49 protein-coding genes and 1 tRNA gene (2 of these 50 only partly in view) are annotated in these 56,731 nt (G+C 73.1%); 29 read left to right on the forward strand and 21 right to left on the reverse strand.

Annotated features, from left to right (window positions below; translation table 11 throughout):
- The 16 genes from AB0M03_RS11815 to AB0M03_RS11890 all read left to right on the forward strand — a co-directional run.
- Positions 1-479, forward strand: partial view of a TIGR02234 family membrane protein gene (locus AB0M03_RS11815; protein WP_363491114.1) — the 3' portion only. Its footprint begins 118 nt before the window's first position; only the last 479 of its 597 coding nucleotides appear in the window; its start codon lies beyond the left edge, outside the window; its stop codon occupies positions 477-479.
- Between the two features lie 111 nt (positions 480-590).
- Positions 591-848: an HGxxPAAW family protein gene (locus tag AB0M03_RS11820; protein ID WP_363491116.1), complete on the forward strand. Its 258-nt coding sequence runs from the start codon at positions 591-593 to the stop codon at positions 846-848.
- A 122-nt stretch (positions 849-970) separates the two neighbouring features.
- Complete coding sequence (locus AB0M03_RS11825; RefSeq protein ID WP_363491118.1) at positions 971-1,402, forward strand: DUF2752 domain-containing protein; 432 nt, start codon at positions 971-973, stop codon at positions 1,400-1,402.
- A 234-nt stretch (positions 1,403-1,636) separates the two neighbouring features.
- Entirely contained in the window at positions 1,637-2,443 is an 807-nt protein-coding gene (gene trpC, locus AB0M03_RS11830; protein WP_363491120.1) for an indole-3-glycerol phosphate synthase TrpC, read from the forward strand.
- 208 nt (positions 2,444-2,651) lie between these two features.
- Positions 2,652-3,899, forward strand: a complete 1,248-nt coding sequence (gene trpB, locus AB0M03_RS11835; protein WP_363491122.1) for a tryptophan synthase subunit beta — start codon at positions 2,652-2,654, stop codon at positions 3,897-3,899.
- Positions 3,900-3,901: 2 nt separating this feature from the next.
- Complete coding sequence (gene trpA / locus AB0M03_RS11840) at positions 3,902-4,711, forward strand: tryptophan synthase subunit alpha (protein WP_363491124.1); 810 nt, start codon at positions 3,902-3,904, stop codon at positions 4,709-4,711.
- 217 nt (positions 4,712-4,928) lie between these two features.
- Positions 4,929-5,195 carry a hypothetical protein gene (locus AB0M03_RS11845; protein ID WP_363491126.1) on the forward strand — a complete coding sequence of 89 codons (267 nt, stop codon included), beginning with the start codon at positions 4,929-4,931 and terminating at the stop codon, positions 5,193-5,195.
- Between the two features lie 170 nt (positions 5,196-5,365).
- On the forward strand, positions 5,366-5,881 hold the full coding sequence (locus AB0M03_RS11850; protein WP_363491128.1) for a MauE/DoxX family redox-associated membrane protein: 516 nt from the start codon (positions 5,366-5,368) through the stop codon (positions 5,879-5,881).
- Positions 5,882-5,972: 91 nt separating this feature from the next.
- Complete coding sequence (locus AB0M03_RS11855; RefSeq protein WP_363491130.1) at positions 5,973-6,797, forward strand: thioredoxin domain-containing protein; 825 nt, start codon at positions 5,973-5,975, stop codon at positions 6,795-6,797.
- 127 nt (positions 6,798-6,924) lie between these two features.
- Positions 6,925-7,857, forward strand: a complete 933-nt coding sequence (lgt, locus tag AB0M03_RS11860) for a prolipoprotein diacylglyceryl transferase (RefSeq protein WP_363491132.1) — start codon at positions 6,925-6,927, stop codon at positions 7,855-7,857.
- 204 nt (positions 7,858-8,061) lie between these two features.
- Positions 8,062-8,802 carry a VIT1/CCC1 transporter family protein gene (locus AB0M03_RS11865; protein WP_363491134.1) on the forward strand — a complete coding sequence of 247 codons (741 nt, stop codon included), beginning with the start codon at positions 8,062-8,064 and terminating at the stop codon, positions 8,800-8,802.
- Between the two features lie 477 nt (positions 8,803-9,279).
- Positions 9,280-13,860, forward strand: coding sequence for a glutamate synthase large subunit (gene gltB, locus AB0M03_RS11870; protein ID WP_363491245.1), 4,581 nt, complete (start codon positions 9,280-9,282; stop codon positions 13,858-13,860).
- Entirely contained in the window at positions 13,853-15,313 is a 1,461-nt protein-coding gene (locus tag AB0M03_RS11875; RefSeq protein ID WP_363491136.1) for a glutamate synthase subunit beta, read from the forward strand. The genes gltB and AB0M03_RS11875 overlap by 8 nt, the downstream gene beginning before the upstream one ends.
- Before the next feature lie 274 nt (positions 15,314-15,587).
- Positions 15,588-16,454 carry a helix-turn-helix transcriptional regulator gene (locus AB0M03_RS11880; protein WP_363491138.1) on the forward strand — a complete coding sequence of 289 codons (867 nt, stop codon included), beginning with the start codon at positions 15,588-15,590 and terminating at the stop codon, positions 16,452-16,454.
- A gap of 68 nt (positions 16,455-16,522) precedes the next feature.
- Complete coding sequence (locus AB0M03_RS11885; protein WP_363491140.1) at positions 16,523-17,980, forward strand: aldehyde dehydrogenase family protein; 1,458 nt, start codon at positions 16,523-16,525, stop codon at positions 17,978-17,980.
- 67 nt (positions 17,981-18,047) lie between these two features.
- Entirely contained in the window at positions 18,048-18,890 is an 843-nt protein-coding gene (locus AB0M03_RS11890; protein WP_363491142.1) for an alpha/beta hydrolase, read from the forward strand.
- A gap of 53 nt (positions 18,891-18,943) precedes the next feature.
- Here the strand turns inward: AB0M03_RS11890 and AB0M03_RS11895 are convergent, their stop codons facing one another.
- Entirely contained in the window at positions 18,944-19,915 is a 972-nt protein-coding gene (locus tag AB0M03_RS11895; RefSeq protein WP_363491144.1) for an ArsR family transcriptional regulator, read from the reverse strand.
- Between the two features lie 73 nt (positions 19,916-19,988).
- On the opposite strand from AB0M03_RS11895, the gene AB0M03_RS11900 reads away from it, so the two are divergent.
- The gene (locus AB0M03_RS11900; protein WP_363491146.1) at positions 19,989-21,266 is read left to right on the forward strand and encodes an MFS transporter; all 1,278 of its coding nucleotides are present in this window, start codon (positions 19,989-19,991) and stop codon (positions 21,264-21,266) included.
- Positions 21,267-21,290: 24 nt separating this feature from the next.
- Here the strand turns inward: AB0M03_RS11900 and AB0M03_RS11905 are convergent, their stop codons facing one another.
- On the reverse strand, positions 21,291-21,800 hold the full coding sequence (locus AB0M03_RS11905) for a GNAT family N-acetyltransferase (RefSeq protein WP_363491148.1): 510 nt from the start codon (positions 21,798-21,800) through the stop codon (positions 21,291-21,293).
- A gap of 42 nt (positions 21,801-21,842) precedes the next feature.
- Positions 21,843-22,763 (reverse strand): hypothetical protein, encoded by a 921-nt coding sequence (locus AB0M03_RS11910; protein ID WP_363491150.1) that lies wholly within the window; start codon positions 22,761-22,763, stop codon positions 21,843-21,845.
- A 156-nt stretch (positions 22,764-22,919) separates the two neighbouring features.
- Between AB0M03_RS11910 and AB0M03_RS11915 the strand changes: the two genes are divergently transcribed.
- Positions 22,920-23,141, forward strand: a complete 222-nt coding sequence (locus AB0M03_RS11915; RefSeq protein ID WP_363491152.1) for a DUF6296 family protein — start codon at positions 22,920-22,922, stop codon at positions 23,139-23,141.
- A gap of 101 nt (positions 23,142-23,242) precedes the next feature.
- On the opposite strand, the gene AB0M03_RS11920 is transcribed toward AB0M03_RS11915, so the two are convergent.
- Positions 23,243-25,063 carry a 5'-nucleotidase C-terminal domain-containing protein gene (locus AB0M03_RS11920; RefSeq protein ID WP_363491154.1) on the reverse strand — a complete coding sequence of 607 codons (1,821 nt, stop codon included), beginning with the start codon at positions 25,061-25,063 and terminating at the stop codon, positions 23,243-23,245.
- A gap of 437 nt (positions 25,064-25,500) precedes the next feature.
- Here AB0M03_RS11920 and pyk point away from each other — a divergent pair, with 437 nt between their 5' ends.
- Complete coding sequence (gene pyk / locus AB0M03_RS11925; RefSeq protein WP_363491156.1) at positions 25,501-26,928, forward strand: pyruvate kinase; 1,428 nt, start codon at positions 25,501-25,503, stop codon at positions 26,926-26,928.
- 197 nt (positions 26,929-27,125) lie between these two features.
- Here pyk and AB0M03_RS11930 read toward each other — a convergent pair whose 3' ends face one another.
- Complete coding sequence (locus AB0M03_RS11930; protein ID WP_363491247.1) at positions 27,126-27,890, reverse strand: helix-turn-helix domain-containing protein; 765 nt, start codon at positions 27,888-27,890, stop codon at positions 27,126-27,128.
- A gap of 119 nt (positions 27,891-28,009) precedes the next feature.
- A tRNA-Leu gene (locus tag AB0M03_RS11935) sits at positions 28,010-28,084 on the reverse strand.
- A gap of 96 nt (positions 28,085-28,180) precedes the next feature.
- On the opposite strand from AB0M03_RS11935, the gene AB0M03_RS11940 reads away from it, so the two are divergent.
- Positions 28,181-28,840 carry a response regulator gene (locus tag AB0M03_RS11940; RefSeq protein WP_363491158.1) on the forward strand — a complete coding sequence of 220 codons (660 nt, stop codon included), beginning with the start codon at positions 28,181-28,183 and terminating at the stop codon, positions 28,838-28,840.
- A gap of 113 nt (positions 28,841-28,953) precedes the next feature.
- On the opposite strand, the gene AB0M03_RS11945 is transcribed toward AB0M03_RS11940, so the two are convergent.
- From AB0M03_RS11945 to AB0M03_RS11975, 7 genes are all read right to left on the reverse strand, one after another.
- The gene (locus tag AB0M03_RS11945) at positions 28,954-29,670 is read right to left on the reverse strand and encodes an ABC transporter ATP-binding protein (RefSeq protein WP_363491160.1); all 717 of its coding nucleotides are present in this window, start codon (positions 29,668-29,670) and stop codon (positions 28,954-28,956) included.
- Positions 29,667-30,518 carry an ABC transporter ATP-binding protein gene (locus AB0M03_RS11950; protein WP_363491162.1) on the reverse strand — a complete coding sequence of 284 codons (852 nt, stop codon included), beginning with the start codon at positions 30,516-30,518 and terminating at the stop codon, positions 29,667-29,669. Before AB0M03_RS11950 ends, AB0M03_RS11945 begins: the two co-directional genes overlap by 4 nt.
- Positions 30,519-30,526: 8 nt before the next feature.
- Positions 30,527-32,350, reverse strand: coding sequence for a branched-chain amino acid ABC transporter permease (locus tag AB0M03_RS11955; protein WP_363491164.1), 1,824 nt, complete (start codon positions 32,348-32,350; stop codon positions 30,527-30,529).
- A gap of 17 nt (positions 32,351-32,367) precedes the next feature.
- Positions 32,368-33,297, reverse strand: a complete 930-nt coding sequence (locus tag AB0M03_RS11960; RefSeq protein ID WP_263105903.1) for a branched-chain amino acid ABC transporter permease — start codon at positions 33,295-33,297, stop codon at positions 32,368-32,370.
- A gap of 168 nt (positions 33,298-33,465) precedes the next feature.
- Positions 33,466-34,692 carry a branched-chain amino acid ABC transporter substrate-binding protein gene (locus AB0M03_RS11965; RefSeq protein ID WP_363491166.1) on the reverse strand — a complete coding sequence of 409 codons (1,227 nt, stop codon included), beginning with the start codon at positions 34,690-34,692 and terminating at the stop codon, positions 33,466-33,468.
- Positions 34,693-34,981: 289 nt separating this feature from the next.
- Positions 34,982-35,644: a Tat pathway signal sequence domain protein gene (locus tag AB0M03_RS11970; RefSeq protein ID WP_363491168.1), complete on the reverse strand. Its 663-nt coding sequence runs from the start codon at positions 35,642-35,644 to the stop codon at positions 34,982-34,984.
- Positions 35,645-35,778: 134 nt separating this feature from the next.
- Positions 35,779-36,234 carry a hotdog fold thioesterase gene (locus tag AB0M03_RS11975; protein ID WP_363491170.1) on the reverse strand — a complete coding sequence of 152 codons (456 nt, stop codon included), beginning with the start codon at positions 36,232-36,234 and terminating at the stop codon, positions 35,779-35,781.
- Positions 36,235-36,464: 230 nt separating this feature from the next.
- Between AB0M03_RS11975 and polA the strand changes: the two genes are divergently transcribed.
- From polA to AB0M03_RS11990, 3 genes are all read left to right on the forward strand, one after another.
- Complete coding sequence (polA, locus tag AB0M03_RS11980; RefSeq protein WP_363491249.1) at positions 36,465-39,143, forward strand: DNA polymerase I; 2,679 nt, start codon at positions 36,465-36,467, stop codon at positions 39,141-39,143.
- A 227-nt stretch (positions 39,144-39,370) separates the two neighbouring features.
- On the forward strand, positions 39,371-39,964 hold the full coding sequence (locus tag AB0M03_RS11985; RefSeq protein WP_363491172.1) for a DinB family protein: 594 nt from the start codon (positions 39,371-39,373) through the stop codon (positions 39,962-39,964).
- A gap of 59 nt (positions 39,965-40,023) precedes the next feature.
- Positions 40,024-40,473 (forward strand): hypothetical protein, encoded by a 450-nt coding sequence (locus AB0M03_RS11990; RefSeq protein ID WP_363491174.1) that lies wholly within the window; start codon positions 40,024-40,026, stop codon positions 40,471-40,473.
- A gap of 37 nt (positions 40,474-40,510) precedes the next feature.
- Here the strand turns inward: AB0M03_RS11990 and hrpB are convergent, their stop codons facing one another.
- Both hrpB and AB0M03_RS12000 read right to left on the reverse strand, forming a co-directional pair.
- Positions 40,511-43,009, reverse strand: coding sequence for an ATP-dependent helicase HrpB (gene hrpB / locus AB0M03_RS11995; RefSeq protein ID WP_363491176.1), 2,499 nt, complete (start codon positions 43,007-43,009; stop codon positions 40,511-40,513).
- A gap of 6 nt (positions 43,010-43,015) precedes the next feature.
- Positions 43,016-43,861, reverse strand: a complete 846-nt coding sequence (locus tag AB0M03_RS12000) for a class I SAM-dependent methyltransferase (protein WP_363491178.1) — start codon at positions 43,859-43,861, stop codon at positions 43,016-43,018.
- Between the two features lie 444 nt (positions 43,862-44,305).
- Here AB0M03_RS12000 and rpsA point away from each other — a divergent pair, with 444 nt between their 5' ends.
- Together rpsA and AB0M03_RS12010 are read left to right on the forward strand one after the other, a co-directional pair.
- Positions 44,306-45,796 (forward strand): 30S ribosomal protein S1, encoded by a 1,491-nt coding sequence (rpsA, locus tag AB0M03_RS12005; RefSeq protein WP_095876832.1) that lies wholly within the window; start codon positions 44,306-44,308, stop codon positions 45,794-45,796.
- Between the two features lie 192 nt (positions 45,797-45,988).
- Positions 45,989-48,196 (forward strand): MMPL family transporter, encoded by a 2,208-nt coding sequence (locus tag AB0M03_RS12010; RefSeq protein WP_363491181.1) that lies wholly within the window; start codon positions 45,989-45,991, stop codon positions 48,194-48,196.
- A 96-nt stretch (positions 48,197-48,292) separates the two neighbouring features.
- Here AB0M03_RS12010 and AB0M03_RS12015 read toward each other — a convergent pair whose 3' ends face one another.
- Together AB0M03_RS12015 and AB0M03_RS12020 are read right to left on the reverse strand one after the other, a co-directional pair.
- Entirely contained in the window at positions 48,293-48,427 is a 135-nt protein-coding gene (locus AB0M03_RS12015; RefSeq protein ID WP_363491183.1) for a hypothetical protein, read from the reverse strand.
- 250 nt (positions 48,428-48,677) lie between these two features.
- A complete protein-coding gene (locus tag AB0M03_RS12020) occupies positions 48,678-49,094 on the reverse strand; it encodes a MarR family transcriptional regulator (protein ID WP_363491185.1) in 417 nt (138 codons plus the stop codon).
- A 63-nt stretch (positions 49,095-49,157) separates the two neighbouring features.
- Between AB0M03_RS12020 and AB0M03_RS12025 the strand changes: the two genes are divergently transcribed.
- From AB0M03_RS12025 to AB0M03_RS12035, 3 genes are all read left to right on the forward strand, one after another.
- On the forward strand, positions 49,158-49,799 hold the full coding sequence (locus AB0M03_RS12025) for an MBL fold metallo-hydrolase (RefSeq protein WP_363491187.1): 642 nt from the start codon (positions 49,158-49,160) through the stop codon (positions 49,797-49,799).
- 170 nt (positions 49,800-49,969) lie between these two features.
- The gene (locus tag AB0M03_RS12030) at positions 49,970-50,482 is read left to right on the forward strand and encodes a hypothetical protein (RefSeq protein WP_363491189.1); all 513 of its coding nucleotides are present in this window, start codon (positions 49,970-49,972) and stop codon (positions 50,480-50,482) included.
- A gap of 40 nt (positions 50,483-50,522) precedes the next feature.
- Positions 50,523-51,176, forward strand: a complete 654-nt coding sequence (locus AB0M03_RS12035; protein WP_363491191.1) for a class F sortase — start codon at positions 50,523-50,525, stop codon at positions 51,174-51,176.
- A 12-nt stretch (positions 51,177-51,188) separates the two neighbouring features.
- Here the strand turns inward: AB0M03_RS12035 and AB0M03_RS12040 are convergent, their stop codons facing one another.
- The gene (locus AB0M03_RS12040) at positions 51,189-52,076 is read right to left on the reverse strand and encodes an alkaline phosphatase family protein (RefSeq protein ID WP_363491193.1); all 888 of its coding nucleotides are present in this window, start codon (positions 52,074-52,076) and stop codon (positions 51,189-51,191) included.
- Between the two features lie 189 nt (positions 52,077-52,265).
- On the opposite strand from AB0M03_RS12040, the gene coaE reads away from it, so the two are divergent.
- Positions 52,266-52,856, forward strand: coding sequence for a dephospho-CoA kinase (coaE, locus tag AB0M03_RS12045; protein ID WP_363491195.1), 591 nt, complete (start codon positions 52,266-52,268; stop codon positions 52,854-52,856).
- 111 nt (positions 52,857-52,967) lie between these two features.
- On the opposite strand, the gene AB0M03_RS12050 is transcribed toward coaE, so the two are convergent.
- The 3 genes from AB0M03_RS12050 to AB0M03_RS12060 all read right to left on the reverse strand — a co-directional run.
- A complete protein-coding gene (locus AB0M03_RS12050; protein WP_363491251.1) occupies positions 52,968-54,218 on the reverse strand; it encodes a DUF6596 domain-containing protein in 1,251 nt (416 codons plus the stop codon).
- Positions 54,218-54,580, reverse strand: coding sequence for a YciI family protein (locus tag AB0M03_RS12055; protein WP_363491197.1), 363 nt, complete (start codon positions 54,578-54,580; stop codon positions 54,218-54,220). The genes AB0M03_RS12050 and AB0M03_RS12055 overlap by 1 nt, the downstream gene beginning before the upstream one ends.
- Positions 54,581-54,711: 131 nt before the next feature.
- Positions 54,712-56,731, reverse strand: partial view of an FtsX-like permease family protein gene (locus tag AB0M03_RS12060; protein ID WP_363491199.1) — the 3' portion only. The gene runs 317 nt beyond the window's last position; only the last 2,020 of its 2,337 coding nucleotides appear in the window; its start codon lies beyond the right edge, outside the window; the stop codon is at positions 54,712-54,714.

Here is a 56,731-nt window from a genome sequence, read left to right on the forward strand (position 1 = left end):
TCTCCGGCACCGCCGGGGGCCGTCTGGAGGTCAGCGCCACCGGCTCCCGGCTGACCGGGCTGCCCACCGGGCTCGCACTGGCGGCGCTGGCCGCCGCGGTGGCCGTCTTCGCCGTCCGCGGCGCCGCCCGCACCGCCGTCGGCGTGCTCACCGCCCTGGCCGGCCTCGGCGTGGTCGCGGGCGCGGTGATCGGCGCCACCGACACCGCGGGACTCAACGCCGAGGCCGCCGGACGGCTGGCGCTGGCCGGCGCCCGCGCCGAGGAGATCAGCCGGACGGGCTGGCCCTGGGTGGCCGCTGCCGGCGGCGTGCTGCTGGCGGCGGCAGGCCTGCTGACCGTCCTGGCCGGGCGGGCCTGGCCCGCGATGGGCGCCCGCTACGAGGCGCCGACCCGCAAGGCCGCCGCCCGACCGCGGCCCACCGACAGCGCGGCCGAGCTGTGGAAGGCCCTCGACCGTGGCGAAGATCCCACCGGCTGACCCGGGGCCCGCCTTGGGGACGGGCGTGAGGGCCCGGCACAATGGAGGGGTCAACCCGTCGAGCGCCTCGTACCGCCCGGCCGGGAATCGGAGAACAAGGAGCACCAACAGATGTCGGCAGCAGCGCACGGCCACACTCCCGCCGCCTGGACCGGCGTGACCATCGCTTTCATCGGTTTCTCGGTCAGCGGCGTCGCCATGATCATCCCGAACGTGCTGCTCGTCGTCGCGGGCCTGGTGCTCGTGGTGGTGGCCGGCGTGGTCGGCAAGGCGATGTCGATGGCGGGCATGGGCAAGCAGCCGAGCCCGCACTTCGCCCCGGCCGCCGCCCCGGCCGTCGAGGAGCGCGCTTCCGTCAGCGCCGCCTGACCGCACGTCCGCCGACGCCCCCGATCACCGACGGTGACCGGGGGCGCGTGCGTTCCGCCCCGCGCCGCGCCTTCCGCGGGGCCTTCCGCGCAGGGCGGCGCCGGGGGAGGAGAATCGGCGCCGTGAGCGCTCCCGACCTCCCCGTCCCGCTCGGCCGCCGGCTGGCCCGCCCGCTGGCGGCCCTGGTGGCCGTCGCGCTGCCGACGGCCTACGTCGCCGCGGTCGACCCCAACGCGCCCGGCCACTACCCGACCTGCCCGGTGCTGCAGGCCACCGGCTGGTGGTGCCCCGGCTGCGGCGGTCTGCGCTGCGTCCACGCGCTGACCCACGGCGACCTGAACGCCGCGGGCCACGACAACCTGCTCGTCATGGTGCTGGCGGTGGCCGCCGCCGTGTTCTGGCTGCGCTGGCTGTGGGCCGCGCTCACCGGCGGCACCCCGCCGCGGTTCGCCGTCACCCTGCCGCAGACCGTCGTGCTGGCCGTGCTGCTGGTGGTCTTCACCGTGCTGCGCAACCTGTCGGCCGGGGCCGGGCTGGCACCGCCCCTGGTGTGAGCACGGGAGGCACCCGCCGCGACCCGCCCCCACCCGGTCCGCTCCGCGAGACGCACGCCGGGCGGATGCGCCCCGCGCCCACTGCTCCCGATACCATCGAAGAGCCAACGGGGGCGCGTACGCACGGGATCCTCACCGATCCGCGTGAAACGTCCCCGGCGGTTTGACCGCACAGCCAGGCCGGTGGGCACCGTTCCCCCCGGCACCTAGCCAGCAAATGATGGGGGCGCTCGCGTGAGTGTGCTCGACGAGATCATCGACGGGGTCCGTGAGGACCTCGCCGAGCGACAGGCCAGGGTGTCCCTCGACGAGCTCAAGGAGCTCGCCGCCAAGGCACCGGTGGCCAAGGACGGCGTGGCCGCGCTGCGCGGCGACGGCGTCCGGGTGATCTGCGAGGTCAAGCGCTCCAGCCCCTCCAAGGGCGCGCTGGCGGCGATCGCCGACCCGGCCGCCCTGGCGCTGGACTACGCGGCCGGCGGAGCCGCCGCGATCAGCGTGCTGACCGAGCAGCGCCGCTTCGGCGGCTCGCTCGCCGACCTCGACGCCGTCCGCGCCGCGGTCGACACCCCGGTCCTGCGCAAGGACTTCATCGTCACCGCGTACCAGCTGTGGGAGGCCCGCGCGCACGGCGCCGACCTCGCCCTGCTGATCGTCGCCGCCCTGGACCAGCCGGCCCTGGTCTCGCTCGTCGAGCGGGCCGAGTCGATCGGGCTGACCCCGCTGGTCGAGGTGCACGACGAGGAGGAGATCGCCCGCGCGGTGGACGCCGGCGCGAAGATCATCGGCGTCAACGCCCGCAACCTCAAGACCCTCGAGGTGGACCGCAACACCTTCGGCAACGTGGTCGACGCGATCCCGGCCGGGATCGTCAAGGTCGCCGAGTCCGGTGTCCGCGGCCCGCTCGACGTCATCCAGTACGCCAACCTCGGCGCCGACGCGGTGCTGGTCGGCGAGTCCCTGGTGACCGGCAGGGACCCGAAGGCCGCGGTGGCCGACCTGGTCGCCGCCGGCGCCCACCCGGCCCTCCGCCACAAGGGCTGACCGCTGCCGTGAAACTCGCCTCCCGCCTCGCCCCCGGCTGCCGCCCGCGCGGCTGCCGCGCGCCCGCGCGCCGGGTGCTGGGGCGGCGGGTGCGCTACGTGATCGGCTGCGAGCCCGGCCAGGTGCCGGGCCGTCGATGGCGCAGGACGCACGGCCGCTGACCGGCCGTCCCTCCTGCCATCCCATCGACCCAGAAGGACGCTTCACCATGTCCGAGAAGGACTACCTGCCGGGCGCCCACGTCCCGGACGCACGCGGCTACTTCGGCGCGTACGGCGGCCGCTTCATCCCGGAGGCGCTGGTCGCCGCCGTCGAGCAGGTCGCCGAGGAGTACGAGAAGGCCAAGACCGACCCGGCCTTCGCCGCCGAACTCGACGGCCTGCTGAAGGACTACACCGGCCGGCCGAGCCCGCTGACCGACGTGCGGCGGTTCTCCGCCGAGGCCGGCGGCGCGCGCATCCTGCTCAAGCGCGAGGACCTCAACCACACCGGCTCGCACAAGATCAACAACGTGCTGGGCCAGGCCCTGCTCACCAGGCGGATGGGCAAGACCCGGATCATCGCCGAGACCGGCGCCGGCCAGCACGGCGTGGCCACCGCCACCGCCTGCGCGCTGTTCGGCTTCGACTGCACCATCTACATGGGCGAGGTCGACACGCAGCGCCAGGCGCTGAACGTCGCCCGGATGCGCATGCTCGGCGCCGAGGTCGTCGCCGTGAAGTCCGGCAGCCGCACCCTCAAGGACGCCATCAACGAGGCGTTCCGCGACTGGGTCGCCAACGTCGACTCCACCCACTACCTCTTCGGCACCGTCGCCGGCCCGCACCCCTTCCCGATGATGGTCCGCGACTTCCACCGGGTCATCGGCGTGGAGGCCCGCGAGCAGGTCCTGGAGCGCACCGGCCGGCTGCCCGACGCGGTCGTCGCCTGCGTCGGCGGCGGCTCCAACGCCATGGGCATCTTCCACGAGTTCATCCCGGACGCCGGCGTCCGCCTGATCGGCTGCGAGGCCGCCGGCGAGGGCGCCGACACCCCGCGCCACGCCGCCACCCTCACCAAGGGCGACCCCGGCGTGCTGCACGGCTCGCGCACCTACGTCCTGCAGGACGAGGACGGCCAGACCATCGAGTCGCACTCCATCTCGGCCGGCCTGGACTACCCCGGCGTCGGCCCCGAGCACGCCTGGCTCAAGGACACCGGACGCGCCGAGTACCGCCCCGTCACCGACGACGCCGCCATGCAGGCGCTGCGCCTGCTGTCCCGCACCGAGGGCATCATCCCGGCCATCGAGAGCGCCCACGCGCTGGCCGGCGCCCTGGAGCTCGGCCGCGAGCTCGGCCCGGAGGCGACCGTCCTGGTCAGCCTCTCCGGCCGCGGCGACAAGGACATGCACACCGCAGCCGAGTACTTCGGCCTCTACGACCAGGCGAACACCGAGAGCGGCGAGGGCAAGTGACCATGGCATCCAAGCTCACCACCGTCCTGGCCGCGGCCAAGGCGGAGAACCGCGCCGCACTGATCGGCTACCTCCCGGCCGGCTTCCCGACCGTCGAGGGCGGCATCGCCGCCGTCAACGCCCTGGTCGAGGGCGGCTGCGACGTCGTCGAGATCGGCCTGCCGCACTCCGACCCGGTGCTGGACGGCCCGACCATCCAGACCGCCGACGACATCGCGCTGCGCGGCGGCGTCCGGATCAAGGACGTGCTGCACACCGTCGCCGAGGTCGCCGCCGCGCACCCCGGGGCCGCGGTGCTGGTCATGACCTACTGGAACCCGGTCGACCGGTACGGCGTCGCCCGGTTCGCCGCCGACCTGGCGGCCGCCGGGGGAGCGGGCTGCATCCTGCCCGACCTCCCGGTGGAGGAGTCCGAGGAGTGGCGCAAGGCGGCGGGCGAGCACGGTCTGGACACCGTGTTCGTGGTCGCCCCCAGCAGCAAGGACGCCCGCCTCGCCGAGGTCACCGCGGCCGGCTCCGGCTTCGTCTACGCGGCCGCGGTGATGGGCGTCACCGGCACCCGGGCCCAGGTCGGCGACCTCGCCGAGGACCTGGTCGCCCGCACCCGGGCCACCACCGACCTGCCGGTCTGCGTCGGCCTCGGCGTCTCCACCGCCGCCCAGGCCGCCGAGGTGGCGGGCTTCGCCGACGGCGTGATCGTCGGCTCCGCCTTCGTCCGGCGCATCCTGGACGCGGACGGCGACACCGAGGCGGCCCTCGGCGCCGTCCGCGCCCTCGCCGCCGACCTCGCGGAGGGCGTCCGCCGCCGGTAACCCGGCCCGCTCCGACCGACGGCCCGCCGCCTCGCACGAGGCGGCGGGCCGTCGTGGTTCCTCCGGCCCCGGAAATTCACCCGCACGAGTGGAGAGTGGAGGGCCGGCGCATCGGGTGCGGTTGACCCGCGTTGAGCGGAGGGACGGGTTGACGGTGCCGTCCGCACTCCGTGGTTCGTGCACCGCTCAACCGCCCCGACCGTCGAGAGGTCCGCCCGTGCCGTCCCTGCACCGTGCCGTCCTGATCCGTGCGGCGGCCGCCGCCCTCGCCCTCGGCACGGCCCTCGGGATGCAGACCGCCGCCGGCCAGGCGCTGGCCAGACGGGGTGCCGAACAGGCAGCCCGGGACGCCCGCGCCTGCGTCGGCCCGGCCGCCGCCCTCGCGGCGTTCGGCGAGCGGTCCCCGGGCCCGCACGGCCGCGAGCCCTCCGCCGCCGACGCGCCGGTCGGCCGCTGCGGCCGGACGGATCGTCAGGACCGTTAGAACAAGCCGGACATCACCCCCGAAAATCTCACCCTTTCGGCTTAATTCGCGAAAGCGGAGGAACTGCACTTCCTCCTCTACGGTTCATCCGTCAGGGGCCGCCGCCGCGGCGCCGCGCGCCGCAGCACACGGGCCGCACCGATGCCGTACCACGCCCAGGGGGAGACCGCATGGTCAGTCAGCAGACGATCCGGCCGCAGAGCGCCGGGGGGCTGCGCCGCGTCCTGGCCGGCCCGGCCTCCGAGTGGATCGGCCTGGCCGCCCGCCTCGGCCTGGCGGTGGTCTGGGGCTGGGCCGGGCTCGCCAAGATCTCCGACCCGGCCGAGGCGGCCCAGGCCGTCCGGGCCTACGAGATCCTGCCCGAGTCCCTGGTCAAGCCGGTCGGGTACGGCCTGCCGTTCCTGGAGCTCGCCCTGGCACTGCTGCTGCTGATCGGGCTGGGCACCCGGCTGGTCGCCGCGGTCTCGGCGCTGCTGCTGCTGGCCTTCATCGCCGGCATCGCCTCGGCCTGGGCCCGCGGCATCTCCATCGACTGCGGCTGCTTCGGCGGCGGCGGCACGGTCGACGCCTCCAAGACCGAGTACCTCCAGGAGATCCTCCGCGACACCGGCTTCCTGCTGCTCGCCCTCTGGCTGGTCCTCCGGCCCAGGACGAAGTTCTCGGCCGACGCCTGGCTCGCCGCCTGACCGCCCGCCCACCGCACTCCGCGCCCCACCCCTCCCCGCGGACACCCCGCATCCCTCCGACGACCCGGACACGGCCTTGGACACAGCACCCATGAGCGAGAAGAACCGAGAAGGCAAGCGCACCGCCCGCGAGCGGTTGCAACAGCAGCGGGCCGCCGACGAGGCCCGCGGCCGGCGCAAGAAGCAGCTCGTCGTCGGCGGCGTGGTGATCGGCGTGATCGCCGCCGCGGCGGTCACCGGCGTCGTGGTGCAGGACCAGCGCTCCAAGCCGGAGACCCCGACCGCCGCCCCGGCCGGCACCACCGGCGAGAAGAACCTCGTCATCCCCAGCGGCGCGGCCGACGCCCCCTCCGTCCTCACCGTCTACGAGGACCCGCGCTGCCCCGCCTGCGGCAGCTTCGAGCAGGCCTTCGCACAGACCGTCAACGAGCTGGAGGACGCGGGCAAGATCACCGCGAACTACCACATCGTCTCGTTCATCGACCGCTCGCTCGACGGCAAGGGCTCCAAGTACGGTGCCAACGCCCTGGCCTGCGCGCAGGACGCGGGCAAGTTCCGCGCCTACCACGACGTGCTCTACAAGAACCAGCCCGCCGAGACCAGCGACACCTTCGGCGACAAGGAGGCCCTGCTCGACCTCGCCAAGCAGGTCCCGGGCCTCGACACCCCCGCCTTCCGGGCCTGCGTCAACGACAACGAGTTCGGTGGCTGGGTCTCCGCCGTCCAGCAGGACTTCGACAAGTCCGGCTTCAAGTCCACGCCGACGGTGCTGCTCAACGGCACCCCGGTCTACCCGAAGAAGGGGGAGGAGCAGATCTCCCCGGAGAACCTCGTGAAGTGGGTCGACGAGGCCAACCAGGGCAAGAAGCCCGGCACCACCGGCTCGCAGGTGCCGAGCACCGCGCCGTCCCCCTGACGCACCCGGCCGCACCCCGCGGCCGCCGGCCGGGCACCCGCCGGCCGGCCGCCCCGCGACCGTTCGGAAGCTGTGACCCGCGCCGGTGCCCGCACCGCGCGCGCGACAGGGTAGCGTCGACCCTGCCATGGATCTCGCATACATCCCGAGCCCGTCGCGGGGCGTCCTCTACCTCGGACCGGTCCCGCTGCGCGCCTACGCGTTCTGCATCATCATCGGCGTCGTCGTCGCGGTCTGGCTCGGCAGCAGGCGCTGGGTCGCCCGGGGCGGTGCCAAGCACACGGTCGGCGACATCGCCGTCTGGGCCGTGCCCTTCGGCCTGATCGGCGGCCGGCTCTACCACGTGATCACCGACCATCAGCTGTACTTCGGTGACGGCCGGAACCCGTGGAACGCCTTCAAGATCTGGGAGGGCGGCCTCGGCATCTGGGGTGCGATCGCCCTCGGCGCGGTCGGCGCCTGGATCGGCTGCCGCCGCCGCGGCGTCCCGCTCCCCGCCTACGCCGACGCCATCGCGCCGGGCATCGCGCTCGCCCAGGCCTTCGGCCGCTGGGGCAACTGGTTCAACCAGGAGCTGTACGGCAAGCCGACCACGCTCCCCTGGGGCCTGGAGATCCACAAGGTGGAGGCCGACGGCACGGTCGTCGACGGCGTCTTCCACCCGACCTTCCTCTACGAGTCGCTCTGGTGCGTCGGCGTCGCCCTGCTGGTGATCTGGGCCGACCGCCGCTTCACCCTCGGCCACGGCCGGGCCTTCGCCCTGTACGTCGCCGCCTACACGGTGGGCCGGTTCTGGACCGAGTGGCTGCGGATCGACGAGGCGCACCACATCCTGGGCCTGCGCCTCAACGACTGGACCGCGATCGTGCTCTTCGTGGCGGCGGTCGTCTACCTGGTGGTGTCCTCCCGGCTGCGCCCCGGCCGGGAGGCGCCGGATTCGATCGACCCGGCCGCCCGCACCGCGGACGAGAAGGACGCCGCGTCCCAGCCCTCGGACAGCTCCCCGGGCGCCCAGCGCACCGCCGCCCCGGCCGACGCCGCCCCGGAGCAGCCCGCCTGACCTGCCCGAACGCCTGCCCGACGGCCGCCCGCCACCCCGTGTGGAGGGCGGCCGCCGGCATGTTCGGACAGCCTTACTTTGCTGGAAAGTCGCAGGTCAACGGGCTACGTTCGAACTCGTAGAGCCTGCGGGCAGCCCAGCTCCACGGCAGAGCCGCCGTGCCCGGCTGCGCAGGGGGGACGTCCGACAGGAGACCTGACAGCCATGAGCACCGCCATAGACCGGCCCGCCACCGGGGAGCCCAAGCCGCGCATCCCGGAGGACGGGCACCACCGTGACGTGAACGGCGGCTGGCTGCGGCCCGCCGTGTTCGGCGCGATGGACGGCCTGGTGTCCAACCTGGCGCTGGTGAGCGGTGTGGTCGGCGGCGACGTCGGCCGCAGCACGGTGATCCTCACCGGCCTGGCCGGCCTGGCCGCCGGCGCCTTCTCGATGGCGGCCGGGGAGTACACCTCGGTCGCCTCGCAGCGCGAGCTGGTCGAGGCCGAGATCGAGGCCGAGCGCCTGGAACTGAGCCGCAACCCGCACGGCGAGCTGGCCGAGCTCGCCCAGCTGTACGTGGCCAAGGGCGTCGAGCCGGAGCTGGCCCACGAGGTGGCCCGGCAGCTGTCCAGCGACCCGGAGCGGACGTTGGCCGTGCACGCCCGCGAGGAGCTGGGCGTGGACCCGGACGACCTGCCGTCGCCGGTCGTCGCCGCGGCCTCCTCCTTCGCCTGCTTCGCGCTGGGCGCGCTGCTGCCGCTGCTGCCGTACCTGCTGGGTGCGGCCTCGCTGTGGCCGGCCCTGGTGGTGGCGGCCGGCGGCCTGTTCCTGTGCGGGGCCGTGGTGGCCCGGGTGACCGCCCGCAGCTGGTGGTTCAGCGGCCTGCGCCAGCTGGCCCTGGGCGGCGCCGCCGCCGGCCTGACCTTCCTGCTGGGCCACCTCATCGGCGGCGCGGTCGGCTGACCTCGTGCGATGCCACAGGGCATCGCATGGGTATGCCGGGGCGTGCGTGACGTTCCACACATGGGCCGGTGGTCCATGCCTGTTCTACGCTCTCCCCGGCAGCTTCCGGCCCTCGATTCCATTCCGGTGCTCGTCCGTACGGGATGGAATCGCAGGCGCCGCCACCGCGGCCGTGTGGACGGGGCGTTTCGCCGCTGTTTCACCCGCGCGGCCGTTGGGCACACTGGTGGAAACACGCGCACCGTTGCGCGTTCTGCCGGGCCGGACCTACCAGCCGGTAACCGCCGCTGACCTGCAGGTTATGTCCGCCATGTGGACGCCCCGTTCCACTTCGCGGGATGTCCGGCATCATGTAACTTGCACGAAATCGCAGAGGGCCAACGTCGTCCCTTAATGCACCAAGCCCCTCCGGCTCCCGGCCGGGAGGTGCTCCCAAGCCAAAAGACGACGACGGGAGAGCCGATGCTGTCTGCATCCATGCACTCCGCCAACGAGCCCGTGCAGGCCAGCCGCCCGTACGCGCTCGTTCCGGATGCGCGACCTGCTGCTCAGGGCCTGTACGACCCGCGAAACGAGCACGACGCCTGCGGCGTCGGCTTCGTCGCCACGCTGACCGGCATCGCCGACCACACCGTTGTCGACCAGGCGCTCACCGTCCTGCGCAACCTGGAGCACCGCGGCGCCACCGGCGCCGAGCCGGACTCCGGTGACGGTGCGGGCATCCTGACCCAGGTCCCGGACGCCTTCCTGCGCTCCAAGGTCTCCTTCGAGCTGCCGGCCGCCGGCTCCTACGCCGTCGGCATCGCCTTCCTCCCCGACGAGGACGCCGCCGACGCCGCCGCGGTCGCCGCCATCGAGGCCGTCGCCGCCGAGGAGGGCCTGACCGTCCTCGGCTGGCGCGACGTCCCGGTCACCCCGGACCTGCTCGGCGCCACCGCCCGCTCGGTCATGCCGCGCTTCCGTCAGATCTTCGTCTCGCACGCCGAGAAGACCGGCATCGAGCTCGACCGGGTCGCCTTCGTCGTCCGCAAGCGCGCCGAGCGCGAGGCCGGCGTCTACTTCCCGTCGCTGTCCGCCCGCACCATCGTCTACAAGGGCATGCTGACCACCGGCCAGCTGGAGCCCTTCTTCCCCGACCTGTCGGACCGGCTCTACGCCTCCGCCGTCGGCCTGGTGCACTCGCGGTTCTCGACCAACACCTTCCCGAGCTGGCCGCTCGCCCACCCGTACCGCTTCGTCGCGCACAACGGCGAGATCAACACGGTCAAGGGCAACCGGAACTGGATGACCGCCCGCGAGTCCCAGCTCGCCACCGACCTCATCCCCGGCGACCTCGACCGGATCTTCCCGATCTGCACCCCGGACCACTCCGACTCCGCGTCCTTCGACGAGGTCCTGGAGCTGCTCCACCTCGGCGGCCGCTCGCTGCCGCACGCGGTGCTGATGATGATCCCGGAGGCGTGGGAGAACCACGCCACCATGGACCCGGCCCGCCGCGCGTTCTACCAGTACCACTCCAACCTGATGGAGCCCTGGGACGGCCCGGCCTGCGTCACCTTCACCGACGGCACCCAGATCGGCGCCGTCCTCGACCGCAACGGCCTGCGCCCCGCCCGCTACTGGATCACCGAGGACGGCCTGGTCGTCCTCTCCTCCGAGGTCGGCGTGCTCGACATCGACCAGGAGCGGGTCGCCAAGAAGGGCCGTCTGCAGCCCGGCAAGATGTTCCTGGTCGACACGGCCGAGGGCCGCATCGTCGAGGACGAGGAGATCAAGTCCGCCCTCGCCGCCGAGCACCCGTACGAGGAGTGGATCGCCGCCGGGCAGATCCAGCTCGCCAAGCTCCCCGAGCGCGAGCACATCGCCCACACCCACGCCTCGGTGACCCGCCGTCAGCAGACCTTCGGCTACACCGAGGAGGAGCTGCGCGTCATCCTGGCGCCGATGGCCAAGACCGGCGCCGAGGCGCTCGGCTCGATGGGCACCGACTCGCCGATCGCCGCGCTCTCCGAGAAGCCGCGCCTGCTGTTCGACTACTTCGTGCAGCTCTTCGCGCAGGTCACCAACCCGCCGCTGGACGCCATCCGCGAGGAGCTCGTCACCTCGCTGCTGAGCAACCTCGGCCCCGAGGGCAACCTGCTCGACGCGCAGCCCTCGCACTGCCGCTCCGTCGGCATCACCTTCCCGGTGATCGACAACGACGAGCTGGCCAAGCTCATCCACATCAACGCCGACGGCGACCAGCCCGGCCTGAAGGCCGTCACGCTGTCCGGCCTGTACAAGGTCTCCACCGGCGGGGCCGGCCTGGCCGCCCGCCTGGCCGAGATCGCCGCCGAGGCCGACGCCGCGATCGCCGACGGCGCCCGCATCGTCGTCCTCTCCGACCGCCACTCGGACGCCGAGCACGCGCCGATCCCGTCGCTGCTGCTCACCTCCGCGATCCACCACCACCTGATCCGCACCAAGCAGCGCACCCAGGTGTCCCTGATCGTCGAGGCCGGCGACGTCCGCGAGGTGCACCACGTCGCGCTGCTGGTCGGCTACGGCGCCGGCGCGGTCAACCCGTACCTGGCGATGGAGTCCGTCGAGGACCTGGTCGCCCAGGGCGTCTTCATCCAGGGCGTCGAGCCCGAGAAGGCGATCAAGAACCTGATCAAGGCGCTCGGCAAGGGCGTGCTCAAGGTCATGTCGAAGATGGGCATCTCCACCGTGGCCTCGTACCGCGGCGCCCAGGTCTTCGAGGCGATCGGCCTCTCCCAGGAGCTGGTCGACAACTACTTCGCCGGCACCACCACCAAGCTCGGCGGCATCGGCCTGGACGAGATCGCCAAGGAGACCGCCGCCCGCCACGCCAAGGCCTACCCGGCCTCCGGCATCCCGGCCGCGCACCGCGCGCTGGAGATCGGCGGCGAGTACCAGTGGCGCCGCGAGGGCGAGCCGCACCTGTTCGACCCGGACACGGTCTTCCGCCTGCAGCACTCCACCCGCAACAAGCGGTACGACATCTTCAAGCAGTACACCTCCCGGGTGAACGAGCAGTCCGAGCGCCTGATGACGCTGCGCGGCCTGTTCAAGCTGGACGCCAAGGACCGCACCCCGATCTCGATCGACGAGGTCGAGCCGGTCTCCGAGATCGTCAAGCGCTTCTCCACCGGCGCCATGTCGTACGGCTCCATCTCGCGCGAGGCGCACGAGACCCTCGCCATCGCGATGAACCGCCTCGGCGGCAAGTCCAACACCGGTGAGGGCGGCGAGGACCCGGACCGCCTGTACGACCCGGAGCGCCGCTCCGCGATCAAGCAGGTCGCCTCCGGCCGCTTCGGCGTCACCAGCGAGTACCTGGTCAACGCGGACGACATCCAGATCAAGATGGCCCAGGGCGCCAAGCCCGGCGAGGGCGGCCAGCTGCCCGGCCACAAGGTGTACCCGTGGGTCGCCAAGACCCGGCACTCCACCCCGGGTGTCGGCCTGATCTCCCCGCCGCCGCACCACGACATCTACTCCATCGAGGACCTGGCTCAGCTGATCCACGACCTCAAGAACGCCAACCCGCAGGCCCGCATCCACGTGAAGCTGGTCTCCGAGGTCGGCGTCGGCACCGTCGCCGCGGGCGTCTCCAAGGCGCACGCCGACGTGGTGCTGGTCTCCGGCCACGACGGCGGCACCGGCGCCTCGCCGCTGACCTCGCTCAAGCACGCGGGCGGCCCCTGGGAGCTCGGCCTCGCCGAGACCCAGCAGACCCTGCTGCTGAACGGCCTGCGCGACCGCATCGTCGTGCAGACCGACGGCCAGCTGAAGACCGGCCGCGACGTCGTCATCGCCGCCCTGCTGGGCGCCGAGGAGTTCGGCTTCGCGACCGCCCCGCTGGTGGTCTCCGGCTGCATCATGATGCGCGTCTGCCACCTGGACACCTGCCCGGTCGGCGTCGCCACCCAGAACCCGGTGCTCCGCGACCGCTTCTCCGGCAAGCCGGAGTTCGTGGTGAACTTCTTCGAGTTCATCGCCGAGGAGGTCCGCGAGATCCTCGCCGAGCTGGGCTTCCGCTCGATCGAGGAGGCCGTCGGCCACGCCGAGCACATCGACGCGGCCGCCGCCGTCGACCACTGGAAGGCCGCCGGCCTCGACCTGGCGCCGCTCTTCCACGTGCCCGAGCTCCCCGAGGGCGCGGCCCTGCACAACACCACCGTGCAGGACCACTCGCTCGACAAGGCGCTCGACAACCAGCTCGTCGAGCTGGCCGAGGACGCCCTGGAGCGCGGCGACGCCGTCCGCATCCAGCTGCCGATCCGCAACGTCAACCGCACCGTCGGCACCATGCTCGGCTACGAGGTGACCAAGCGGTACCGCGGCGAGGGCCTGCCCGAGGGCACCATCGACGTCACCTTCACCGGCTCCGCCGGCCAGTCGTTCGGCGCCTTCGTGCCGAAGGGCATCACGCTGCGGCTGGAGGGCGACGCCAACGACTACGTCGGCAAGGGCCTGTCCGGCGGCGTCGTGGTCGTCCGCCCGGCCCGCGACGCCGCGGCCATCGGCGCCGACGCCCAGAACCACGTCATCGCCGGCAACACCATCGGGTACGGTGCCACCAGCGGCCGCATCCACCTCCGCGGCAAGGCCGGCGAGCGCTTCGCCGTCCGCAACTCCGGTGCCACACTGGTCGTCGAGGGCGTGGGCGACCACGGCCTCGAGTACATGACCGGCGGCCGGGTCGTCGTCCTCGGCGAGACCGGGCGCAACCTGGCAGCGGGCATGTCCGGCGGCATCGCGTACGTCCTCGACCTGCGCCCGGCCAATGTCAACGGCGGCATGGTCGGCATCGAGGCCCCGGACGCCAAGGACCGCGACTGGCTGCGCGAGACCGTGCAGCAGCACTACGAGGAGACCGGCTCCACCGTGGCCGCCGAGCTCCTCGCCGACTGGGGCAGCGGCGTCTCCCGCTTCTCCAAGATCATGCCCACCGACTACAAGGCTGTGCTCGCCGCCAAGGATGCCGCTGAGCGCGACGGGCTCTCCGAGTCCGAGACCACTCGCAAGATGATGGAGGCGGCACATGGCTGACCCGAAGGGCTTCCTGACCACCCCGAAGCAGCTGGCCGAGCGCCGTCCCGTCGACGTCCGTCTGCGGGACTGGAACGAGGTCTACGTCGAGCGCAGCCTCCTGCCGATCATCACCAAGCAGGCCGGCCGCTGCATGGACTGCGGCATCCCGTTCTGCCACAACGGCTGCCCGCTCGGGAACCTCATCCCCGAGTGGAACGACCTCGCCTACCGGGACGACTGGACGGGCGCCATCGAGCGCCTGCACGCCACCAACAACTTCCCGGAGTTCACCGGCCGCCTCTGCCCGGCGCCCTGTGAGTCGGCCTGCGTCCTCGGCATCAACCAGGACGCGGTGACCATCAAGAACGTCGAGGTCACCATCATCGACAAGGCCTGGGACCGCGGCGGCGTCACCCCGCAGGTCCCGGAGCGCCTGTCCGGCAAGACCGTGGCCGTCGTCGGCTCCGGCCCGGCCGGCCTGGCCGCCGCCCAGCAGCTCACCCGGGCCGGCCACACCGTGGTCGTGTACGAGCGCGCCGACCGCATCGGCGGCCTGCTGCGCTACGGCATCCCCGAGTTCAAGATGGAGAAGCGGCACATCAACCGCCGCATCGAGCAGATGCGCGCGGAGGGCACCCGCTTCCGCACCGGCGTCCACGTCGGCGAGGACATCACCGGCCAGCAGCTGCGCGAGCGCTTCGACGCGGTCGTCATCGCGGCCGGCGCCACCACCGCCCGCGACCTGCCCGTCCCGGGCCGGGAGCTGGCCGGCATCCACCAGGCCATGGAGTACCTGCCGCTCGCCAACAAGGTGCAGGAGGGCGACTACGTCGACTCCCCGATCAGCGCCAAGGGCAAGCACGTGGTCGTCATCGGCGGCGGCGACACCGGCGCGGACTGCGTCGGCACCGCCCACCGCCAGGGCGCGGCCTCGGTCACCCAGCTGGAGATCATGCCGCGGCCCAGCGAGGAGCGCCCCGGCCACCAGCCCTGGCCGACCATGCCGATGACCTACAAGGTCACCTCCGCGCACGAGGAGGGCGGCGAGCGGATCTACTCCGTCTCCACCACCCACTTCAGCGGCGACGAGGACGGCAACGTCCAGCAGCTCCACCTCGTCGAGGTCGAGTTCAAGGACGGCAGGTTCGAGCAGGTGCCCGGCAGCGAGCGCGCCATCCCGGCCCAGCTCGTCACCCTGGCCATGGGCTTCACCGGCACCGACGTCAAGAACGGCCTGGTCGAGCAGCTCGGCGTCGAGCTGGACAACCGCGGCAACGTCGCCCGTGACGGCAAGTTCGCCACCAACGTCGAGGGCGTGTACGTTTGCGGTGACGCCGGCCGAGGCCAGTCGCTCATCGTCTGGGCGATCGCCGAGGGCCGGTCCACCGCGGCAGCGGTGGACAAGTTCCTGGGCGGCAAGACCCCGCTGCCCGCGCCGATCCGCCCCACCGACCGCCCCCTGGTGGTCTGACACACCCGAACTACCGGAGACAACTCCGGCTGCAGTACACCGCGACCCGCCAGAGCCGCCGGGACCATGCGGTTGCAGCGCCTGCCCACTCCCCGACCAGTTGGGGGCAGGCGCTGCCTGCTGTTCGGACGCCGACGGTCCCTGCCGGGCACGCAGCCGACGGCTTTCCTGGCAATCGGCTGGGAGCGGCGCGGCGCACCCTTCCGGCTGTCGTACCCGGGTGGCAGACTGCGCCCGACGGGCAACTGCCCCACCGGACATGGAGGTCGGCGCGATGAGCATGCTCCACACGGGCGGCGGGGTCACCGCGCACCGGCTGCTGCTGGGCTCCCAGCTGCGGCGGCTGCGCGAGGCCCGCGGCGTGACCCGCGAGGAGGCCGGTTACTCGATCCGCGCGTCCGAGTCGAAGATCAGCCGGATGGAACTCGGCCGGGTCGGCTTCAAGGAGCGCGACGTCGCCGACCTGCTCACCCTCTACGGCGTCGACCAGGGCGAGGAGCGCACCACCCTGCTCGGCCTGATCGCCGAGGCCAACGCCGTCTCCTGGTGGCACGGGTACGAGGACGTCGTCCCGACCTGGTTCCACACCTACCTCGGCCTCGAGGAGGCCGCCGCCTCGATCGCCAGCTACGAGATCCAGTTCGTCCCCGGGCTGCTGCAGACCGAGGCCTACGCCCGCGCCGTCGTCCTGCTCGGCCGCCACAACGCCACCCCGCAGGAGGTCGACCGCCGGGTCGCCGTCCGGATGCGCCGCCAGCAGCTGCTCGCCTCCGGCCGGGCACCCGCCCTGCACGCCGTCATCGACGAGGCGGCGCTGCGCCGCCCCTGCGGCGGGCCGCAGGTGATGCGCGGCCAGCTGGAGCACCTGATCTCCGCCGCCGGCCGGCCGGAGGTCGTGCTGCAGGTGGTGCCGCTCGGCACCGACCTGCCCGGGGCCGAGGCCGGCGCCTTCTCGGTGCTCGGCTTCGCCGAACCGGAGCTGCCCGACGTCGTCTACCTGGAGCAGTTCACCAGCGCCCTGTACCTGGACCGGCCCGCCGAGGTCGCCGAGTACACCGCCGCCCTGCAGCGGCTCAGCGAGGCCAGCCTCACCCCCGAGGATTCACTGGCACTTCTCCGCTCCGTTCTCGGAGACATCTGATCGCCGGTCAGTAGGATGAGATTCCGTCAAATCCGTTCGCCCGGACGGAACTCATCGAAAGGCAGCGGATGTCTCACTTCACGGAACTGTCGCAGCAGTACATCGACGGCGTGTGGCGCACCGGCAGCGGCTCGTGGGACATCGTCGACATCAACCCGTACAACGGGGAGAAGCTCGCCTCCATCACCGTCGCCACCGCCGCCGAGGTCGACCAGGCCTACCGGGCCGCCGAACGCGCCCAGCGCACCTGGGCCTCCACCAACCCCTACACCCGGCGCCTGGTGTTCGAGCGCGCCCTGCGCCTCCTCGAGGAGCGCGAGCAGGAGATCACCGACACCATCATCGCCGAGCTCGGCGGCACCCGCCTCAAGGCCGGCTTCGAGATCTCCCTCTCCAAGGACATGCTCCGCGAGTGCATGCAGCTCTCGCTGCGCGCCGAGGGCCGCATCCTGCCCTCCCCGGTCGACGGCAAGGAGAACCGCCTCTACCGCCTGCCCGTCGGCGTCGTCGGCGTGATCAGCCCCTTCAACTTCCCGCTGTTCCTCTCCCTCAAGGCCGTCGCCCCCGCGCTCGCCCTCGGCAACGGCGTCGTCCTCAAGCCCCACCAGGACGCCCCGATCACCGGCGGCACCCTGATCGCCAAGCTCCTCGAGGACGCCGGCCTGCCCGCCGGCCTGCTCAACGTCGTCCTCACCGACATCGCCGAGATCGGCGACGCCTTCATCGAGCACCCCGTCCCCAAGGTCATCGCCTTCACCGGCTCCGACACCGTCGGCCGGCACGTCGCCACCGTCGCCGCCTCCCACTTCAAGCGCTCCGTCCTCGAACTCGGCGGCAACAGCGCCCTGATCGTCCTCGACGACGCCGACCTCGACTACGCCGTGGACGCCGCCGTCTTCAGCCGCTTCGCCCACCAGGGCCAGGTCTGCATGGCCGCCAACCGCGTCCTCGTCGACCGCTCCGTCCTCGACGAGTTCACCACCCGGTTCGTCGCCAAGATCCGCACCCTCACCGTCGGCGACCCCCAGGACCCGGCCACCGACATCGGCCCGCTCATCAACACCGCCCAGGCCGACTCCGTCACCGCCCAGGTCGACCAGGCCGTCGCCGACGGCGCCGAGGTCCTGCTCCGCGGCTCCACCGTCGGCACCCTGATGGACCCGGTCGTCCTCACCGGCGTGCCCCACGACGCCCCCGTGCTGCGCCGCGAGATCTTCGGCCCGGTCGTCGTCGTGGTGCCCTTCGACGGCGACGAGGAGGCCGTGGAGATCGCCAACGACACCCCGTTCGGCCTCAGCGGCGCCGTCCACACCGGCGACATCGAGCGCGGCGTCCGGCTCGCCCAGCGGATCGAGACCGGCATGATCCACATCAACGACGGCACCATCGCCGACGAGCCGATCGTGCCCTTCGGCGGCGAGAAGAACTCCGGCGTCGGCCGCCTCAACGGCGACGCCACCGTGGAGGCCTTCACCACCGTCAAGTGGATCTCCATCCAGCACGGCCGCAGCCGCTTCCCGTTCTGACCCGGCTCCCGAGGCGACCCGCCGTCGGCCGGGGCCCCTGTCGGCCCCGGCCGGTAGCGTGCGCACCATGACGGAGACCGCCCTCACCCTGCCCGACGGCCGCACCCTCCGGTACTACGACACCGGGCCCGTGGACGCCCCGCTCACCGTCGTCTGGCACCACGGCACGCCCAACCTCGGCACACCGCCCGAGCCGCTCCTCCCCGCGGCCGCCCGGCTCGGCATCCGCTTCGTCTCGTACGACCGCCCCGGCTACGGCGGCTCCACCCCCCGCCCCGGCCGGGACGTCGCCTCCGCGGCCGCCGACACCGCCGCCCTCGCCACTGCCCTCGGCATCGACCGCTTCGCCGCCCTCGGCCACTCCGGCGGCGGCCCGCACGCCCTCGCCTGCGCCGCCCTGCTGCCCGACCGCGTCCTCGCGGCCGCGAGCATCGCCGGACTCGCCCCGTACGGCGCCGACGGCCTCGACTGGTACGCCGGGATGACCGCCTCCGGGGTCGCCTCCCTGCAGGCCGCCGCCGCGGGCCGCACCGCCAAGGAACACCACCAACAGGCCCACGGCGCCGACTACGACCCCGAGTTCACCCCGGCCGACCTCGCCGCCCTGCACGGCCCCTGGTCCTGGTTGGACACCGTCGTCGGCCCCGCCCTCGCCGCCGGCCCCGCCGCACTGATCGACGACGACCTCGCCTACACCGCCCCCTGGGGCTTCACCCCCGACCGGATCCGCACCCCCGTCCTCCTCCTGCACGGCGACCGCGACCGCATCGTCCCCAGCAGCCACAGCCGCTGGCTCGCCGACCGCATCCCCGGCGCCGAGCTGTGGACCCGCCCCGACGACGGCCACATCTCCGTCCTCACCTCCACAGAGGACGCCCTCACCCGACTGCACGACCTCGCAGACCGCTAGAGCAACCCCACGCGTCCCTGTCGGTTGCCCGACCGCCCTGACCGGGTCCTCGCTCAGCCGCCTGCCCCCATCAGCGCCTCCGCCACCGGTGTCCGCAGGTACAGGACGCTGCGGCCGCTGCGGTGCCGCGCCACCAGCCCCGCTGCGTGCAGTGCCGCCAGGTGGTGCGACACGTTCGGCGCCGACAGGCCCGTCCGCAGGGCCAGTTCGGTCGTCGACGCCGGCGCCGCCAACTCCACCAGCAGCTGCGCCCGGGCCCGCCCCAGCACCCCCGCCAGGCCGTCCGGCGCAGGCGCAGGCGCCTCCCACAGCGTCGCCACCCCCCGCGGCGGATACACCAGCCCGGGCCTGCCCGGCGGGTCCGTCTGCGAGTACACCCCCGGCCACGCGAACACCGACGGCACCAGCACCAGGCCCCGCTCGCCGTCCAGCGCCCGCTCCGCCCGGAACCAGATGTGCCGCACCCGCAGCGTCCCCCGCTCCCAGGACACCCGCGGATGCAGGTCCGCGAACAGCGCAGCCGGCCCACCTGCCGACATCTGCCTTGCCCGGTACAGGACTTCACCCTCCACCAGCCGTGCGATCCGACCCCAGAAGGGCTCCAGCGCCGCCGCCCAGTACGCCCGCACCTCCGCCGCCAGCCGGGCCAGCCCCGCCCCGGGATCGGCCCGCAGCGCCGCCACCAGCGGCGGCAGCGGCCCCGCGAACCGGTCCAGGTCCGCCCGCACCTGATCCGGCGGCGTCGCCAGCAGCCCCGCCACCTCCTCCTCGATCCCCGGCGCCGAAGAAGCCGGCACCGGCGTCAGGAAGTCCGGTGTGTACACCGCCGGGATCGGCACCAGCTCCGCCAGCAGCGCGAACTCCGCCCCCGCCAGCCGCCGCCGCGCCTCCCGCACCCACGGCAGGTGCACCCCGTGCACCCCGGGCTCCTTCAACACCTGGACGCTGTTGGTGAGTTCGGTCAGCGGCGAGTGCGCGAACCGGGTCACCGCCAGATCGTGCGCCGAGAAACGCAGCGTCAGCACCGCTCCACCCCCGAGGATTCCACCACGACGAAATCGATTCTCCCCGCCCGAAGACCGCCGCAGGATCGGGCCCATGACCACCAGCACCCCCGAACGGCCCGCCGCAGCCACCGCCGGCCCCGACGAACCGACCGCCCCCGGCGCCCCCCGCACCGCCGGCCGCCGCAACCTCCTCGCCGCCCACCTCGTCGACAGCCTGGGCAGCGGCCTGCTCCTCACCTTCACCGTCGTCTACTTCGCCCGCACCACCACCCTCACCCTCACCGTCATCGGCGCCGCCATCAGCCTCGGCCGCCTCCTCGCCCTGCCCACCGCCGTCCTCACCGGACCGATCGTCGACCGGTACGGCGCCCGCACCGTCGCCGCCGCCGCCAACCTCCTCTCCGCCCTCGCCCACACCGCCTTCCTGCTCGCCCACCGCCCGTGGCAGATCACCGCCGTCGTGCTCCTCGCCCAGATCGGCACCGCCGGCTACTGGACGGCCAGCACCGGCCTCGTCGTCCTCGCCGCCGACGAACCCCGGCGCACCCGCTGCTTCGCCCTCATCAGCACCCTGCGCAACGCCGGCCTGGCCCTGGGCGGCGCCCTCGGCGCCTTCCTCCTCGCCGTCGGCGGCGCCACCGGACTGCGCGCCACCGTCCTGCTCAACGCAGCCAGCTTCCTCGCCGCCGCCGTCCTCCTCGCCACCTGGCGGCCGCCCCACCCACCGACCCGCACCCGCACCGCCGGGCCCGCCGCCGGCAGCTACCGCACCGTCCTGCGCGACCGCCGCTACCTGCTCCTCGTCGCCATCAACCTCGGCAACGTCTTCGCCTCGCTCGTCCTCAGCCTGCTGCTCGCCGTCTACCTCACCGACGGCCTCCACCGGCCCGCCTGGGTCGCCGGCTCCCTGCTCGTCCTCAACAGCGCCCAGGTCGTCCTCACCCAGACCGCCGTCACCCGCCGCCTCGAACGCTTCCGGCCGACCCGCGTCATCGCCGCCGCCCACGTCCTCAACGCGCTGGCCTTCGGCGCCTTCGCCGCCCTCTCCGCCGCACCCGGTTGGGCCGTCCTCGCCGGCCTCTACGCCGCCATGCTCGTCTACAACGCCGCCGAGACCATGGCCACCCCGTTCGCCGAGAACCTCAGCGTCCAACTCGCCCACCCCGACCTGCGCGGCCGCTACCTCGCCGTCCACCAGCTCTCCTGGACCTTCGGCCAGGTCGCCGCCCCCGCCCTGCTCACCCTCCTCCTCGGCATCGGCACCGTCTGGCCCTGGCTCTTCCTGGCAGCCCTCGCCCTCGCCACCGTCCCCGCCCTCCTGGTCCTCGAAAGGACGATCGCCCGCCCGCTCGCCCCCGGGCCCTCCTGACCCGGTACCGGCGGTCGACCACGCCTACGGCGCCCGCAGCACGAACTCCTCCAGCTCCGTCCCGTACCAGCGGTCCGTCCGCCCCAGCGGCTCCATCCCCAACCGCCGGCACACCGCCAGCGACGGATCGTTCCCCGGCCGCACCACCGCCCGGACCTCCGCCAGCCCGTCCGCGAACCCCTTCGCCACCGCGGCCCGCGCAGCCTCGGTGGCGAAGCCCCGGCCCCACGAATCCGGATGGAAGTGCCACCCCACCTCGACCTCACCGCCCCCGTCCGGCAGCGGCACCAACAACACCGACCCCGCCACCACCCCGGTGTCCCGCCGCTCCACCGCCCACACCCCGAACCGCGGGTCCGCCGACCGGCCGCGGAAGCGCTCGATCAGCGCCACCGCCTCGGCCTCGCCCTCCAGCACCCGCGGCGCCGCCCCCAGCCACCGGGCCACCTCCCGCCGCCCGTACAGGTCAAGGGCCCGCGCCACGTCCCCGGGCTCCCACATCCGCAGCACCAACCGCTCGGTACGCCACACCACAGCGCCCGCCCTTCCTCGACGAACCCGGTCCACCGGGAGCTCCTACCGGCCGCCGTCCCGGCCGCGGGCCGGCCCCCCGCCCGGGCCGCCCCCGGGCACCTGCGGGGCACCCGTCACCAGGTCCAGCACCACCCGGCCGTCCAGCGGACCGTCCAGCCGGACGTCCACCGGCGAGTAGTGCATCGCCAGATCGCACACCGTCCCCGGCGGCACCGCCGACCGCACCCGCGCGATCAGCACCACGGCCTTCCCCGTCTCGTACGCCTCGACCCGCTCCACCCGCTCACAGCTGCCGTGCGCCACCCCCGCCGTCAGGACCGTCCCGTCCGCCGACGCCGCCGAGAACGCCGCAGGCCGCGCCCCCGGCACCTCCACCCCGGACCCGGGCGGCACCGGCGGCTGCTGCGCCGCCACCGCCGGATACACGAACGGATCCGCGTACCCCGCCACCGAGAACCGCCACACCGGGATCTCCGCCCGGCCGCGGCTCGTCGACACCTCCCGCGTCCCCGGCTCCGCCCCCGTCACCTTCAGCGGCCGGTCGCACCTCCCCGGGCAGCCCGCCTTGCCCTCCGTCAACGAGCGGAACACCGAGTCCGCCGACCGCAGCGGCAGCGTCAGCTCCGACCCGTCCGCCCACCGCACCTGCGCCAGCCCCGAGAACGTCTGCGGCAGCCCGCCCGCCAGCACCAGCCGCCCCGCGTAGTACGCGGCCTTGTCCTCACCCCCGTGGAAGGCGTCCTTGGGCAACCACTCCACCGGCACGTCGACCGGGTAGTAGCCGGACCGCCACACCCGCTCCTGCTCCGACCCCGGCCACGCCGCCGCCACCTGCGCCGCCCGCTGCCGCGCAGGAGCGTCCGCCGTCGCCGAACCCTCCTCCGGGCCACTGCCGCGCACCACCGTGCCGCCGCACCCCGACAGCACCAGCGCCAGCAGCGCCGCCACCGCACCCCTGCGCATTCCGCACACCCCCTGCCGGTACCAACCCGGTACGAACCGAACCGGACGGCAGTGGGACGCAGCACCCCGCCCCCGGGTTCCCGAAGCGCGCGGACGCCGCCGGGGCGCGACACTGGTGAGCGGCCCACGCACCCGCGAGGCCCGAGGAGGTGCCCCATGACCGAGTACGAGCTCTCCTTCCCGCACCCCGGCCAGGACACCGACGACATCGTCGTGGTTCATCCCACCGGCACCCTCGGCCCGGGCGGCCACCCGGTGTACACGGACGACAGCGGCATCGTCCGCGCCGAGATCAGCGACCGCGACGAGGTCCGCATGCTCGCCACCGGCGGCCGCCAGGAACTCACCCCGCCCTCCACCGTCCGGCGCCGCACCTGACAGGCCCCCGCCCGGCCGTTCCGGACGGGAGCCCGACCAGGGGCGCGGGGGACCGTGCCGTCCCCCGCGCCCCTCACAGCCCACCCACGGGCCGAGCCGGCCTAGAACACCGGCACGCCCGCGCGGACCAGGCGCCAGGTCACGCCGCCGAAGTCCGCCGGGTCGATCACGCCCTTGGCCTTCACCCAGGCGATCATGGTGTTGCGGATCTCCTCGGAGTTCGACCACACCGACTTCGCCGCCGCCACGTGCGGGAAGTTGCCGCCGCCGCCCGCCCGGTAGTTGTTCACCGCCAGCACGAACTGCGCCGCCGGGTCGATCGGAGCACCGTCGAACGACAGCCCCACGATCCGCGAACCGGCCGGCTGCGCGATGTCGATGTCGTACGAGACCCCGTACACCGAGTCGAAGTTGTAGTCCGGCGTCGCCCCGGCATTGGTCAGCGTCGCGAGATCCACCGGCGCACCCGGGGCCAGCTGCGCGAAGTACCGCGCCGAGAACTCCAGGTAGTCCTTGATCTGCGCACCGGTCAGGACGCGCGCCTCCAGGGTGTTCTCGTAGATGTACAGCCCCGCGGCGTCCCGCAGCCGCACATCGCCCGCCGGAATGACCGCCGTGCGGTTGAACGGCGCCGCCTGCGCCAGCACCGGCAGGTTCGCGTACTCGGTGGACGCCAGCGCCGCCCTCACCGCGTCCGCCTGCACCCGGGCGATCAGGTCGATGATCGGCACGTCCTTGAACGGCGCCTCGGCGATGGACAGTTCGGACTTGCAGGTGCCGATCACCTGGTTGACGTACGCCACCACCTTCTTGTGCTGGCCGGAGATCAGCTTCACGATCGCCGGGTCCTCCGGCACCGTGTTGGAGTTCAGCACCCGCGAGGAGACCGAGGTGACCTGCCAGGAGCCGCGCGAGAACTCCACCTCGAAGTCGAAACAGGTCAGCCGCTGGCCCCAGCACAGCGGCTCGGAGAGCACCACGGTCTTCCCGGTCCGCTTGTTCACCACCAGGCGCTGCGGGACCTCCTTGTGCGCGTGGCCGACCAGCACCGCATCGACGCCCGGCACCTCCTCGGCCAGCTGCGCCGACACGTTCTCGCCCCACGGCAGCTGGTCGCCGTACGAGGTGGCGCCGTCCGCACCCGAGTGCGAGGAGACCACGACGACGTCCGCACCGGCCGCCCGCATCCGCGGCACGTACTTCTTCGCCGCCTCCACGATCCCCGGGAAGACCATCTTCCCGGACACGTTCGCCTTGTCCCAGATCGCGATGCCCGGGTTGGTCAGACCCAGGATGCCCACCCGCAGCGGACGGCCGTGCCCGAGGTGCATCTCCTTGATGACGTACGGGTCGAAGGCGGGCCGCTCGTTCTTGGCGTACAGCGCGTTGGCGCCCAGCAGCGGGAAGTCCAGCTGCTCCTCGTAGGCGCGCAGCAGCGGGATGCCGTAGTTGAACTCGTGGTTGCCGAGGGCGGCGGCGTCGTAGCCGATGGCGTTCATCGCGGCGGCCATCGGGTGGCGCGGCGGGCGCTTGGCGGTGATGGGCTCGACGCGGGCGTAGTAGTAGGTGAGCTGGGTGCCCTGGATGGTGTCGCCGGAGTCGATGAGCAGGGTGCGGTGGCAGCCCTTCTCGGCGCGGACCTGCTTGACCAGGGTGGAGATCTTGGCGAGGCCGACGTCGTTGTGCGCCTTGTCGTCGTACTCGGCGTCGGTGAAGTAGTCCCAGTTGAGGACCCGGCCGTGCAGGTCGGTGGTGCCCATCACGGTGAACGTCTGCTTCTGCGGGGCCCTGCGGTCGGCGCTGTCCGCGCCCTGGGCCGCGGCGGCCGGGGCGGCGGCGACGACGGGCAGTCCGCCGGCCAGGGCGGCGCCGGCCGCGGTGGCGGCCGAACGCGAGACGAACTCACGGCGGTTCAGGGGCATGGACGACTCCAGCGTGGTGCGGCGGACGGACGGTCAGCGACGGAGGCGTCGTTGACGCGCGTAGAGAAACGCGCGTAGAAGTCTGCCGTCAAATCGCCCGCCGCGACAGCCCCCCGACGTTGCGGACAGGTGAGATGTCGATGACCCCGGCATGACGCCCGCGACACCCGGCCCCGCCGCCACGCACCCGCAGCCCGCCCGACACTCCGTCAACCCACTGCCGCACAGATCACCCTCCGGGCCGTCCGCACCCGCCCCGGACCGGCCTCCCGCCGCGTTCGCGCTGGTCGCCGACGACCGCTTCGGACGCCAATTCGACCTCACAGCGCCAAAGGCCACGATGTGTCAGGTTGTTAATCAAAACTTTCTGCAACAGCCGCAAGGAGGCCCGGCGGAACAGCGGTGTTACGCCCCGGTAATCCCTACGCTCTACAGGCATGCGCCGAGCAAAAATCGTCTGTACCCTCGGGCCCGCCGCCGACTCGTACGACCAGATCAAGGCCCTGGTCGAGGCCGGCATGGACATCGCCCGGTTCAACCTCAGCCACGGCTCCCAGCTCGAACACGAGGAGCGCTACCGCCGGGTCCGCAAGGCCTCCGACGAGACCAGCCGCAGCGTCGGCATCCTCGTCGACCTCCAAGGCCCGAAGATCCGCCTCGGCACCTTCGCCGACGGGCCGGTACTTCTTGAACGCGGCGACGAGTTCACCATCACCGTCGACGACCTCCCCGGCACCCGCGACACCTGCAGCACCACCTACACCGGCCTCGCCGCCGACGTCGCCCCCGGCGAACACATCCTCGTCGACGACGGCCGCGTCTGCCTCCAGGTCACCGCCGTCGACGGCCCCCGCATCCGCACCACCGTGCTCGAAGGCGGCCTCGTCTCCGACCACAAGGGACTCAACCTCCCCGGAATCTCCGTCTCCGTGCCCGCGCTGAGCGACAAGGACGTCGACGACCTGCGCTGGGCACTCCGCCTCGGGGCCGACCTCGTCGCCCTCTCCTTCGTCCGCAGCGGCAAGGACGTCGAGGACGTCCACCGCATCATGGACGAGGAGGGCCGCCGCCTCCCCGTCATCGCCAAGATCGAGAAGCCCCAGGCCGTCGCCGCCCTCGAATCCATCGTCGACGCCTTCGACGGCCTCATGGTCGCCCGCGGCGACCTCGGCGTCGAAATGCCCATGGAACAGGTGCCGATCGTCCAGAAACGCGCCGTCAAACTCGCAAAGCGCAACGCCAAGCCGGTCATCGTCGCCACCCAGATGCTCGACTCGATGATCCACGCCTCCCGGCCCACCCGCGCCGAAGCCTCCGACGTCGCCAACGCCGTCCTCGACGGCACCGACGCCGTCATGCTCTCCGGCGAGACCTCCGTCGGCAAGTACCCCGTCGAGACCGTCCGCACCATGGGCCGCATCATCGAAGCCGCCGAGGCCGACGTCCTCGCCGCCGGCCTCCCCCCGCTCACCGAACGCAACAAGCCCCGCACCCAGGGCGGAGCCGTCGCCCGCGCCGCGGCCGAGATCGGCGACTTCCTCCACGCCAAGTACCTCATCGCCTTCACCCAGAGCGGCGACACCGCCCGCCGCCTCACCCGCTACCGCTCGCCCATCCCCGTCCTCGCCTTCACCTACGAACCCGCCGTCCGCAGCCAACTCGCCCTCACCTGGGGCGTCGAGACCTTCCTCGGCCCCTTCGTCCCCACCACCGACGAAATGGTCGCCCAGGTCGACGCCCAACTCATCGGCCTCGGCCGCTGCCGGAAGGGCGACATCGTCGTCATCACCGCCGGCTCGCCCCCCGGCCTCGCCGGCTCCACCAACCTCGTCCGCGTCCACCACGTCGGCGAACTCGACAACTGACCACCCCCGCCGGCGGCGCAGCCCCGCCACGGCTGCGCCGTCACCGCTGCGAACCGAACACCGCAGCCCTGCGACGATCCCGTCCCGGACGCGTCACAGCACCCCGCCCGCCCGCCCCGCCCCGATAGCGTCACAGCCACGGCCGGCCCCCAACGGCCCGACGGCGCAGCCCCAACCATGGGGGGAGGGCTGCGCCGTCACCACTTCGGCCCGACGTGACGGTCCATCAACTCCACCGACGCCCGCCGCGCGACGGAGATGTCCAGGTGGCCGGTGCGGCGCTCCCGGAGGCGCCATTCCACCCCGAGTGCGTCGAAGGTGCCGGTGAGCAGCCGGACGATGTCGTGCGAGGCGCTGGTGAAGAAGTAGCGCGGGTACTCGTACCGGTGGACGGTGTCGCCGGTGCGGCGGGTCGTCCGGTTGACGGTGCGGCAGCCGTCGGAGTGGATCAGGCCGCGGACGAAGGCCCAGGGGTGGGCCGAGACCACGGACTGCTGCCATCCGGCGAGGCGGATCGGGCGCAGGTGCTTGGGGCCGGGGCCGTGCTGCGGGAAGAGGCAGGGCCAGTGCTTGCCGGTGCTGACCACGCTGGTGCAGCCGGGCGCGGGGACACGCAGCACGGCACTGGTGGGCAATACGGCACGGACGGCCCGCTCGCACTCGTCGATCAGGCCGGGCCAGGCGTCCCCGCAGGCGATCCGCAGGGCGTACACCCCGCGGCGGCCCTCGCTGAGGCAGCCGTCGCCGAGGTAGAGGCCGAGCAGGTAGCCGTAGTCGGCGGCGGGGCGGTCTGGGGCGAGCGCCCCGTGGCGGAGCGGGCACTCGGCGGTCGTGCCGGGGGCCGGCTCGATGCGGCGTGTCCAGGCGCGGATCGCGGAGCGGGAGATGCCCGTCGCCCGGGCGGTCTGGCTGAGGGTCAGCCCCGAGCGGTGGAGGTCGAGCGCGTGCCGCCGGGCGGCCATGTCGTACACAGTGCCGATCGTCGGCGACGGCGCGGGAAATACGGCCGGCCGGCGGAGGATCTCACCCGAACCGGTGATGATCGACGAATCAGGTAACGACCTTGGAATTGAAGGAAAAGTGCCCCGAGTGGGATTCGAACCCACACTGTATGGTGTTTGAGACCATCGCCTGCTGCCGATTGGGCTATCGGGGCCTAAGGTTTGAAGGCGAAGTGCTCACCCTCGTGACACCAACATACCGTGTCTAGGTAGGCTCGTGCATGCAGCACCCCGCCGGAACAAGGAGCCCCGTGAGCACCGCCGACGAGCAGCCCCAGCCGCTTGAGATCGAGTCGCCCCAGATCACCCGAATCGTCATTGCCGAGGACGAGGCGCTGATCCGCCTGGACCTCAAGGAGATGCTGGAGGAGGAGGGATACACCGTCGTCGGTGAGGCCGGGGACGGCGAGACGGCGGTGCGGCTGGTCGAGGAGCTGAAGCCGGACCTCGTGATCCTGGACGTGAAGATGCCCGTCCTGGACGGCCTGTCCGCGGCCGAGCGCATCCACGAGCAGCACCTCGCCCCGGTGTTGATGCTGACGGCGTTCTCGCAGCGCGAGCTCGTCGACCGCGCCCGCGACGCCGGTGCGATGGCGTACATCGTGAAGCCGTTCAGCAAGAGCGACCTGGTGCCGGCGATCGAGATGGCGGTCTCGCGCTACACCGAGATGCGGACGCTGGAGGAGGAGATCGCCGATCTCTCGCAGCGGCTGGAGACCCGCAAGCTGGTGGACCGGGCGAAGAGCGTGCTGCAGACGAAGTTCGGGCTGACCGAGCCGGCCGCGTTCCGCTGGATCCAGAAGACCTCGATGGACCGCCGGATGACCATGGCCGCGGTGGCGCAGGCCGTGATCGAGGAGGGCGAGGCACAGGACCGCAAGAAGGCCGACGCCGGCAAGGCGGAGGGCTGACGGAGACGTCCTGCCGCTGCCCCGCGGGCTGCGGGGGCACGAGGGGGAGAGCAGAACGAAGGAGAGGGGCCCGGCCGCCGATGCGGCCGGGCCCCTCTCCTTCGGTGCCGGGGTCAGTCCTCGCCGAGGTACGCCTTGCGGACGGACTCGTCGGTGAGGAGGTCGGAGCCGGTGCCGGTGAGGACGATGCGGCCGGTCTCCATGACGTAGCCGCGGTCGGAGAGGGAGAGCGCGGCCTGGGCGTTCTGCTCGACGAGCAGGATGGTGGTGCCGGAGGCCTTGAGCTCGACGATGGTCGCCATGATCTTCTGCATCATGAGCGGGGACAGGCCCATGGAGGGCTCGTCCAGCATGAGCAGCTTGGGACGCGACATCAGGGCGCGGCCCATGGCGAGCATCTGCTGCTCACCGCCGGACAGGGTGCCGGCGGCCTGCTTGCGGCGCTCGCCGAGGATCGGGAAGAGCGCGTAGGCGCGCTCGATGTCCTCGGTGATGCCGGCGGAGTCCTTGCGCAGGAAGGCGCCGAGGAGGAGGTTCTCCTCGATGCTCATGCGCGGGAAGATGTGCCGGCCCTCGGGGGAGTGGGCCAGGCCCAGCGACACGATCTTGTGGGCGGGGACGGTGGAGAGCGCCTGCCCGTCGAAGGTGATCTTCCCCTGGGTCGGCTTCAGCAGCCCGGAGAGGGTGCGCAGGGTGGTGGTCTTGCCGGCGCCGTTGGTGCCGATGAGCGTGGTGACCTCGCCCTGCTTGACGGTGAAGCTGATCCCCTTGACGGCTTCGATCTTGCCGTAGGAGACGCGGAGGTCCTCGACCTCGAGAAGAGCTGTCACTGGTCTGCCTCCGTGCTTGCTGCCGCGTCGGTGGCGCCCTCGAGGGGCGCGCCGAGGTAGGCGGTGATGACGCGCTCGTCGTTCTGGACGGTCTCCTTGTCGCCCTCGACGATCTTCTGGCCCTGGACGAGGACGGCGGTCCGGTCGCACAGGTTGAAGATGAACCGCATGTCGTGCTCGATGACGAGGATGGAGATGCCCTTGTCGCGGATCGCGAACACGAGCTCCTCGGCGGCGCGGGTCTCCTGCGGGTTCATGCCGGCGGTGGGCTCGTCGAGGAGCAGCAGGCCGGGCTCGCTGGCCATGGCGCGGGCGATCTCGAGCTTGCGCTGCTCGCCGTAGGGGAGGTTGCGCGAGAGGTGGTCGGCCTTGTGGTCGAGGCCGATGAACTCGAGGAGTTCCATGGCCTTCTCGCGGCCCTCCGCCTCGGCCTTCTTGTAGCCGGGGCCGCGGAGGAGGGCGGAGATCAGGCCTTCCTTGGTGCGGGTGTGGCGGCCGACGAGGACGTTCTCCAGGACGGTCATGTTGGCGAAGAGCCGGATGTTCTGGAAGGTCCGGGCGATGCCGGCGGAGGTGACCAGGTGGGGCTTGGGCGGCAGGACGGTGCCCTGGTACCGGACGGTGCCCTCGGTGGGGACGTAGAGGCCGGTGAGGCAGTTGAAGAAGGTGGTCTTGCCGGCGCCGTTGGGGCCGATCAGGCCGACGATCTCGCCCTTGTTGACGGTGAGGTCGACGTTGTTGACGGCGGTGAGGCCGCCGAACCGCATGATGACGCCGCTGGCTTCGAGCAGGGGGGCGGCCGCCGTGCTGCCTTCTGGGCGGGGGGCCGGGACGGTCTGGGTGGTCATGGTGTGTCTCACGCCCCTGCGGTGGTGAGGCCGGCGGGGCCGGGTTCGGTACGGGCGGGTGCGTCGTCGCTCTCGGCGGGGGCCGCCGGCTCGTCGTCCTTCTCGTGGAACTCCAGCTTGGCGCGGCGGTTGGCGATGAGGCCCTCGGGCCGCAGGCGCATCAGGAGGACGAGGGCGATGCCGAAGACGAGGAGCTGGTACTCCTTCAGGAAGACGAGCTTCTCGGGGATGAGGTAGAGCATGGTGGCGCCGAGCAGCGGGCCGGCGATGGTGCCCATGCCGCCGAGGACGACGGCGGCGACCAGGAAGGCGCTGTTGGGCGGGACGGCGCCGGCGAACTGGTAGGGGTCCGGGACGACGCTGTAGCTGACGTGGGCCATGACGGTGCCGGCGAGGCCGGCGAGCGCGGCGCCGAGGGCGAAGGCGAGGAGCTTGAGCTTGAAGCCGTTGATGCCCATGGCCTGGGCGGCGGTCTCGTCCTCGCGGATGGCGACCCAGGCGCGGCCGATGCGGGAGTCGTTGGCCCGGCTGAAGACCGTCACGACGAACGCGGTGACGAGCAGCATCAGCAGGAAGTAGTTGGCGAAGCGTCCGAGGGTGAAGGCGCCGAAGGTGTGGGCCTGGCCGAAGTCGAATCCGAGGATGTCGAGGTCGGGGATGTTGCGGATGCCGTTGGGGCCGTTGGTGACCTTGGGGCCGGAGACGCCGTCGAGGCTGTTGACCGCGATGCGGAAGATCTCTCCGAAGCCGAGGGTCACGATGGCGAGGTAGTCGCCGCGCAGCCGCAGGGTGGGGGCGCCGATGACGACGCCGAAGACCAGGGCTGCGGCCATGCCGACCAGGGCGGCGCCCCAGAAGGGCAGGTGCAGGCCGGTGGGGGAGCTGGTGGAGCCGGAGACCAGGGCGGCGGCGTAGGCGCCGACGCCGAGGAAGGCGACGTAGCCGAGGTCGAGGAGGCCGGCGAGGCCGACGACGACGTTCAGGCCGAGTGCGACGGTGGCGAAGATCAGGATGTTGACGCCGACCGAGGCGAAGTGGTCGTCGCTCTGGGTGAAGGGGAAGGCGGCGGCCGCGGCGAAGGCGGCTGCGGTGGTGGTGCCGCGGTGGCGGGCGGTGAGGGCGGTGAGCCGGGAGATGAGTCCGGCGCGCATCAGGGCCCAGGTGCCGAGGCCGGTGAGGATGAGGAAGCCGATGAACAGCTCGCCGTACTCGGTGACGATGCCGTAGGTGAAGACGGTCAGGCCGAGGGCGGCGACCGCGATGATGATCAGCGTCTCGACCCAGCGGTTGAGCGGCTTCACGGGGGCCAGATCGGGGTTGGGGCCGACGAGGCGGGTGAAGGCGCCGAGGTAGTGCTTGGTGATGGCGAGAACGCCGCCGGAGGAGGGGAGTCCGACGGTGGAGCCGGTCTGCGGCAGGCCGAGGGCGCCGATCAGCGGGAGGAGGGAGGCGACGCCGGCGATCCAGCCGCCGGGCTCCAGGTTGGCGAGGCCGCCGAGTTCGGTGCTGATCGCGATCAGGGTGAACCAGGTGGTGGCCGCGGCGGCCGCGCCGAGGACGAGCAGCGGCGCGTTGGGGCCGGCGGGGGTGAGCCAGCGGGTGCCCTTCACGCCGTACAGCGGCAGCGAGAAGAGGGCGATGAGCAGGCCGGCGGTGAGGGTGAGGATCTGCAGGCCGCCGGGGTAGCCGTCGATGGTGAGGTCGCCGGGGAACTCGGAGGTCCAGGTCCAGTGGATGAACGCGGAGGCGGCGGTGGCGAGGCCGCCGGCGAGGACGAGCGCCTTGGCGGCCGGGAGCGGCAGCGGGAGGGCGGGGCTCTTGGTGGTGGTCATGGTGGCTGCTCCGTTCCTCAGGCTCGGTCTGCGACGCGCTCGCCGAGCAAGCCTTGCGGCCGCACGAGGAGGACGACGATCAGGAGGACGAAGGCCCAGACGTTGGCCCAGGAGCCGCCGCCGAGCTGGTGCATGCCGGGGATCTCCTGGATGTACGCGGTGGCGAGGGCCTCCGCGACACCGAGGACGAGGCCGCCGAGCATGGCGCCGTAGATGTTGCCGATGCCGCCGAGGACGGCCGCGGTGAAGGCCTTGAGGCCGGCGAGGAAGCCCATGGTGGGGGAGACCTGGCCGTAGCGCAGGCCCCAGCCGACGGCGGCGACCGCGGCGAAGGCGGCACCGAGGGCGAACGCGATCACGATGATGCGGTCGGTGTTGATGCCCATCAGCTTGGCGGTGTCGGGGTCCTGCGCGGTGGCCTGCATGCCGCGGCCGGTGCGGGTCTTGCCGACGAAGGCGGCGAGCGCGCCCATGCAGAGCGGGGCGGCGACGAAGAGGAAGATGTCGGCGGGCTGCAGGGTGACGCTGCCGATGTGGTACGGGCCGCCGGGCAGCTGCGGGAAGCTGCGGCCGGACTTGGCGCCGGGGTAGAACTGCTCGACGACCTGCTGGAGCGCGAGGGAGAGGCCGATCGCGGTGATGAGCGGTGCGAGCTTCGGGGCGCCGCGCAGCGGGCGGTAGGCGAAGCGCTCGGCGGCCACGGCGACGATGACGGAGATCAGGACGCCGCCGAGGAGCATGAGCGGCAGGGCGAGCCAGAGTCCGGTGCCGGGGGGCAGGATCAAGTATGTGGTGAGGGCTCCGAACCCACCGGTCATGAAGATTTCGCCGTGGGCGAAGTTGATGAGCTGGACAATGCCGTAGACCATTGTGTAGCCGATCGCGATCAGCCCGTAGAGGGAGCCGAGGATCAGGCCGTTGGCCAGCTGCTGCGGCAGTTCGTGCACCGCTGGGCCTCCGAGTGGATTCGGGGTGGGGTTCGCTTGCGGGGTGGGGACGAACCGTTGTGGAACGGCGGGGACGCTGGTTCTCAGCGCCCCCGCCGGTGGTTCGTTCTGTTGCGTGCTGTCCGGGTGCGGCTGTGTGGGTCAGCCGTGGGTCATCCGGGGGGTGGGTCAGCCGGCGTAGGTGCCGGACTTGGCGACGGCCCAGGCGCCGTCCTTGACCGTGTAGACGGTGAGCTGCTTGTTCACGGCGTCGCCGTACTCGTCGAAGCCGACCTTGCCGGTGACGCCCTCGAAGCTGACCTTGCTCATCGCGGTGACGACCTTGGCGCGGGCGTCGGACGGGACCTTGCCGCCGTTGTCGGCGACGACGGCCTTGACGGCCTGGATGATCGACCAGGCGGCGTCGTAGGAGTAGCCGCCGTAGGCCGCGTACGGGTCGGAGTAGCCGGCCGCCTTGTAGTCGGCGACGAACTTCTTGGCGGAGTCGAGGGACTCGACCGGGGCGCCGACGGAGGTCGCGAAGTCGCCGTTGGCGTTCTTGTTGGCCTTGTTGATGTACTCCGGGTCGTACATGCCGTCGCCGCCGAAGACGGGGGCGGTGACGCCGGCCTTCTTGAGCTGGTCGGAGAGCGGGCCGGACTGCGGGTACTCGCCGCCGTAGTAGATCACGTCGGCGCCGGCGGCCTTGGCCTTGGTGACCACGGCCGAGAAGTCCAGGTTGTTCTCGTCGATGTGGTCCTGGCCCTTGATGGTGCCGCCGAGCTTGGTGAACTCCTTCTGGAAGGCGCCGACCAGACCCACGCCGTAGGTCTTCTTGTCGTCGATCAGGTAGGCGGTCTTCTTGCCGAGGTCGGTGTAGGCGTACTGGGCGGCGAACGGGCCCTGGATGGCGTCCGTGGTCGCGGTGCGGAAGTACGTCTTGAAGGTGCGCTTCTTCTCGGTCTCGAACTTCTCGCCCTGGGTCAGGGCGGGGTTCGTGTTGGCCGGGGAGACCTCGACGAGGCTGGCCGACTCGAAGACCTGCTGCATGGACTGGGCGACGCCCGAGTTCAGCGGGCCGACGACGCCGAGGACGCTCTTGTCGGCGACGAGGGCGGTGGCGTTCTGCTGGCCTTCCTGCGGCGACTTCTTGTCGTCCAGGGCCTTCACCTTGAAGGTGACGCCGGGAACTTCCTTGTTGTCGTTCGCGATCTTGGCGGCCAGCTCCACGGAGTGCTGGATGCCGAGGCCGAGCGCGGAGAGCGGGCCCGTCAGCGGCGCGTCGACGCCGATGGTGACGGTGGTGCCGCCCGCGTCGCCGCTGGTGCCGGACTTCTCACCGCGGGAGCCGCAGGCGGACAGGGTGAGCGCTCCGACGACTGCGATGCTCACGACAAGCATTGAACGGTTACGCACGAAGTTCCCCTTCTGGATCAGGTAGGCAGTGCGCCGGAGTGGCGGTGCCGGGTCGCGCGCTGGGGGGGCCTGGCCCGATCGGTTGGCGCGGTGACTGGCCGTGACTCTAGAACGGCTTCGGCAGGCTCCGGCAGACCTGCGGACATGCTGTGATTCTCTTGTTATGCGGACCTCTTCGAAAATCTCGAATATTGGTCATCCGCGCCCCGTTCTGCGCGGGCTGCTAAGCGACGTCTCGCCCACCGAAACGATGTCGTACCGGAAAACCCCTGCTACCGGCGGTGTTCGACTATCGGACGTGAGTGTTCGTCACTGTATGTGCGGACACCTGTGTCCGATAGCCGGAAATCGGGCACGCCGAATGCAGTCTTTCGGACAGGTCGCGGGCGTACCTTGCGCCGAGGATCTGGCTCACGGTCTCGATTGCGCGCGTGTTACGCAGCGTTACATCAAGGAAAGGCATGCCGGCATCCGGCGGCGCCCCCGCGCAGTCCGTCACCCGGTACTCGACGGTCAGCAGCACGGACTGACCCGGGGTCACCCGGACCGGCAGTCCCCCGGTGACGGATACGGACAAACCCGGATAGCTCTGGCGCACCGCCGTGACCTCGTACGGTTCGTCCGCCTCCGCCGAGACCCGCAGGGCGAAGGGCGCGCCCGGCCCGCCCGGGGGTCCGACCGGGCCGGCGTACCTCAGGTGGGAGACCACCGAGGGTATGCGCGGCGGATCGGACGGCGGCGGGGGATGCGGCCGCTGGACGGGGTGGCGCACCGTCAACAGCGCCACGACCGCCGCGAACACCCCGGCCAGCACCAGTTTCTGACGCCTGCTCAACAGGTCGCGCAAGGGCAGCGGGGCGGGCGGCGGCGCCTCGGTGCCCTCGGCCGGCTCGACCGGGCCGAGGTATCCGTGACCGCCGGGCCGAGCCCCGCCGCGCCGCGTGCCGGACATGCCGGTACCCCCTCGTCCGGGAGGATCTGCCCCCGTCCACCCGTGGCCAAACAAGCCCGCCGCCCACCGGCCGGTAGCGGCGGGTGGGCGGCGGGGGAGGCGCGCGGAGCGGTCTGCGCCCCGGGTCGCGGTTGCTACAGGTCGCGCAGCATGCAGGTCAGTCGGCAGCTGGTGATCCGCTTGCCGGTGTCGTCGGTGACGGCGATCTCGTAGGTGGCGGCGGTGCGGCCCTTGAAGACCGCGGTCGCCACCCCGGTGACCAGCCCGGAGGTCGCCGAACGGTGGTGCGTGGCGTTCAGGTCGACGCCGACCGCGTACCGGCCCGGCCCGGCGTGCAGCATCGCGCCGATCGACCCCAGCGTCTCGGCGAGCGCCGCCGAGGCACCGCCGTGCAGCAGCCCGTACGGCTGCTGGTTGCCCTCCACCGGCATGGTGCCGACCACCCGGTCCGGGGAGGCCTCGGTGATCGTGATGCCGAGCTTCTCGCCCAGGTGGCCGCCGGAGAAGGTCTCCACCGTGACCCCGAGCTTGGCGAAGTGGTCGAGGACGTCCTGGGGCACGTTGAGTACTACGGGGGCCGCGTCGGTCATGGTGCTCCTGCCGGTGGGGGACACGTCATCGTGCTCTCTGTGATCGTACGACCGCGCCCGGGCCCCGCCGCCCGCGGCCCTCGTGCCGCGGCCGCCCCCGCGAAGTGGCGGGCCCTGTCGGTGCCGCGCCCTAGGATCGGAGGGTGGCAGAGGAACCGGCAGGAACGGACGTTGACGTGGCTGTGCAGGATGCGGGCAAGGACGTGGCGGGCGGCGGGCGGCGCCGTCTGATGCTGCTCGACGGGCATTCGATGGCCTACCGGGCCTACTACGCGCTGCCCGTGGAGAACTTCAACACCACCACCGGGCAGCCGACCAACGCCGTCTACGGCTTCGCCTCGATGCTCGCCAACACCGTCCGCGACGAGCAGCCCACCCACCTCGCGGTCGCCTTCGACCTCTCCCGGCAGACCTTCCGCTCCGCCGAGTTCCCCGACTACAAGGCGAACCGCTCCGCCACCCCGGACGAGTTCCGCAGCCAGGTCGGCCTGATCGGCGAGCTCCTGGACGCGATGAGCATCCCCCGGATCACCGCCGAGGGCTTCGAGGCCGACGACGTCATCGCCACCCTGGCGACCGCCGCCGCGGCCGAGGGCTTCGAGGTGCTCATCGTCACCGGCGACCGGGATTCGCTCCAGCTCGTCGGCGAGCACACCACCGTGCTCTACCCCACCAAGGGCGTCTCCGAGCTCACCCGCTACACCCCCGACAAGGTCTTCGAGAAGTACGGCGTCACCCCCGCCCAGTACCCGGACCTCGCCGCGCTGCGCGGCGACCCGTCCGACAACCTGCCCGGCATCCCCGGCGTCGGCGAGAAGACCGCCGCGAAGTGGGTCAACCAGTTCGGCTCCTTCGACGAGCTGGTCGCCCGCGCCGACGAGGTCAAGGGCAAGATCGGCGAGAAGCTCCGCGAGCACCTCGACTCCGTCAAGCGCAACCGCGTCCTCACCGAGCTGGTCCGCGACGTCCACCTGCCGCTCGGCGTCCCCGACCTCGTCCGCGCCCCCTTCGACAAGGCGGGCGTCGGCCGGATCATGGAGGCCCTGGAGTTCCGCAACCCCAACTTCCGCGACCGCGTCCACGCCATGGACCCGGCCGGCGCCGCCGAGACCGAGACCCCGGAGACCGTCGCCGGCCCCGAGGTCGCCGGAGACGTCCTCACCGCGCCCGGCGCCCTCACCGCCTGGCTCGCCGAGCACGGCAAGGACCGCACCGCGATCGCCGCCGTCTACACCTGGTCCCTCGGCGCCGGCAGCGTCCAGGAGATCGCCCTCGCCGCCGGCGAGGCCGCCGCCTGGTTCGACCCGGCCGGCCTCGACCAGACCGACGACCAGGCCTTCGCCGCCTGGCTCGCCGACCCCGGCCACCCCAAGGCCCTGCACATCGCCAAGCACGTCATGCGCGCCTTCGCCGAGCAGGGCTGGACGGTCGCCGGCGTCACCGCCGACACCGCCCTCGCCGCCTACCTGGAGAAGCCCGGCCGGCGCACCTTCACCCTCGACGTCCTCGCCGAGGAGTACCTCGCCCGCTCCCTGGAGCCCGCCGCCGCGGCCGAGACCGGCCAGCTCGCCTTCGACGCCCCCGAGGAGGACGCCGGCGCCGCCGCCCGCGCCCTCATGGTGCAGGCCCGCGCCATCCTCGACCTCGCCGAGCTGTTCGACACCCGGCTCGCCGAGGTCGGCGCCGCCGAGCTCTTCCACGACATGGAGCTCCCCATCGCCGAGCTCCTCGCCCGCATGGAGCGCTACGGCATCGCCGCCGACCGCACCTGGCTCACCGGCCTGGAGTCCCAGTTCGCCGCCGAGATCCAGCGCTGCGTCGACGAGGCGCACGCCGCCGCCGGCCACCCCTTCAACCTCGGCTCGCCCAAGCAGCTCCAGGAGATCCTCTTCGGCGAGCTCGGCCTGCCCAAGACCAAGAAGATCAAGACCGGCTACACCACCGACGCCGACGCCCTCACCTGGCTCGCCGGCCAGACCACCAACGAACTCCCGGTCATCCTGCTCCGCCACCGGGACCAGGCCAAGCTGCGCACCACCGTCGAGGGCCTGCTCAAGACGGTCAGCCCGCAGGGCCGCATCCACACCACCTTCAACCAGATGGTCGCCGCCACCGGTCGGCTCTCCTCGCAGGACCCGAACCTGCAGAACATCCCCGTCCGCACCGAGGAGGGCCGCGCCATCCGCCGCGCCTTCGTCGTCGGCGAGGGCTACGAGTCGCTGCTCACCGCCGACTACTCGCAGATCGAGCTGCGCATCATGGCCCACCTCTCCGAGGACGAGGCCCTGATCGAGGCCTTCCTCAGCGGCGAGGACCTGCACACCACCGTCGCCTCCCAGGTCTTCGAGGTCGCCCGCGACGCCGTCGACGCCGAGATGCGCCGCAAGATCAAGGCGATGTCCTACGGGCTCGCCTACGGCCTCTCCGCGTACGGGCTCTCCCAGCAGCTCGGCATCAAGCCCGCCGAGGCCCAAGGCCTGATGGACACCTACTTCCAGCGCTTCGGCGGCGTCCGCGACTACCTGCACAACGTCGTCGAGGAGGCCCGCGCGGTCGGCTACACCGAGACCCTGCTCGGCCGCCGCCGCTACCTGCCCGACCTCACCAGCGACAACCGGCAGCGCCGCGAGATGGCCGAGCGGATGGCCCTCAACGCCCCCATCCAGGGCTCCGCCGCCGACATCGTCAAGATCGCCATGCTGAACGTCGACCGCGCCCTCACCGAGGCCGGCCTCGGCTCCCGGATGCTCCTCCAGGTGCACGACGAAATCGTCCTGGAGATCGCCCCCGGCGAGCGCGAGCAGGTCGAGGTCCTCGTCCGCGAGCAGATGGCCGGTGCCTACCCGCTGCGCGCCCCGCTCGACGTCTCCGTCGGCGACGGCCCCAACTGGGAGGCCGCCGCCCACTGAGCCGGCCCCCGTGCGGCACGGTGCCGCGGTCCTGCCCTCACCGGGCGGGGCCGCGGCACCGTGCCGTTCGCGTCCGGGCGCACCCTGCTCATGCAAGATATTGCTGCAAGTTTCAGAAATCCTTTGCTAACCGTCTTGACCTGCCCGGCCGCGGGGCGGGAGGGTCGTCCCTGCGGGCGAGCGCGCCGCTCCGCGGCCGACCCACTCCACCCGAGAGGCACCTCCGCATGCCCGGACACGTTCCGCCCGTCACCGACGAGCGCCACGCACTGCTCGCCTACCTCGCCCAGCAGCGCCAGTGCCTGCGCGTCACCGCGCACGGCCTCACCGACGAACAGGCCACCGCGACGCCGTCCGCCAGCGAGCTGAGCATCGCCGGGCTGGTCAAACACGCCGCCCGCTGCGAGCGCGGCTGGATGGACCTCGTGCTGCAGCGGCGCCGCAGCCCCGAGCGGGCGGCCGACGAGGACGACGCGTCCGACTTCGTCCTCGCGCCCGGCGAGACGCTCGCGGGCGTGCTCGCCGACTACGCGGAGGCCGCCGCCGAGACGGACGCGATCGTCGCCGGCATCCCCGACCTCGGCCGGCCGGTACCCGTTCCCAAGGGCCTGCCGTGGTTCCCCGCCGACGTCGACGCCTGGTCCGTGCGGTGGGTCCTGCTGCACCTCATCGAGGAGACCGCCCGGCACGGCGGACACGCCGACATCATCCGCGAGACCCTCGACGGAGCCACCCTCTACCCGCTGCTGGCCGCAGCCGAGCAGTGGCCCGACCCGTGGTTCCGCCCCTGGGAGCCCGCCCCGGCCGGGGACGCGGCCTGACGGTGCCCGGGTCGGTCTAGAATCCGCGCCACGATTCAAGATCGCAGAGGGGTGCGGAGATGGACGAGGACGGAAGAGCTGTCCGCAGCCGTCGGCGCCGGGTGCTGATCGGCGCCGGTGCGGGCGTGGCACTGCTGGCGGTCGGCGGCAGCGCCTGGGCGCTGTCCGGAGGGTCCGGGCACCCGCCGGCCGCCCGGCCGGTGCCGACCTCCTCCACCCCGGCCTCCCCGACGGCAGCGCCGTCGGCAGGCACCGCGGCCCCGGCTTCGCCGGCGCCGTCCGCCTCCCCGTCCGCGTCCCCCGCGGCGACCCCCTCGCGGGCGCCCTCCAAGGCCGCCACGCCCGCCCCGAGGGCCACCAAGAAGCCCCGCACGCAGGTCAGCCCCGGCACCAACGACCCGCAGAACGACGGCGGCAGCACCACCCGCAACGGCAACTGCGCCACCAACCCCGCCGGCGAGATCATGACCTGCGGCCCGGTCAGGACCGGCACCCCGCTGCCCCGCTAGCGCGCCGGTGGGCGCCCGGGGCGGATCAGGTCGTCGATCACTTGCGCGGGTTGGTGCGGCGGGTGGGTTCGGCGGTGGCCGGGTCCTCGGGCCAGGGGTGGCGGGGGTAACGGCCGCGGAGGTCGGCGCGGACGGCGCGGTAGCCGTCGCGCCAGAAGGAGGCGAGGTCACCGGTGACGGCGGCCGGGCGGCCGGCGGGGGAGAGCAGGTGCACGGTCAGCGGGACGCGGCCGCCCGCGAGCGCCGGGGCGGCCTGCCAGCCGAACAGCTCCTGGAGCTTCACGGCGAGCACCGGGCGGTCCCCGGAGTAGTCCACCCGGATCTTCGAGCCGCTCGGCACGGTGATCCGTTCCGGCGCCAGTTCGTCCAGCCGGCCGGCCTCGCCGCTCGCCCAGGGCAGCAGGCGCTGCAGGGCGGCCGCGGTGTCGATCCGGGCGAGGTCGGCGCGGCGCCGGGCCCGGGACAGCTCGGGCTCCAGCCAGTGGCCGGCCCGTTCCAGCAGCGCCGTGTCGGAGACGTCGGGCCAGGGGTCGCCGAGCGTCCGGTGCAGGAAGGCCAGCCGCTCCCGCAGCCCCTCCGCAGCGGGCGGCCAGGTCAACAGCGCGGACACGCCCTCGCGGGCCAGCCCGTCCAGCAGGGCGGCCCGCACCAGCGCCGGGTCCGGGGCCTCCAGCGGGGCCGCGGTCAGCTCCACCGCGCCGAGCCGGGCGACCCGGCGGGCGGTGAGTTCGCCGCCGCGGGCCGACCAGAGGACCTCCTCGCGCTCGGTGACCAGGGCCGCGCCGGCCCGCCGGGCGGTCGCCTCGTCGAGGGCGACGGCCCGTTGCACCCGGGCCGAGGGAGAGCCGGCGGGGCGGTCGGCGACGGCCACGGCGAGCCATTCGGTGCCCGCCAGGTGGGAGCCGGCGCCGAGTTCGGCGGCCGTCCCGGAGGCCATCAGGTAGCCGCGGTCGCCGCCCCGGGCGCGGGCGATCCGCTCCGGATGGGCGAGCGCGACGACCAGCCCGGCGGCGGCCGGGTCGGCCACTGCCGCCGCCTTGTCGCCGCCCTCGCGGCGCAGCCGCCGGACCTCCTCCCGCCAGCGCCTGGCGTACGGGTCCTCCGCGCCGCGCACGGCCCGCCAGACGGCGAGCAGGTCGTCGCCGAGGGCCCGCGGCGGTTCCTCGGAGAGCAGGGCGACGAGTTCGGCGGCGCGCCGGGCGCCGACGAGTTCGGTGCCGTCGATCAGGGCGCGGGCGAGCCGCGGGTGGAGGCCGGTGCGGGCGATCCGCCGGCCGCGGTCGGTGGCCCGGCCGTCGGCGTCGACGGCGCCGAGTGCCTGCAGGGTGGCCCGGGCGGCGGCCATGGCGCCGGCGGGCGGGGCGTCGGGGAGGGCGAGGCCGCGGGCGTCCGGGTCGCCCCAGCAGGAGGCCTGAAGGGCGAAGCCGGTGAGGTCGGCGAGGGCGATCTCGGGGGTCGGGTAGGGCTGTGCGCGGGCGTCCTCGACCTCGGCCCAGCAGCGGTAGACGGTGCCCGGGGCCTCGCGGCCGGCGCGGCCGGCGCGCTGCCGGGCGGCGGCGAGCGAGGCGCGGACGGTGACCAGTCCGGCGAGGCCGCGGGCGTGGTCGGTGCGCGGTTCGCGGGCGAGGCCGGAGTCGACGACGGTGCGCACGCCGGGCACGGTCAGCGATGACTCGGCGACGGAGGTGGCGAGGACGACGCGGCGGCGTCCGCCGGGGGCGAGCGCGGCGTCCTGCACGGTCTGCGGGGCCTGCCCGTGCAGCTGCAGGACCTCGGCGCCGGTGCCGAGCATCCCGGCGACCCTGGCGATCTCGCCGACGCCGGGCAGGAAGCAGAGCACGTCGCCGTCCTGTTCGGCGAGGGCGCGGCGGACGGTCGCTGCGACGTGCTCCAGCAGCAGCGGGTCGGTGCGGGTGCCGTGCGGGGGCCGGACGGCGCGCGGCGGCGGCGCCCACACCACCTCGACGGGGTGGGAGAGGCCGTGCGCCTCGACGACCGGGGCGCCGCCGAGCAGCTCGGCCCAGGCCGCGGTGTCGGAGGTCGCGGAGGCGCAGACGAGCTGCAGTTCGGGCCGCAGGGCGGCGCGCACGTCGAGCAGGAAGGCGAGGGCGGTGTCGGCGTCCAGGTGGCGTTCGTGGCACTCGTCGAGGACGACGGCGTCGACGCCGGGCAGTTCCGGGTCGTGCTGCAGGCGCTGCAGCAGGACGCCGGTGGTGACCACCTCGACCACCGTCCGGGGTCCGGTCCGGCGCTCGCCGCGGACGGTGAGGCCGACCTCCTCGCCGACGGCGGAGCCGAGCAGCCAGGCCATCCGGCGGGCGGCGGCCCGGACGGCGAGCCGGCGCGGTTCGGCGACCAGGACGCGGCGGGCCGGCCCGGGCAGGCCGTCGGCGAGCCCGGCGAGGGCGAGCGGCACGAGGGTGGTCTTGCCGGAGCCGGGCGGTGCGGCGAGCACGGCGGCGCCGTGCGCGGCGAGGGCGCGCTGCAGCGGTGCGACGGCGGTGCGGACGGGGAGTTCCAGGCCGGCGGGGCGCACCGGTGCTCAGCCCCGCTGTGCGACGAAGATCGCGGTGCCGGGGATGAGCCGGCCGCGCAGCGGGGACCAGCCGCCCCACTCCTGGTCGTGCCCGTCGGGCCACTCGGGTTCGACCAGGTCGAGCAGCCGGAAGCCGGCGGCGGTGAGCTCGCGGACCCGGTCGCCGATGGTGCGGTGGTGTTCGACGTAGGTGGCGTGGCCCTGCTCGTCCTGTTCGACGTAGGGGGTGCGGTCGAAGTAGGAGGAGGTGGCGGTGAGGCCCTCGACGCCGGGTTCGTCGGGGAACGCCCAGCGGATGGGGTGGGTCACCGAGAAGACCCAGCGGGCGCCGGGCCGCAGCACCCGGTGGACCTCGCGCATCAGGGCGGCGGTGTCGGCGGAGAAGGGCACCGCGCCGTAGGCGGAGCAGGCGAGGTCGAAGGAGCCGTCGGCGAAGGGCAGTACGGCGGCGTCGGCCTGGACGACGGCGACGGGCTCGGTGCCGCGGTCGAGGTCGATCCGCCGGGAGTGCTGGAGCTGCCGGTGGGAGATGTCGAGGGCGACGGGGCGGGCGCCGCGGGCGGCGAGCCAGCGGGAGCACTGGGCGGCGCCGGCGCCGAGCTCCAGCACGTCCAGGCCCCGGAGTGCGGCGGGGTCGCCGAGCAGGCGGGCGTCGGCCTCGTCGAGGCCCTCGGGGCACCAGGTGAAGCGGTCGTCGCCGAGGAAGGCGCCGTGCTCGTCCTGGTACTCGTCGGCGTTGCGGTCCCACCAGTGGCGGCTGGCCCGGCTGGACTCGCCGGGGCCGGCCGGGCGCCGTACGGCGTCGTCCTCGTCGCTGTCGTCGCCGGCGAGGTGGTCGGGGGTGGTGGTCACGATGCTGGGGCCCTCGCGTAGGGTGTCGGGTGCGGAAGCGCCGCTGCCGTGAAACGGCTCCGTACGGGGCCGGGTCGGGGCGGTGGCATCCGGGGACGTCACTCCTGCGACAGCCGCCGTCCGGGTGCGCTATCGGAGGATATGGCCTGATCGATCCCGGCCTCCACCGGCTCGACGCCCTTCGCGTTGACCGTGCCCGGCTGTCCCCGTATGCTACAAGTTGCGCTGCGGGCCTGCGCGCCTCGGACGGAGCAGGTCGCGCTCGCATCTGTCGAAGACCCCACGGTCTGCAAGACGGACGCCTACCCTTCAGGATTCTTCTCGGGATTCTTCGCGGGGGTCGGTGCGCCGTGTTCTTGGCTGTCCGGCTTTCGGTGGGAGCGATCAGGGCCCTCCGCGTGGCATTACCTACGACTTCATGTCCGTACCGGAGCCCTTTTCCTAATGACGAGCCCCACCGACACCTCTGTCAGCACCACCCCGCAGGTTGCGGTCAACGACATCGGCGACGCGGACGCGTTCCTCGCGGCGATCGACGAGACCATCAAGTACTTCAACGACGGCGACATCGTTGAGGGCGTCATCGTGAAGGTCGACCGTGACGAGGTGCTCCTCGACATCGGTTACAAGACCGAGGGTGTCATCCCGTCCCGTGAGCTCTCGATCAAGCACGACGTCGACCCGCACGAGGTTGTCTCCGTCGGCGACAACATCGAGGCCCTGGTCCTCCAGAAGGAGGACAAGGAGGGTCGCCTGATCCTGTCCAAGAAGCGCGCCCAGTACGAGCGCGCCTGGGGCACGATCGAGAAGATCAAGGAAGAGGACGGCATCGTCACCGGTACCGTCATCGAGGTCGTCAAGGGTGGTCTCATCCTCGACATCGGCCTCCGCGGCTTCCTCCCGGCCTCGCTGGTCGAGATGCGCCGTGTCCGCGACCTCCAGCCGTACGTCGGCAAGGAGCTCGAGGCCAAGATCATCGAGCTGGACAAGAACCGCAACAACGTGGTCCTGTCCCGCCGTGCCTGGCTGGAGCAGACCCAGAGCGAGGTCCGCCAGACCTTCCTCACCACCCTGCAGAAGGGCCAGGTGCGCTCCGGCGTCGTCTCCTCGATCGTCAACTTCGGTGCCTTCGTGGACCTGGGCGGCGTCGACGGCCTGGTGCACGTCTCCGAGCTGTCCTGGAAGCACATCGACCACCCGTCCGAGGTCGTCGAGGTCGGCCAGGAGGTCACCGTCGAGGTTCTCGACGTGGACATGGACCGCGAGCGCGTCTCCCTGTCGCTGAAGGCGACCCAGGAGGACCCGTGGCAGCAGTTCGCCCGTACCCACCAGATCGGCCAGGTCGTTCCGGGTAAGGTCACCAAGCTGGTTCCGTTCGGTGCGTTCGTCCGCGTGGACGAGGGCATCGAGGGCCTGGTCCACATCTCCGAGCTGGCCGAGCGCCACGTCGAGATCCCGGAGCAGGTCGTCCAGGTCGGCGACGAGATCTTCGTCAAGGTCATCGACATCGACCTCGAGCGTCGTCGCATCAGCCTCTCGCTGAAGCAGGCCAACGAGTCCCTCGGTGCCGACCCGGCGTCGGTCGAGTTCGACCCGACCCTGTACGGCATGGCCGCGTCCTACGACGACCAGGGCAACTACATCTACCCGGAGGGCTTCGACCCCGAGGCGAACGACTGGCTGCCCGGCTTCGAGAAGCAGCGCGAGGAGTGGGAGCGGCAGTACGCCGAGGCCCAGGCCCGCTTCGAGCAGCACCAGGCCCAGGTCATCAAGAGCCGCGAGGCCGACGCCGCCGCTGCCGCCGAGGCCGGCGAGGAGGCCCCGGTCTCCGGTGGCGGTTCGTACTCCTCCAGCAGCGACGAGGGCTCCGGCGCTCTCGCTTCGGACGAGGCGCTCGCCGCTCTGCGCGAGAAGCTGGCCGGCGGCCAGAGCTGATCGCAGCCTGAGAGCTGAGCAGTAGGCGGAACCCCCGCCCGGTTGATCCGGGCGGGGGTTCCGCTTTGTTGTCCGACATTTCTTATGTGTCTTTTATGCGAAGAGGATTGTGAGATGGGGCTCATCGTCCGCCTATAGGACGAATCGGACTTTGCACCTACATTGAGGGGGAACTGCCCGAAAGGCTCCTTCATGCGCAAACCCCTCCCCGCTGCCTCGCCCTCGCCCGCCGACCACCGTGTCAGCGGGCGGCTCGCAGCCCTCGGTCGAGCGTGTTACCGCCACCGCCGCTGGGTCCTCGCCTTCTGGGCCCTGATCCTCGCGGCCGGCGTCCTGATCGGCGGCCGCGTCTTCGAGAGCTCGGTCGCCGGCGGCGGGACGGGCGGCTCCGAGGCCGCCCGGGGCACCGCGGTCGTCCAGGCCGCCGACCCGGTCAAGGGGACGGTCACCGCCGTGGTGGACGGCGCCCCGGTCTCCGACCGGGCCGTCCGCACCGCGGTCACCACGGCCGCCGACGACCTCGCGCACCTGCCGGGCGTCTCCTCCGTCGCCGACGCCTACTCCGGCGCCCCGGGGATGGCCTCCGCCGACGGCCGGGCGAGCCTGGTCGCCGTCCGGATGGCCGACTCCTCCACCCCCGCCCAGATCGAGGCCGTCACCGAGCGGCTGGAGAAGATCGACGCCGCGGGCGCGCACGTCACCGTCGGCGGCGACCTGGTGCTGGAGCAGGAGGTCAAGGACCAGACCGAGAAGGACACCCGTTTCGGCGAGATCGTCACCCTGCCGCTGACCCTGATCGTCATGGTGCTGGTGTTCGGCGGCCTGGCCGCCGCGGGCCTTCCCGGCATCGGCGCGATCGCCTCGGTGGGCGGCGCCCTGCTCGCCATGTTCGGCTTCAGCCGGATCATGGACATCGACACCAGCGTGCTGCCGATCGCCACCGTGCTCGGCCTCGGCCTCTCCATCGACTACGCGCTGCTGATGGTCAACCGCTTCCGCGAGGAGCGCGGCCTCGGCGCCACCATCGCCCAGGCCGTGGAGCGCACCGCGGCCACCGCGGGCCGCACCGTCGCGTTCTCCGGCCTCACCGTCGCCGTCGCCCTCTCGGGGCTGTTCGTCTTCACCAGTCCGGTCTTCCGGGCGGTCGGGGTGGCGGGCGTGAGCGTCGTGGTGATCGCGATGGCCGCCGCCCTCACCCTCGTCCCCGCCCTGCTCGGCTTCGTCGGCCGCCGGATCAAGACGCCGACCGAGCCCGTCCCCGACGAGGGCTTCTTCTCCCGGACGGTCCGCCGCGTGCAGAAGCGCGCGATGCCGGTGATGCTGCTCTGCGTCGCCCTGCTGACCGCCGCCGGCGCGCCGTTCCTGGGCGCCGAGCCGCGCAGCTCCGGCGCGGACGTGCTCCCCAAGTCCTTCGCCTCCCGGCAGGTCGCCGACACCGTCGCGCAGCGCTTCCCGGACCAGGCCCCCGCCCCCGTCACCGTGGTCGTGGCGAGCAACCAGAAGGCCGCGCAGGCGTACGCCGACGACGTGGTCGCCAAGCTGCCGGGCGTCTCCGGCGTCCGCGCGGTCACCCCGGTCGGCGACGACCTCACCACCGTCGACGTCATGGTGAAGGGCGACCCGCAGGGCGACCGGGCCCGCAAGGTGGTCGACGAGCTGCGGGCCGACCGCGGCGGGCTCACCACCTACGTCACCGGCGACGCGGCCTCCGTCGTCGACTTCCAGCACGAGGTCTCCACCCGCGGACCGTGGGCGCTCGGCCTGGTCGCGGTCGGCACCCTGGTGCTGCTCTTCCTGATGACCGGTTCGGCCGTGATGCCGGTCAAGGCCCTGCTGATGAACCTGCTGTCGCTCGGGGCCTCGCTCGGCGCGCTCACCCTGGTCTTCCAGCACGGCTGGTTCAGCGGCCTGCTCGGCTTCACCCCGGCGGGCGGCCTGGAACCCTTCGTCCCGGTGCTGGTCTTCGCCTTCGCCTTCGGGCTGTCGATGGACTACGAGGTGTTCCTGCTCTCCCGGATCAAGGAGCTGTACGACCAGGGCCACGACTCCACCCGCTCCGTCCAGCTCGGACTCCAGCGCAGCGGCCGGATCATCACCTCGGCGGGCCTGCTGATGGTGATCGTCTTCGCCGGCTTCGCCGCCGGGCAGATGCTCATGGTCAAGCAGATGGGCATCGCCCTCGCGGTGGCCGTCGCGGTGGACGCCACCCTTGTGCGGTGCCTGTTGGTGCCGGCCGCGATGAGCCTGGCCGGCGAGTTCAACTGGTGGGCGCCGGCGCCGCTGCGCAAGCTGCACCGCCGGATCGGCCTGAGCGAGCACGTCGACCTGCCGCCGCTCGCCGCACGCCCGGTGCTGCCGGCGCAGCGCGCCGACGCCGGACGGGTGGTCGTCGGGAGCTGACCCCGGGGGATCGGACACGGACGCCGCGGACGGCGGTCGGTGCGGGCGCGGCCCGCTGCCGGCCGCCGTCGGCGTTCGCGGTGTGCCCTCGTCCGGTCAGCGGTTGATGCAGGCGTTGCCGAAGCCGGGGGCCACGTCCAGCGGGTCGCAGGCTGCGGTGGAGCCCGCGGTGCCGAGCAGCAGGCCGCAGACGGCGGCGGCGAGGACCAGGGCGGTATGGACGGGGGTCATGGCGGGCGTCCCTTCGGATGCGCGGAACCGGGCGGCCTGACCGACGCGCGGTCGAGCCGTCCGGCATGTGCCTCCCGGCCGAAGGCTGGGGGAGAACTGCACAAGCCGAGGGTGGGTACCTGGAAAGACTTGGGGCGACTCCCGGCTCGTACGTGGCCCGCATCCCAATTGCGCAGTTCTCCCCCAGCCTTCGGCCGGGAGGTGCCCCCACGCGCCCCTATGGATTGCCCAGTCCCTTCGAGGGGTCTGTCTAGGCCAGGCGGCGGAGGAGGGGGACCGCCTGCCGGAGGACGTGCAACTCCTCCGGGGTGAGCCGTTCGGTGAGGGCGGTGGCGATGGTGCCCTCGCGGCGGGCCCGCTGGGCGTGCAGGGCGGCGGTGCCCGCGTCGGTGGCCGTGATCAGCAGCTTGCGGCCGTCGGTGGCGTGCGGGCGCTGCTCCACCAGGCCGGCCTCGGAGAGCAGGGCGACCGTACGGGCCATCGACTGGTGGCGCACCCGCTGCAGGGCGGCCAGCTCGCTGGTGGTGCGGGGGCCCTCGCGGACCAGCCAGCCGAGGACGGCGGCCTGGTTCTGCGGCAGTTCGTCGCCGGGCCGCAGGGTGCGTACCAGGGTGCCGATCGCGGTGCGAAGTTCGGCGGCCAGCTCCAGGGGATCGACCTCGTCCATGGGAACGATGCTACCGGAAAGATGTGCAGCACATCTGTGCAGTCTTGCTGTAATGTTTTGCCCATGCGACTGACCAAACTCGGGCACGCCTGCGTCCGGATCGAACACCAGGGCACCACCGTCGTCATCGACCCCGGCCTGTTCACCGAGGCCGACGCCACCCGCGGCGCGGACGCCGTCCTGATCACCCACGAGCACATGGACCACTTCGCCGAGGAGCGGCTGCGCGCCGCCGTCGAGGCCGACCCCGGGCTGCGGATCTGGACCAACCGTTCGGTGGCCGACAAGCTCGAGGGCATCGGTACCCGCGTCACCGTGGTCGGCGAGGGCGACGCCTTCGACATCAACGGCCTCGGCGTCAGTGTCCACGGCGAGTGGCACGCGGTCATCCACCCCGAGATCCCGCGCGTCGGCAACATCGGTTTCCTGCTGGACGGGCGGGTCTTCCACCCGGGCGATGCGCTGACCGTGCCGCCGAACCCGATCGACGTGCTGCTGCTGCCGATCGCCGGGCCGTGGGCCAAGGTGTCGGAGCTCATCGACTACGTCCGCGAGGCGGGCCCCGGCCGGGCGTTGGCGATCCACGAGGCGGTGCTCAGCGATGTCGGACAGATGGTGCACGGCCGTCTCCTCGGCGAGGGCGGCCCCGGCACCGGGGCGCCGTTCGCCCAACTCGCCGCCGGGGAGCAGCTGGACCTCGGCTGAGCGGCCGGCGCCGTCGGGCCGGCTTCGCCGCCACCCTGACAATTCGTAAGCGGATTATGCGAGTTGTCGTTATAAACACCCGATTGGCGGTGGTATGTCCGCCCTTGCTCCGGGACCCTTTGGGACCAGGGACCGCGGAACGGTCGCGGCTCCACGGGCGAGGAGGACAGATGTCGGTCGGGACGAGAGCTGGTGCAGCCGCCGCCGTGGCCTGCGGAGTGCTCGCGATGCTCACCGCAGGCGCCGCCACCGCACACGCGGACGGCGGCACGGCGACACCCGTCAAGGGCCGTACCGAGGGCGGCAGTCTGGAGCTCGTGAACGGCGACATCGTCGCCTGCGCCGGAGTCGGCGACGTCCGCGTGGCGCAGACCCAGGGCGGCGAGCGCATCCCGGGAGCCCCCGGCACCAGCTTCACCACCCCCGCCGGGACGAAGGTCGTCACCAAGAGCGCCGGGACGGTCGAAGTGACCGTCGGCAGCGCGTCCGCGGTCATCACCTGCGGCCCGGAGCTGTTCCCGACCACCAACGCACCCGTGCCCAAGGGCCCCTCCCTCGCCGGAGGCGGGGGAGGCGCCCTCGGTGCCGATCCCATGGAGACCGCCGCCGGAGGGGCCCTGCTCGCGGCCGGCCTCGCCGGCGGCACCCTCGCGCTGCGCCGCAGGCGCCCGGCCCGGGCCTGACGAACCCAGTGCGAGAAAGGCGCCGACGGTGCGACGGCCCATGACCCGCGCGGCCCGTGCAGGCCTCGCCACGGCCACGGTCGCCGCGACCGTCGGCGCCTGGCTGGTGGCCGACGGCACGCACACCGAGGCCCCGCCCGCGCCCCCCGCGGCCGACGCCCGGCCCGCGGACACCCGTCCGACACCCACCGGCCCGACCCCCGGTGCCGCCCGCGCCGCGGCCGGGCAGGTGGCGATGCCCTTCTCCGTGCCGACCCGGCTGCGCATCCCCGCGATCGGCGTGGACGCCCCTGTCACCGGCGTCGGCCCAGGCCCGGCGGGCGGACTCGAGGTGCCGCCCGCGGCCGACCGGAACCTCGCCGGCTGGTACCGCCTCGGCGCCGCCCCCGGCAGCGCCGGCAACGCCCTGCTGGTCGGCCACGTCGACACCGACCGCGGCCGCGCCGTCTTCTGGGCGCTCGGCTCCCTGCACCGCGGCAACACCCTCGACGTGCAGCGCGCCGACGGCACCACCGCCCGCTTCGAGGTCGACGCCGTCGAGGTGCACCCCAAGGACGGCTTCCCCGACGACCGGGTCTACGGCGCCACCGCCCGGCCCGAACTGCGGGTCATCACCTGCGGGGGCGGCTACACCCGCGCCACCGGCTACCGGGGCAACGTGGTGGTCTACGCCCACCTGGTGCAGGCACTGTGACGTGACGGACCGTCAGGCCACGGGGACCGGCTCGGCGACCGGGGTGAACGGACGGCCGTCCAGCGTCCAGTGCGGGTCGGGCACGATCTCCAGGGCCACGTACACGTGCGCCGCCACATCGGCGTGGTGCAGCGGCAGCACCGGCCCGCCCGGGACGATCCCCGGGCCGCACGCCGCGATCCACGCCGTGCGCTCCACCTCGGTGCGCCCGCCGTGGCCGCCGCCGTCGAGGTGCCCGTGGTCGGTCACCACGATCACCGTCCACTCCTCCCCGGCGTACCCGGCGCGGCCGCGGACCGCCGCCAGCAGCCGGCCGAGCCGGGCGTCCGCGGTCTCCACCGAGCGCCGGTACTCCTCGCCGCAGCCGAGGAAGTGCGCCGTCTCGTCGACCGCGCCCAGGTAGACGAACGAGGCCTGCGGATCGTCGTCGCTTCGCCCCAGCACGTACTCGGCCTCCGCGGTCACCCGCTCGTCGCAGACCTCCCACGCCTCCGGGGTGTCCTCCAGCGGCGCGATGTACGCCAGCCGCCCGGGCGCCGCGAACAGCGGGCCGCCGCTGCGGGCCAGGAACAGCGGCTCCCAGCCGCCCGCCGCGAAGGTCCGGCGCCGGTGCACGGCCGCCAGCCGGGTGGTGAAGTCCGGGAAGACGTCCAGCCGGTTGCCGCCGAAGTGGTTGCCGAACACGCCGTGCTTGGCCACCCCGACACCGGTCACCACGGTCGCCCAGCACGGCCCGGACATCGTCGGCGTCGCCTCGTCCACCTGCACCCCGGCGAGGAAGCCCGCCGCGGCCACCGCGTCCAGGTGCGGGGTGTGCAGCGACGGCAGCAGGTCGAGCCGGACGCCGTCGATGCCGACGACCAGCACTCGCCTCGGACCGGCGGGCCAGGTGGGGGACATCGGTGCTCCTCTCGGGTGGGACGCTCCCCGGCACCCTAACCAGCGTCGAACGCCCCACCTGCCCGTTCGCTCCCCGGGCGGCAGGGAATTCGCCGTACCGCCGCCGGATGTTCGACCCGCGTTCCCCCCGCCGCGACCGGCCGGGGGAGCGGCCGACGGCCACAGGTGACCGGGCGGTAGCCTGGCGCCATGCTGAGGATCGGACTGACTGGCGGGATCGGCGCGGGCAAGAGCGAGGTGTCGCGGCAGCTCGCGGCACTCGGCGCGGTGATCGTGGACTCCGACCTGATCGCCCGCGAGGTGGTCGCCCCCGGCACCGACGGACTGCGGGCCGTCGCCGCCGAGTTCGGCCCCGGGGTGCTCCAGGCGGACGGCTCGCTCGACCGGCCCGCCCTCGGCCGGCTGGTCTTCGGCGCCCCCGACCGGCTCGCCGCCCTGAACGCCATCGTCCACCCGCTCGTCCGCGCCCGCTCCGCCGAACTCGAAGCCGCCGCAGGGCCCGGCGACATCGTGGTGCACGACGTGCCGCTGCTCGCCGAGAACGGGCTCGCCCCGCTCTACGAGAAGGTCGTCGTCGTCGACGTGCCCGACGACGTCCGGCTGGAGCGGCTGGTGCGGTTGCGGGGCATGGCCGAGGACGAGGCGAAGGCCCGGATGGCCGCCCAGGCCACCCGTGAGGAGCGCCTCGCCGTCGCCGACATCGTCATCGACAACAGCGGCTCGCTGGACGCCCTGACCACCCGCGTCCACGAGGTCTGGGAGCAGCTGGGCAACCGATAGGGGCGGTAGTGCTGACAGACAGGGACGACCCCTGATCCGTACGGTGGCCCGCATCCGAATTGCGCAGTTCCCCGCGCCCCTGAGCGGTTGCCCCACGCGCCCCTACCGGCTTCAGGCCGGGGCCTCCAGGCTTCGCGCGCGGGCCGCGAGGTGGCGGCGCTCGGGTGCACCGGCCGTCCGGGCCGCCGCTTCCCGGTACGCCTGCGCGGCGGCCTCCCGGTCGCCCCGCAGCTCCAACAGGTGGGCACGGGTCGCGAGTACGCGGTGGTGGCGGGCCGTCCGCCGGTCCGCCCGGAGCGCCTCCACCAGGTCGAGTCCGGCATCCGGGCCGTGCACCATCGCCACCGCGACGGCCCGGTTCAACGTGACCACCGGGTTCGGCCCGAACCGCTCCAACAGTTCGTACAGCACGAGGACCTGCGGCCAGTCGGTGTCCTCCGTGCGGCCCGCCTCGGCGTGCACCGCGGCGATCGCCGCCTGCACCTGGTACGGCCCGGCCTCTCCGCGCGGCAGCGTACGGCCGATCAGGTCCAGGCCCTCGGCGAGGAGCCGGCCGTCCCACCGGCCGCGGTCCTGTTCCGCCAGCGGCACCAGGCCGCCGTCCGCCGAGGTGCGGGCCGGCCGGCGGGCGTCCGTGAGCAGCATCAGCGCCAACAGCCCCGCCGTCTCGGCGTCCCGGGGCACCAGCCGGTGCAGCAGACGGGTGAGCCGGATCGCCTCCGCCGACAGCTCCGGCACCGTCAGATCGGCACCCCCGCTCGCCGTGTACCCCTCGTTGAAGATCAGGTACAGCACGTGCCGGACGTCGGCCAACCGCTCCGCCGCCTCCGCCCCCTCGGGCAGCGCCAACCGGGCGCCCTCGGCCCGCACCGCCTGCTTCGCCCGGCTGATCCGCTGCGCCATCGTCGCCTCCGGCACCAGGAACGCCGCCGCGATCTGCGCCGTCGTCAGACCTCCGACCGCCCGCAGCGTCAGCGCGATCCGGCTCGGCGCGGACAGCGACGGACGGCAGCACAGGAACAGCAGCGCCAGCGAGTCGTCCAGGTCCGCGGCCGGGGCGGTGTCCGCGGCGTGCGACAGCAGCGCGGACTGCGGGGTGGCCAGTGCCAGCGCGTCCTCCCGGCGGCGCCGGGCCGCCTCACTGCGCACCTGGTCGACCAGCCGGCGGGAGGCCACCGTCACCAGCCAGCTCCGCGGGCTGTCCGGCACCCCCTGCTCCGGCCACTGCACGGCGGCCGCCAGCAGCGCCTCCTGCACCGCGTCCTCGCAGGTGTCGAAGGTGCCGTAGCGGCGCAGCAGCGCGGCGAGGACCTGCGGCGCCAGCTCCCGCAGCAGGCCCTCCACCTCGTGGGGCACACGGATCACAGGTCTGCCCGGGACTCGTGCAGGACCGGCCACAGCTCCACCGGATCGACGTCGGCGAACGGCATGTCGGCAGCGATCTGCTGCGCCCGCTCCAGGTTCTCGCAGTCCAGCAGGTAGAAGCTGGCGATGTACTCCTTGGTCTCCAGGTACGGGCCGTCGGTGACGGCGGGGGCGCCGTCCTTCCGGCGCACCAGCTGTGCGGCGGCGGCGTCGGCGAGGCCGTACGCCCCGAGCAGTTCGCCGCTCTCGCGGTACTTCGCGTTGAACGCCTCCTGCTTGGCGATCGCCTCCGGCCACGCCTCGGCGGGGAAGGAGTCCCACTTGGCCTGGTTGCCGTAGATCATCGCGACGTACTTCATTCCGGGTGTCCTCCCCGTCCTGCGTGCCCCTGCGGCACGCTGTCACCCATCAGTCGGAGCGGGACACCGGTCCTCGACATCCGACCGCAAAGTATTTCGGACAACCGCCCGGGGCGCGGAGAAATGCGCAGTCAGATGCGGTGGAGGGCCTCGCCGGCGGGTTCGCGGGCGGCACGGAGGGCGGGGAGGGCGGCGGTCCCGGCGGCGGCCGCCACCGCGGCGAGGACGAGGGCGGCGAGGGCCGCGGCGGACGGGGTGTGGGCGAGGCCGGCGCCGACGCCGGTGGCGGCGCCCTGGGCGTCGATGAGGGCGAGGGCGAGGGGCACGCCGACGGCGGTGCCGAGGAGGGCGCCGAGCAGGGCGACCGTGGCGCAGCGGGTCACCACGAGGGCCATGGCCTGCCGCGGGGTGAGGCCGATGGTGCGCAGCAGGGCGAGGTCGCGGCGGTGGGCGCGCAGTGCGGCGGCGGCGACGGTGAGCAGTTCGGCGAGGGTGATCAGGGCGAGCAGGGCGACCAGGCCGACGACGGCGGCGCGCAGGGTGGCGAGGCCGGTGAAGGGGGCGCTGGTGGGGCGGACGTCGAGCCGACCGGGGAAGGCGGTGGCGAGGGCGGTGGAGACCCGGCCGGGGTCGGCGCCGGGGCGCAGGGTGATCGTCCAGTAGTCGGGCTGCGGGTCGGCGGTGGCCGCGTCGGCGAGGGTGTCCAGGGCGGTGGAGACGATGCGTCCGCCGCGGTCGGGTTCGACGACGCGTCCGACGACGTGGAGGATGCGCGGGGTGCCGTCGGTGGTGACGCGGGCCCACTGGCCGACGCGGATGCCGAGCAGGTCGAGGGCGCCCTGGCCGGCGACGGCCTCGTTGACGGCGCGGACGGGGCGGCCTTCGACGACGTCGAAGGGGTAGGGGCGGTCGGTGGTGCCGAGGGCGCGCAGGGTGACGGTGGCGGACTGGCCGGGGGCGAGGGCTTCGCGTTCGGCACCGGGGTGGACGCCGGAGACGGCGGGGTCGGCGGCGAGGGCGGCGGGCAGCGGGTCGGCGGGTCCGGCGGCGCGGACGGTGAGGGTGGCGGGGGAGCCGGCGGTGGCGGTGCGGCCGAGGCCGTCCAGGGTGGACCAGGCGGTGAGGGCGAGGGTGCAGGCGACGATCGGTACGGCGATGCGGACGGCGGCGAGCGCGGTGCGGCTGCGGCCGCGGACGGCGCCGCGGACGCCGAGCACCAGGGCGGGCGGCATCCGGCGGAGCAGGGCGAGCCGGGCGGGGCGGGGCGGGCGGTCCGCGGCGGGTTCGCCGTCGGCGGGCGGGACGGCCGGGACGCGGGCGGCGCGCAGGGCGGGCAGGGCGGAGGCGAGGGCGACGGTGAGCAGGCAGGCGGGGGCGGCGAGGACGGCGAGCGGTCCGCTGCCGAAGACGGCCTGCCAGAGCGACCAGGGGGTGGTGGAGACGCCGGGTTCGGGGGCGAGGGCGGGCAACAGGGCGGCGGCGGTGAGGGCGCCGATGCCGCCGAGGAAGAGTCCGGCGCCGGCGAGCAGCAGGTGCTGGAGGACGAACATCCGGGTGATGCCGGCGGGGGTGAAGCCGAGGGCCTTGAGGGTGGCGATGTCACCGAGGCGGGCGCCGATGCGTCCGGCGGCCGCTCCGGCGACGGCGAGGGCGGCAGCGGCGAGGGCGGCGAGTCCGCACAGGCCGAGCAGCAGGCCGGCGGGCCGGCTCTCGCGTTCGTGGGAGTCGCGGGCGTCGGTCCAGGTGGCGACGCGGGTGACGGTGTCGCCGCCGAGGGCGGTGACGGCGCGCTGGGCGGTGTAGTCGGCGTCGGCGGGGTGGGCGAGGCGCAGGCCGACGGCGTGGCCGCGGCGTTCGGCGGCGGGTTGGACGGCGTCGAGGGTGCCCGGCAGTACCCAGGCGAGGCCGGGCCGCAGGTCGGGGTAGCGGGCGCGGTCGGGGCTGTCGGCGATGCCGCGGACGGTGAGGGTGTGCACCTGTCCGTCGGGGCCGCGGAGGGTGAGCAGGTCGCCGGGGCGGGCCCAGGCGGCGGCGGCGAGGGAGTGTTCGAGGACGATGCCGTCGGGGTGGGCGGTGTCCAGCCAGCTGCCGGAGGAGGGCAGCGGGGTGGAGACGGCGGGCGGCTGCGGGTCGGCGGCGCGCAGCGCGAGG

Source organism: Kitasatospora sp. NPDC051914 (assembly GCF_040680995.1).
Taxonomy (GTDB): Bacteria; Actinomycetota; Actinomycetes; order Streptomycetales; family Streptomycetaceae; genus Kitasatospora.

Excerpts from the sequence above, each read along its gene's own strand:
- AB0M03_RS12055 (WP_363491197.1), bottom strand. The coding sequence starts at position 54,580 with ATGAAGTACGTCGCGATGATCTACGGCAACCAGGCCAAGTGGGACTCC.
- AB0M03_RS11885 (WP_363491140.1), top strand. The coding sequence starts at position 16,523 with ATGTCTCACTTCACGGAACTGTCGCAGCAGTACATCGACGGCGTGTGG.
- AB0M03_RS11820 (WP_363491116.1), top strand. The coding sequence starts at position 591 with ATGTCGGCAGCAGCGCACGGCCACACTCCCGCCGCCTGGACCGGCGTG.
- AB0M03_RS11990 (WP_363491174.1), top strand. The coding sequence starts at position 40,024 with ATGGACGAGGACGGAAGAGCTGTCCGCAGCCGTCGGCGCCGGGTGCTG.
- AB0M03_RS11950 (WP_363491162.1), bottom strand. The coding sequence starts at position 30,518 with ATGACCACCCAGACCGTCCCGGCCCCCCGCCCAGAAGGCAGCACGGCG.
- AB0M03_RS11910 (WP_363491150.1), bottom strand. The coding sequence starts at position 22,763 with ATGCGCAGGGGTGCGGTGGCGGCGCTGCTGGCGCTGGTGCTGTCGGGG.
- AB0M03_RS11890 (WP_363491142.1), top strand. The coding sequence starts at position 18,048 with ATGACGGAGACCGCCCTCACCCTGCCCGACGGCCGCACCCTCCGGTAC.
- AB0M03_RS11975 (WP_363491170.1), bottom strand. The coding sequence starts at position 36,234 with ATGACCGACGCGGCCCCCGTAGTACTCAACGTGCCCCAGGACGTCCTC.
- trpB (WP_363491122.1), top strand. The coding sequence starts at position 2,652 with ATGTCCGAGAAGGACTACCTGCCGGGCGCCCACGTCCCGGACGCACGC.
- rpsA (WP_095876832.1), top strand. The coding sequence starts at position 44,306 with ATGACGAGCCCCACCGACACCTCTGTCAGCACCACCCCGCAGGTTGCG.
- AB0M03_RS12010 (WP_363491181.1), top strand. The coding sequence starts at position 45,989 with ATGCGCAAACCCCTCCCCGCTGCCTCGCCCTCGCCCGCCGACCACCGT.
- AB0M03_RS11970 (WP_363491168.1), bottom strand. The coding sequence starts at position 35,644 with ATGTCCGGCACGCGGCGCGGCGGGGCTCGGCCCGGCGGTCACGGATAC.
- AB0M03_RS11920 (WP_363491154.1), bottom strand. The coding sequence starts at position 25,063 with ATGCCCCTGAACCGCCGTGAGTTCGTCTCGCGTTCGGCCGCCACCGCG.
- AB0M03_RS12015 (WP_363491183.1), bottom strand. The coding sequence starts at position 48,427 with ATGACCCCCGTCCATACCGCCCTGGTCCTCGCCGCCGCCGTCTGCGGC.
- AB0M03_RS12025 (WP_363491187.1), top strand. The coding sequence starts at position 49,158 with ATGCGACTGACCAAACTCGGGCACGCCTGCGTCCGGATCGAACACCAG.
- AB0M03_RS11875 (WP_363491136.1), top strand. The coding sequence starts at position 13,853 with ATGGCTGACCCGAAGGGCTTCCTGACCACCCCGAAGCAGCTGGCCGAG.
- gltB (WP_363491245.1), top strand. The coding sequence starts at position 9,280 with ATGCACTCCGCCAACGAGCCCGTGCAGGCCAGCCGCCCGTACGCGCTC.
- AB0M03_RS11915 (WP_363491152.1), top strand. The coding sequence starts at position 22,920 with ATGACCGAGTACGAGCTCTCCTTCCCGCACCCCGGCCAGGACACCGAC.
- coaE (WP_363491195.1), top strand. The coding sequence starts at position 52,266 with ATGCTGAGGATCGGACTGACTGGCGGGATCGGCGCGGGCAAGAGCGAG.
- pyk (WP_363491156.1), top strand. The coding sequence starts at position 25,501 with ATGCGCCGAGCAAAAATCGTCTGTACCCTCGGGCCCGCCGCCGACTCG.
- AB0M03_RS11930 (WP_363491247.1), bottom strand. The coding sequence starts at position 27,890 with ATGGCCGCCCGGCGGCACGCGCTCGACCTCCACCGCTCGGGGCTGACC.
- AB0M03_RS11985 (WP_363491172.1), top strand. The coding sequence starts at position 39,371 with ATGCCCGGACACGTTCCGCCCGTCACCGACGAGCGCCACGCACTGCTC.
- AB0M03_RS12020 (WP_363491185.1), bottom strand. The coding sequence starts at position 49,094 with ATGGACGAGGTCGATCCCCTGGAGCTGGCCGCCGAACTTCGCACCGCG.
- AB0M03_RS11900 (WP_363491146.1), top strand. The coding sequence starts at position 19,989 with ATGACCACCAGCACCCCCGAACGGCCCGCCGCAGCCACCGCCGGCCCC.
- AB0M03_RS12040 (WP_363491193.1), bottom strand. The coding sequence starts at position 52,076 with ATGTCCCCCACCTGGCCCGCCGGTCCGAGGCGAGTGCTGGTCGTCGGC.
- AB0M03_RS11855 (WP_363491130.1), top strand. The coding sequence starts at position 5,973 with ATGAGCGAGAAGAACCGAGAAGGCAAGCGCACCGCCCGCGAGCGGTTG.
- AB0M03_RS11955 (WP_363491164.1), bottom strand. The coding sequence starts at position 32,350 with ATGACCACCACCAAGAGCCCCGCCCTCCCGCTGCCGCTCCCGGCCGCC.
- AB0M03_RS12030 (WP_363491189.1), top strand. The coding sequence starts at position 49,970 with ATGTCGGTCGGGACGAGAGCTGGTGCAGCCGCCGCCGTGGCCTGCGGA.
- trpA (WP_363491124.1), top strand. The coding sequence starts at position 3,902 with ATGGCATCCAAGCTCACCACCGTCCTGGCCGCGGCCAAGGCGGAGAAC.
- lgt (WP_363491132.1), top strand. The coding sequence starts at position 6,925 with ATGGATCTCGCATACATCCCGAGCCCGTCGCGGGGCGTCCTCTACCTC.
- AB0M03_RS11865 (WP_363491134.1), top strand. The coding sequence starts at position 8,062 with ATGAGCACCGCCATAGACCGGCCCGCCACCGGGGAGCCCAAGCCGCGC.
- AB0M03_RS11850 (WP_363491128.1), top strand. The coding sequence starts at position 5,366 with ATGGTCAGTCAGCAGACGATCCGGCCGCAGAGCGCCGGGGGGCTGCGC.
- AB0M03_RS11880 (WP_363491138.1), top strand. The coding sequence starts at position 15,588 with ATGAGCATGCTCCACACGGGCGGCGGGGTCACCGCGCACCGGCTGCTG.
- AB0M03_RS12035 (WP_363491191.1), top strand. The coding sequence starts at position 50,523 with ATGACCCGCGCGGCCCGTGCAGGCCTCGCCACGGCCACGGTCGCCGCG.
- polA (WP_363491249.1), top strand. The coding sequence starts at position 36,465 with ATGCTGCTCGACGGGCATTCGATGGCCTACCGGGCCTACTACGCGCTG.